This is a genomic window from Bacillus sp. PK6-025 (genome assembly GCF_056530265.1).
Window position 1 is genome coordinate 2,094,617 of sequence record NZ_CP096509.1, and the last position, 57,671, is coordinate 2,152,287.

Sequence of the window (57,671 nt, forward strand, 5' to 3'; positions counted from 1 at the left end):
TAACTGTGCTCCAATCGATCTTAGAAACAGGGATTTGACCGGAAGGGTTGCGTTCCTTGCCGCCGGAAACAGCGTCTCTCATCATCGAGAAAACGCCGGAGATTCCGCCCATATCCATCTTTTCCGGAGTCTGATTGACAAATTTGCCATCTGCATAATTGTCAAAGTTTTGATACAGCTTTTTTTGTTCTGTGCTTGGATTTCCCCCAAACACAGGGTGTAACTTGATGAATAACAAAACAGCCGCGCAAAATACGATGATAAAAATGAATAAAAACATCATGATTTTTTTCATTGTTCCTTCCTTTTTAGGATGATCTCTTGCTGCTTCTTATTCTACCGATTATACTTGCATCATCGCCAGTGTAACGCTGTACTGTTTGAGATAATACCATCGTAGCTGAATACCGTGCATAACCAAACAGCGAATAAAAATTTAAAGAACCCTTCGAATTTGAAGAGTTCTTTTTTGAGGCACCTTGACATAGACAAGTCATGTGCCACATTTCTTTTTAAATGAAGGTTTCCATTCTGACAAGTCCTGATAAACAAATGTTATATTGTCACATATTTCATAAGCAACTTCATACATATGTTCTATATCCTTAGCTGTAAATAATATACTTCCTTTGCGCCCTGTACTGTCAACAATAGGTGATATGGTGTCACCCTCTTTTACAAATAGATCAATTAATACGACCTCGGAAATGTTAGCTAGCTCATTGTATTTGATTTCTTTTATGCAACCTGGTTTTGGAATCAAGCTTAAAGACATAGCTTGACATTTTGAAGGTACACATCTAAATTCATCTATAGTCTTGGTAGCTAACGCATCATAATAGTATCCAAATTGAGATATGCCGGTTGTTAGTTCCACCATTTTCCATATGTTTCCGCCACCTATCCTAACTTGAGACTCTATGATTATTGGCTTTTTTTGTTTGTCTAACTTTACCTCTGTATGAGTAATGCCGTCTTCCAGTTGCATGTCCTCCAAAAATAGCATTACTTTCTCCATTAATTTTTTTTGGGATTCATCTATAGGTGCCGGCATAATAGTATAGTTTATTATAAACGTATCTTCTTTAAATATTTCAGCTGATATAGCTAGTATAGAGTGTTTTTTGTTATAAGAAACGGTTTCGACCGTATAAACTACGTCACCTTCAACGTACTCTTCCACTAAAACAGGTAGTTGAATACCATTATCTTTAATAAATACCTCTACGTTATCTCCCGTGTCTAGCTTAGACACTCCTATACCACCTGCACCAATCGGAGGCTTTATTATAATGCTGCCTTTTTTGTTCAAAAATTCATCAATGTCTTTTATGTTATTGCAAACTGTCGAATCTATCGAAAAGTCTTTGCCTGCTAGAATTTCACGCATCATGTCCTTATTGCGGGTTATCATATTAGCATTGTAAGAAGGTCCTTTAACATTAAAAATCTTTGCAATTATGCAAGCCGTATCTAAGGCTGCTTCGTTGAAAGATACTACCACCTCAAATGGTTTCTCTTTGTACAATTCTTCAGCATAGTATACAGACAAGGGTATATTTGTTGTGTCTATTTCTTTTTTATAGAAACACTTTTCTAAAATAGTTCCATCAAAGTATATGTGTTTAGTGTAAGACCCTATATACGAAACAGTATACCCCCTATCTAAAGCATCTTGTATAGGTTTTGTCCATCCCCCTATAAATAAAATGTGTGGTGTATTTTCTATGTCGATTCCTTTTGATATCTTATACATCATAATCATCTCCTCTATAATGAACTCGTATATTCAATTTCGGTTCCTTTTGATACGCCTCGCCTTAACAACATCATTAAACACAATGTTGTTCCGAAGCCCCCTATAAATAACGTAGTTTGAAGCCCGAATATAGAAACTAAAAATGCACTAGCAAAACTTCCTAATGCCCAAGCTCCCCAATTAAGCGTACGCTGTACAGCATTTACTCTGCCTAGCATGTGACTTGGTGAAGCAAGTTGTCGTATGGTTGCAGAGTAAGGGCCAAATACACCTTCTCCCATGCCATGTATGATACTTGCAGCTACTATACCGTAAACGGTTCCCAAATATCCCATTATCGGTATAAAGGCCAGACCGATAACTGATACAGTAGCGCTATAAATAAGCATTTTTGTATTATTAATTTGTTGACTTTTTTTCATGAGTAATGTATTGCCTATTAAAAATCCCACCGCTGCTGAACCTACAACAAAGCCTATTTCAAGTTCAGATAGACCCATTACCTTATAAAGGAATATTACTAAAATACTATTTAGTATGTATTTAAAAAAACCGTAAACAGCGCCACAGCTTACAATTGGTTCTAATACAGGGTGTTTTTTAAAATATATCAAACCTTCATATATGTCTTTGTATACGGATTTTATATTTGCGTTTTTTAAAGAGCCCTCTGTATGCGGTTTAAACTTTGAAATAAATAATACAAACACAAAACAAACAAAATACGTTACTGCGTCAACAGTGAAAGAGCCTGTTAATCCAACTAGAGTAATAACGATTCCTGCTAGCATAGGACCAATTACTATAGAGAGAGACTCTGAAAGAGCTAGTAGTGCATTTCCTTTTTTTAAGTTGTCTTTATCTGTTAATATTTCAGGCAAGAAAGAGGGAATTGCAATGTTGTAAAACGTAGTAAATACTCCATTCAAAAACATGAGAAACACCAATAAAGGGAACGTTATTATATTTGTTACAGTCAGTATGAATACTGCTAAAAATAAAACGCCTTGACATATACTACAAATTAGCAAAATATTTTTTCTGTGAAGGATGTCTATCAAAGCACCAGCTACTAATCCGAAAATTAGGTAGGGTATGAATATAATCCCACGAAGCATGGCAGCATTTGCCTCACTTGTTTGTAGCACCTCTAATGCAAAAAGAGGCAAAGCTACTATTGTAAACTGGGTACCTAACAAACTTACAGACTGTCCTAGCCAAAGCTTGTAAAAATTAAAATGTATTTTATTTTTCATAATAACCCCCTATTAATTCATATTATTCGAAAACTTTATACGCCAGTTCCCTTATTCAGCATTGTTTTGGGCGTCTCAATTGTTATTAACCTCCATCCATAGTATATCTCCTATGATGACCCTCGTACGCGTTTGCGAATGTAAAAGCAAGATATCAAAATTGTAGTTTTTGTTTTGATGTTCAACTACAGGTGTAATTATATTGAAACAAATGACCTCAGTTTTTTAAAAAGCTGAGGTACTCTCCAATGATCCTAATGAATGTACAGCATCAATAATCAACGAATTTATAAAACCATATCATTGAACAGGAAACATTTATCGTTGAGATTAGTGTGGATTATGAGAATCACGTGAGGAATTGAAAAATACAATTCTAATTTTGGATTACATATCAAATGAATCCTTACGTCGTCGTATCAGTGAAAAAAGGTGAGACCATGAATGGCCTTGCGAGCGCCTTATTTTTGGGAAACGAGGGGAATTGGGATGGGAACATATTAATTTTCTTGGAGTATACACCTTTGATATGAAGAATATAGCAAGCTTAGGTTCACTCAGCCCTCTTAATCAATGAATTAAAGCCGATGGTACCTTAGCATATTGTTGGTGGCCCCCAGATAGAAACCGTGGGAGGTTTACAAAAAAAGAGCTGACGTTAATCGTCAGCTCCAGCTTTTAAAATCGGACAGATTCAGAAGGTTGGAAAAACCGGTCCACCGCTTCATAGGTTACATCTGAAACGTGCCGGTACTTGTAGTTCGGCGATTGATCACGGTCGATCAGGACGGACCGGACGCCTTCGAAGAAATCGTCGTGCTTCAAAAAGTTCTTCGCCAGCACAAGATCCGTGGCAAAGCATTCTTCCAATGTTTTTTGACGTCCGTCCGCCAGCTGTTTCAATGTGATTTTCAATGAAAATGGCGCTTTTGAAAGCATCGTTTTTTTCACATTCGAGCTAAAAGTGCTTCCTTCGCTTTCGAGCGATTGAAGGATCTCTTCGAGCTTATCATACTTAAAATGCCGGTCAATCGCTTGCTGATCACGGGCGAGCGTGCTTTCTTGGGAGGGCTTCGTTTTCGATTCGCCGATCAGCTGATTGAGCTTTTCTTCAACGTTTACAAGGCGCCAATCTGTTTGTTCCACTGTTTGGATCAATCGTTCTAAAGCGCCGCTCTCCATGTAGGCGTCTGCCCCATTGATATACAGCACGTCTGCCGCATGGATGACAGATGCCGTTAATCCAAGATATCTTCCTATGTGTCCCGGAGCTCTGTTTAAAAAATAGGCTGCCCCGACATCCGGAAAGAAACCGATATTCATTTCAGGCATCGCCCATTTTGTCCTCTCCGTGACAATCCGGTGGCTGGCCCCGTATGTCAGGCCGACGCCTCCCCCCATGACGATCCCATCCAAGCAGGCGATGATCGGTTTCGGAAATCGATGGACTGCCATATCGACTTCGTACTCTGTTTCAAAAAAGCGCTCGGCTTCTTGCAGGGCCTGTTTTGACGAACGTGCTTCATAGAGTGCCTTAATATCCCCTCCGGCACACAGTCCTTTTGGTCCTGCACCTTTGATGAATACAACAGAAACGTTTTGATCTGTCTCCCACTCGTTTAATTTTTCACCAATCAGACGGACCATGTCGTATGTGAGGGAGTTGAGCGCTTTCGGGCGATTCAAAACAATCGCTGCGGCGCCGTTTTGATTAAGGGAAAACAGCACATCATCGGACATCTGGATCCACTCCTTTTATGAATGATGAAAGTTTGGTTTGCGCTTTTCGACAAATGCGTGAATTCCTTCTTTGGCATCTGAAGTGACAAACAGCTCGGCGAATCTGTTTCGCTCTCTCTCCAGTGCCTGTTCCATGCTTTCAGAGGCGCCCTGTACGACACATTCGACGGCGCGTCTCACGCTGGTCATGCTTTTTCCTTCGATAAAAGACGACGCGACCCCTTCTGCCGTCTTCATCAGTTCCTCCCCCTTTACCGCCATCTGCGCAATTTTCAGCTCTACCGCTTCTTGAGCTGAAAGCGTTCGGCCCGTCAGGATGAGATCGAGTGCTGTCGCTGTATCCGTTATATTGCGAAGCCGCTGTGTACCTCCAAATGCGGGAATCAAGCCGAGCTTTAATTCGGGAAGGCCGAGTGTTGCATCGTCTGATACGATTCTGAAGTGGCAGCTCATTGCGAGTTCCAGGCCTCCGCCAAGAGCCGGTCCGTTTATCGCCGCAATGACGGGCTTATTGGAAGCTTCGATTTCATCACAGAGCGCCTGGCCCCCTTGTGCGAGTGCCAGCCCTTGTTTTTGGTCCCCGAGTTTTGAAACGAATTCTTTTATATCCGCTCCCGCCACAAAAAATCGTCCTTCTCCTGTGACGATGATCGCTTTTGTCTCCTCGTCGCGGGCCAATTCCCGAAAAAGAGAGCGCAATTCGGCGATACAGGAAGAAGAGAGTGTATTTGCCGGCGGATTGTTCAACGTGACGGTCGTGATGCTATGTTCGGTTTTAAGTGTGGCATATTTCAAGTTCAATATGGATCCCTCCCTGTTGAAATAGAAAAGGCCCCTCTGAAAAAATCTGTTGCGCATGAGAGGGAGCCTTATGTTAAGAATTAGAACCAGCGTTCGGTGACGACCTTTTTGCGCGTGTAAAACTGGACGCCATCTTTTCCGTTTGTCCCAAGGTCTCCATAGAAAGAGGCCTTGTTCCCTGCGAAGGAGAAGAATGCCATCGGAGCTGGTACGTTGACATTGACGCCGATCATTCCGGCATCGATTTTGTCGCGGAACTGCTGGGCGCTTTTCCCGCTCGACGTGTAAATGACAGCGCCGTTGGCAAACTTGGATTGATTGGCGAGCTCGATCCCCTCATCAAGGTCTTGTACGCGGACGACGCTCAAGACCGGCGCAAAGATTTCGTCCTGCCAGATTTTCATCTCCGGTGTTACATGATCGAAAATCGTGGCTCCCACAAAATATCCTTCCTGAACATCCGGATTGCGTCCGTCCACGGCGAGTGCGGCTCCCTCTTTTATACCGCTGTCGATATAGTCAAGAACGCGTTCTTTATGAACTTCGCGGATCAGCGGGCCGACAAAGTGATCCTCTGATCTGCCATCCCCTGTCTTCAGCTTCCGTGTTTCAGACACGAGCATTTCCATGAAGTCATCGGCGATGTCATCAACGACCGCCGCGACGGAGCAGGCCATACAGCGTTCTCCGCTGCTTCCGAATGCCGCCCCGATGATGCCTTGAACCGATTTTTCAAGATGACAATCCGGCATCACAATCGCATGGTTTTTTGCGCCGGCCAGAGCCTGAACGCGCTTCCCGTTGGCTGTGCCCGTTTGATACACATATTTTGCGACCGGTTCTGAACCGACGAAGGAGACGGCTTTAATATCATCGTTCTCCAATATTCCGTTTACAACATCCTTTCCTCCATGAACGAGGTTCAGCACACCTTTCGGAAACCCTGCTTCATAAAACAGCTCGACAAGCTTTCCGGCAAGAATAGGAGTGCGTTCCGAAGGTTTCAGGACGAACGTGTTTCCGCAAGCAATGGCGAGCGGAAACATCCACAGAGGAACCATCATTGGAAAGTTAAACGGCGTAATACCGGCGACGACCCCCAAAGGATAGCGCCAAATCGATCCGTCGATGCCCCCAGCTATCGCGGGCAGGGATTCTCCCATCATTAAAGTAGGTGTGGCTGTCGCAAGCTCAACAACTTCGATTCCGCGCTGCACTTCGCCTCGGGCGTCTTTCAACGTTTTGCCGTTTTCTGTCGTAATGATGTCTGCCAATTGTTCTTTTCGCTCTTGAAGAAGCTGTAAATATTTGTATAAAAGTCTCGTCCGATTGGGGACAGGCACAAGTGACCAGGTCTGATAAGCGTGTTTGGCAGCCTGCACGGCACGATCTACATCCGCTCTCACAGATAGGGGCGCATAAGCGATGACGTTTCCGTTTGCAGGATTGACGACTTCTTCAGCTTCCGTACCTGAGGAATTCACCCACTCCCCGTCGATATGGTTCATAATTTTCTTGGCATTCGTTGTGATCATGTACTTTCTCACCTCTCCTTACCGATAAGTTGTCTTCTGTTCGCTTATTTTTTTGTATAAAACAGACATATCTTTGTCGCCGTATCCATTTTGATCGGCTTCTTCATAGATGCCGAAGAGAATCTTGCTCACCGGCAGTTCAACCTCATTTTTCTCAGCCAAATCCAGTGCAAAGCCAAGGTCTTTCAGCAGCAGCTTCAAAGAAAAGCCAGGTTCATAGTTTTCATTCGCTATGAAACTTTTATAGTTGCGCTCATAGATTCGGCTCTGCCCATAGCTGACGTTCAGCATCTCAAACAATTTTTCGAGATCGAGATTGCTGTTTTTGGCAAGATGCAAGGCTTCACTGACGCCGGCTGTATAAAAACCGATTAAGAGGTTGTTGATCAGCTTCGTATTCGTTCCGCTGTCGATGTTTTCGTTCACATGAAAAATATTCTCGCCCAATACGTTGAAAATAGGCAATGCTTTATCAAAAACAGACTTCGGCCCCCCGACCATAAAGGTAAGCGTCCGGTTGACTGCTCCGATTACACCGCCGCTGACCGGCGCCGCAAGAAAATCAATTCCTTTGCTTTTCGCTTCCTCTGCAATCCGGATATTCAGTTCAGGAGCGACCGTGCTTGTATCAATCAGAAGGACGCCTGGTTCAGCCAGGTGTACGAGCCCCTTTTTCCCCAGAAAAACCTCCTCTGCAGCTTTTGATGAAGGAAGGCTTGTCAGGATGGCGTCACACTCTTTTACCATCTTTTCAACTGAAATCCCGATCGTTCCCCCTGCATGATGCAAGGCCAATTCAGCTTCTTTGTTAAGGTCCGTTCCATATACCGCAAAGTTCTCCTGAAGCAAATTTTTCGACATGGGCAGACCCATGTTGCCCAAACCGATAAACCCGATTTTTTTCAAACGGTTTCCCTCCGATCACACCGTATATTTTTCATGAGCGGCTATTTTCTCTGCGATTTCGCGTTTTTGAGCAAACAGATTGCTGAAAAGGGGCAAAGTAAGGCTGTGAACCTCTTCCAATTCGAGCTTTCTTTCAGCTTCATCAGATTCTATGCCTGATAAGGCGGTTACCGCCATCTCTTCGATTTTGCGGAAGCCTTCTTCACAAATAACGTTCGTCATCATTTCTTTCAACCGTGCTTTTTCGCTTCCGTATCTTTTGGTTGCCTTTTCGGTCCGGAGGGCGGCGGATTCCATCACATAGAGTTCTTTTTGCATGTCGGCGAGAATCCGCGCGTATTCCTGCTCCTTTTGAATGTTCACGCGGGAGCGTTTAAGCGCTTTTAATGTTTTGCCGAAAAGCCTGTTGGACAGCTGAATAAACCGCCGGTTTCGGTTTTCCCCGCTGCTTAATTGAGCTTCCGGCTCTGAGATGCCGTTTTGCTTCACTTCTTTCATCATCAGTTTGGCGATCGTCAAACGGTTAATCTCGTTTGTCCCTTCGAAAATCCGGCTGATCCTCGCGTCCCGGTACAAACGTTCGACTTCGTACTCCTGCATGTATCCGTAGCCGCCATGAATCTGCACCGCCTCGTCTGCATTTCGGTCGAGTATTTCGGAGCAGTGAACTTTATTGATCGCGCATTCGGATGCATAGTTTGTGAGTTTTCTCAGTCTGTCGTCTAATGGCTCAGCCGAATTTAAAACATGGTCCAGGCAGTCTGCCGTTCTGTAAGCAGCGCTTTCGGCGCCGAAAATCGAAATTGCCATGTCGGCAATCTTTTCTTGAATCATTGAAAAACCGATGATCGGCTTGTTAAATTGTTTGCGCTGTTTGGCGTAGCTAACGGCAAGGTTCAATGCTTGCTTTGCCATTCCAATGTTCGAAAACGCGAGCTTTAAGCGGGCCATGTTTAAAATGTTCAAAGCGACGTGATGACCTTTCCCGACATGACCCAAAACATTATCGTTTGGCACCTCGACTTCTTCGAGGATTAAGGTTGCCGTCGAAGACCCTTTGATTCCCATCTTCTTCTCTTCAGGTCCGATGGAAACGCCTTTAAACGAACGTTCGACGATAAATGCTGTCATGCCTTCCGCCGTTTTTGCAAAGACAACATATACATCAGCTACTTGCGCGTTCGTAATCCACTGTTTTTCCCCGTTTAAAACCCAGGCTGTTCCTTCCCCATTCAAGACGGCCGTCGTTTTTGCGTTTAAAGCATCTGAGCCTGCGCCCGGCTCTGTCAGAGCATATGCTCCGATCCATTCGCCCGATGCCAGTTTCGGAAGGTATTTTCGTTTTTGTTCTTCTGTTCCATAATAAATATACGGCAATGTCCCGACGCCCGCATGAATATTAAAGGAGACGCTGAACGATCCGCCGGCTCCCATTTTCTCTGCTACTAACCCGGAAAGCTTCTTGCTGAGTGAAAGGCCGCCGTATTCCTCAGGAACTTCGATACTGAGCAATCCGAGCTCTCCCGCTTTTTGAAACAATTTTTTCACGCTTTCGTGATCCTGCTGATCGATCGATTCAAGAAGGGGCATGACTTCATTTTTGACAAATGATTCTGTCGTTTTTGAAATCAGTTGATCTTCCTCTGTGAAATCTTCCGGCGTAAATCCTTCAGCAGCCGATTCGTGTTGAGAAATCAAGGGTTCATTCCATCGAATTTTTGCTTTCCCCATTGCTTTCCTCCTCGCTTCCGCTAAAAAGAGTGATAAACTGAGATAAAAAGACGATGAATCCGCTTACATTTTACCTGATACGAATCATCGTCTCCTTTTCTCATCCAGATAAGGACCAACCAATTATGAAGGGCACGGTTGTTTCGGTCATTTAGCAGGCTTTTCTTCTGCCTGTCGCCGGAACACAGCCCCGCTTTTTTGTTTCATGAAGCAACTGTTCCGCGAAAAGCTCCGGGCAGTGCAGCTGATGTGTAAGTTATGAAGCTTTTAATATCAGCTTATCAAATAATTGGAAGATTTCCAAATGTTTTTTTGGTTTACTCTATTTTACTTGTGAAAGCTTGGGAATATGCATTGTCCGCCTTGTGGCGAACGCGTTTTGGCAAGCCGGCATGCTTTTTTTGAAAAAATAAAACAGACCATCGTTTTGATGGTCTGTTTAGAAAGTGTACCGTTGATGGCTTATTCATTTGACAGGCTTGAGACGATACATTCTGCACGGCCGGCGATTGTAAATTCTCCAAAGCCCGCAGGCAGCAGCATGTGATCTCCTTTTTTAAAAGAAAAGTCGTTGCCGCAAGACGCATTGATCTGCCCTTCCCCTTCTATGACGCTGACAAGAAGAAACGGTTTATCCTGTTTGAAACAGGCTGATCCTTTTACATCCCATTTTGCTACTGAGAAATAAGGACACTCAATCAGTGCGGCAGTCTTGACATTACCCGATGTTTCATATCGAACGTCTTCGCGGCCAGGCGAAGACGGGACGTCGATCACTTCTATGCTTTTTTGCAAATGGAGCTCGCGCAGGTTTCCTTCAGCATCTTTTCTGTCATAATCATATAGTCTGTAGGTTGTGTCTGAATTCTGCTGCGTCTCCAAAATCAAAATACCTTTTCCGATCGCATGGACGGTTCCGCTCGGCACATAGAAGAAATCTCCCGGCTTCACTTTGACGCGGCGCAAGAGCTCGTTCCATTTCCCGTGTTCGATCATTGAGACCAGTTCTTCCCGCGTTTTGGCATGGTGGCCGTAAATGATCTCCGCATCTTCTTTACAATCAATGATATACCAGCATTCCGTTTTTCCAAGCTCCCCGTTTTCGTGCAGTTTTGCATATTCATCGTTTGGATGCACTTGTACGGATAGGTCTTGGTCGGCGTCCAAAATTTTTGTCAGAAGAGGAAAGCGGTCTCCCTTTATATGTCCGAATAAATGGCGATGTTCATTCCATAATTCGCTGAGTGTGAGCCCTTTATACATGCCGTTTTTCACGACGCTTTGCCCATTTTGATGGGCGGCGAAAGCCCAGCACTCCCCCGTTTGTTCGGATGGAATCTCGTAGCCGAAAGAGGCTAAAGCTGTGCCGCCCCAAATTCTTTCTTTAAAAACAGGCTCGAAAAATAATGGTTTAGTCATGACGGGCATCCTCCTTTTTTAGATGATTTCATCCAGAAGTTTGTATGCTTCTACTTTTGTTTGAGCAGAGAGAAGCTTGTCCCTGTAGGTGTCATCCATCAGTTTTCGGGAGAGCATTTGCAGAAGCTTCAGATGCTCGTTTCCCCCGCTTTCTTTCGGGACGGCGATCATAAATATCAGTTTGGCGTCAGTTCCGTCAAGACTCTTCCAGTCGACGCCCGAACGTTTGATGCCGAATGCTACACTCGGCTTCTTGACGGCGTCAGACTTCCCGTGCGGGATCGCGATGTTCATGCCGATTGCCGTTGTCCCCTCTAATTCGCGGTTCATGATCGCTTGTTTAAATTCGCTTTCCGAATGCAGTGCACCTTTACGGGACAATTTTTGAATCATTTCATCGATAATGTCGTCTCTCGTATCCCCTGATAAATGAGGTTCGATCAAATCTGTATCAATGATGTCAGTGAGCTTTTTAATTTCCGGTATTTCGGATTTTTTGCTTTCCGCTTTTATTTCGATGTTCGGCTGCGGAATGTCATGAACTGCAGCAGTCTCACTTGCCCCTGCAGGAGCGGCTGCGACCTCTTTTTTGAGTACATTGACCAAAAGAGCGGTGACCAGGGATCCGGCAATAACGGCGATGAAGAACATCAACACATGATCGACAGCGCCAAGCACTGCTACAATCGGTCCGCCGTGGGCGACTCTGTCCCCTACATTACCGATCATGGCGATCACAGAACCAGTCATTGAACCCGCCATAATACTCGGTATGACGCGAAGCGGGTCCTGTGCAGCAAACGGTATGGCACCTTCAGTAATACCGAATAACCCCATTGTAAATGCTGCTTTTCCCATTTCTCTTTCTTGCGCCTGAAATTTTCTTTTTCCTAAAAACGTTGCGATGCCAAGCCCGATCGGAGGAATACAAATGGCGACGGCGATCGGACCCATAATTTCATAGTTTCCTTCACCGATCATGGCTGAACCAAACAGGAATGCCACTTTATTGACGGGGCCGCCCATATCAAACGAAATCATCGCCCCTAAAATTAATGCCAGAAGAATCGAACTTGAGCCCTGCATACCAGCCAGCCAAACCGTCAAAGATTCAAAGATTTGCGCGACAGGCGCGCCGATCAGCAATACGAATGCCAAGCCGACAATAAGCGAGGAAACCACCGGTATGATGATGATCGGCATGATCGGCTGAATGGCTTTTGGCACTTTTAATTTTTTGATGGCCAGCGCCGCATATCCGGCTAAAAAGCCCGCGATAATGCCGCCGAGGAACCCCGCACCGCTTCCGCTGCCGTAAAAGCTTCCTGTCGCTGCGATGTATCCGCCGATCATCCCTGGCACAAGCCCCGGTTTATCGGCGATGCTGTAGGCAATATAACCGGCTAAAATCGGGATCATGAATGAGAATGAGGCAGCCCCGATTTGCTCAATCGTTTTCCAAAAAGATTCATCAGGAATCACTAACCCTTTCGGCGTTTTTTCACCTCCAAGCGTCAGTGCGACCGCAATCAATAATCCGCCGACAACGATGAAAGGAACCATAAATGATACACCGTTCATTAAATGCCGGTAAATCGGATTTTGTTTTTTCTCAGTTTGAGCTGAGGCTTCCGTTTTCGCAGCCGGCCGATAGACAGGTATATAGCCGCTGATCGCTTTTTGTATTAATTCTTCCGGTTTTCGGATGCCTTCCTGAACACCGACAGCCAGAAGTTTTTTCCCGATAAAACGGTCTTTGTTGACCGAGCGGTCTGCGGCTATGATAATCGCGTCTGCCTCGCGGATTTCCTGCTCGGTCAGCTCATTTTCCACCCCGATGCCGCCTTGTGTTTCGACTTTCATTTGAACGCCCATTCGATCGGCCGCTTTTTGCAAATTTTCCGCAGCCATATACGTGTGGGCAATTCCGTTTGGACATGATGTAATCGCTAACAGTTTCATGCGAATCCTCCTTCTGAAACTAAAGTAGTGAGCAGCTCTTGTCATTACTTTATAATAAAAACATGCGTGTAAAAGCGTTGTTTTTTACCGCATGTTCCGGAAAAACCGGCTTTTTTAAAAAAACCGGACTGCAATAAGGGGCGACTTGTAACACTTGGGACTGATTGTGAAAATGTGCCGTATTGCAACAATTGGGGACTGAAATTTTTCGAAGAGGTGTAAAGTGAGGACATTCCTTTTTAATGAAGGATATCTCGAAATCAAGAAAATCAAGGTTGAACTTGTCAGCAAATCCCTGCTGAACACGAAGATGTTTCCACTACAATGAAAAACTATGATCTTCGAATCAAATATTTATGTAAAATCACTCTTTTATTCAAAAACCAAGATCCCTTTCTTGAGGGGTTTTGCTTTTGAGTGAAATGTAAAAAAGAAAGTATTTCCTCCTATCATGTCGAGAGGATTAAATATTGAAACTTATTCTTTAATTTTCCGTATATCCATATAAAAATGGTATCTAATGCGGGGAGGAATATTCGTTGGCTGAAAAGCAAAAAAGGGTTCCATTTTTTAAAAAATATTGGGTTTCTCAAATTGGTGTATTTTTATTGTCACAGATAATTTTTATTACATTTGAAACAACAGGATGGATACCTAATTATAGAGAGATTGATGGAACACTATTTGGGAGAATTACGGAATCGTCAATTTTTAAAGAATGGTTTACTTTTTATGAAACACCACAATTAAATTTACTTACTGTCTTTTTTGGCGTCTTCTTTCTTGTGCCAGGAATAATAAGTGCATTAAAAAACGTATTTTCGCCTAGACACTATAGTAATAACTCTAAATAACCGTGATTAAAAATAAATATGGTTGATTAAAATGAATAAATTTGAGAGGGGTTTTGCTTTTGAGTGAAATTGAAAATCACTTTGTCTCTAAACAGAGGCAAAGCGATTTCGGCAACATTAGCTATTGGGTAAATCTATACGTGCAGGCGTGCTAGTCCTTGTTCACTAATATCCTCCTCGTGTTACACCTTACGAATTAGAATTACTAAATAATTGCTTAACTTTATAAGCAATTACAGCGAGGTATAAAATTGCAATAAACACTAATACTCCAGTGCCAAAATCAGTTTTTGATACTAAATAAAGACTGATCAGACAGAAAATAATGTACATCACAATATCAAAAACATTTTTCTTGTTGTACATCAAGTTCCCCCCATTAAGCAATTGATTCTAGGTGCATATTTGATGCAACCCTGGAATAATAAATTTTTATATTATTGGAAAATAAATAACTTTATAGTAATTATCGGCTTTAAAATTTCTCATTATGCCTAACTCTAACACGTTGCCTTTTCGTTTTACATAAAAAGTCCAAAATTTGAGTAAATTTTCCCGATGTAATGGTTTGTGTTTTTTATAAAGATCAGAACTATTCATTCATTATGAAAAACAATTCATATGCTCATTTCTCTTTTAAAATACTTATCTCATAGTTAAAATTCTTAAATTGTAGGAACGTTATTGATACTCTCTTCATAAAGAGGTAACTATACGGATGCGGAAATGAGAGGCAGCCCCATTGTAACTGGAAAAGATGCTGGAAAGTTTCTCAAGAAGTACTACGTAAGAACAGAAAAGTTGAAGCCCGGAGAGCCCAAATAAAACAGTTAAATCAAAAAACATCCGCAGCAATTTAACAAAAAACATAGAATCGCATTGAAGATGTTAAGCGAAAATGAAGTTCTTCCCTCTAACTAAAAACAAAGTTGATACTTTAATAAAGCCTTTCTCCAAAGAATATATTTTAATTACACATTGAAAAATCTAATTTTATGGACAACATAACCCTTTGTTGTTGGGCTTGCAATAAAAAAAGAATAGGATAAAGCAAAACTGCTCACCTATCCCATTCTGTTGTCTGTATATCGATCTTTTCTTGAATGTTGATGAAGGTCAGAACCCCGCCTTTAATAATCCAAATAAGATAAAAATTTCATCACATTTGTTTCTTTCGTCAGCTTTTGGATGAAAGCCGGCTGCTCGCTTAAGCTGGACAGCTCTTGAAACAATTGTTTTGTCATGTTTTGATCCTCGTGTTTGACAGCCAGCATAAAGACGAGCGATACTTTTTCAGAGCCCCAGTCAAGCGGCTCTTTTAATGTGGCGATCGCAATGGCTGATTGTTTAATCAATTTGGCGTTCGCGTGAGGAATGGCGATGCCCGCTCCGATGTTTGTCGCCGACATTTTTTCTCTCATGACTGCCTGTACAGCATATTCTTTTTCTACATAGCCTTTCTCGTATAAAGCCATCGCCAGCTGTTCAATCAGCTTGTAGCGGTGTTCTGATTCTTGCTGCAGGAAGACGAGGAAAGGAGTTGTGTCATTCAGCACTTTAAACGTTTTTTGTATTTGCCGGGACGATTCACCGAGCTGATCCATAAAAGCGCTGAGCTTTTTCTCATCGGCCGACTCGAGCAGCGGAGATACAACGATATGGGGAATTGATAAATCCTCCAGGCTGACCGTTGATATGACAAGATCGATATCTTCATGTCGTGCAGTATAGTCCGCCAAATCAGCTTTTGCGATGCAGTCCATCACGGCAATTTGGTAGAATTTCCGTTCTATTTTTGTCCGCAGCAGTTGTGACATCCCGATGCCCATATGACAGACAATGATCGCTTTTTTATGCTTGTCTTTTCCATAGCTGAAGCGCTCGATCGCCGCTTGGAAATGCAATGTCAGATAGGCGGCTTCTTCCTCGGGAATTGAAAGTGAAAACGTTTGGTTGATGTCTTCAAGAACATCAATGACAATATGAAACAGATATGGGTACATTTTTTTGATATCGTTGAGCATCGGATTTGATACGGAAAGGTCATAGCTCAGCCGGTTTAAAACGGTATTAAGGTGAATTTTCAATCCGTTAATCAAAACCCGGTCCTCGCGGAAATCCATCATTTTCAACTCTGAGACACGCCGGATTAAATATTCGACAACCTTTGGAAGCAAAGGGTTTTCCAGTCCGTTCTCCCCTTCTTTCCCAAATGGATAACGAACTTTGCCGCCTAATATATGCAATGTTAAATAGACGGCCTCTTCTTCAGGAAAGCGGATCGCAAAAACAGCTTCCAGCCGTTTTAAACAAGCAAACGTCCACTGAAATTCTTTTTTCTTTTTGACTGCATCTATTTCTTCCGGAGAAATGGTAATCGGCTGTTTCATTTTGATGCGGCGAATCATCAGCAGTGTATGCAACAGTAAATTTTCGAACGTTTCATCAGTGAAATATAAAGAATGTCGCTTTTGCAATGATCTGATTTCGCTTTTAACAAATTCCACTTCATGGCTTAAAAATTGGCTTTTAATAAATCGGCTTGTAAACTCCGGGTTATCAATCAACTCCGAGATGCGCGCCAGCGCTTTTCTCTTATTTTTTTCACTTCCTTCGATCTTTAAACCGAGGCGCTGCTTGGACACAAGAGTGAGGCCAAACCGCTGGAGCCAAACTTCGATTTGATTCAAATCCCTTTTAATGGAAGACTTATTCAAGAAGTGCTCGGCAGCCATTTCTTTTGCAGAAACCGGCTTTGGATTCATTAATAACTGATAAGCGATTTGCAGCATCCTTTCTTCATCGGATTGCTGCTGTGCGGCGTGATGTTCGGTATATAACTGCCGGCTTAAACGGACCCTTTCATGATCTTCAATATTCAAATAAACGCCCAGTCCCGGTTTGCGAATCAATTGAGCATCAGAGTGCTGATTGAGATAATCTTCAATCGTTTTTAGATCATTTCTGATCGTTTTTTCAGAACACTTTACCCTGTCTGCGAAATCTTGTACGACTAAATAGTCTTCAGGTTCAGATAACAACAGATTCAGAATGTCTTTTTGCCTTGTATTCATATCTCTCTCACCTGTTTTTCTATCCTTCCCTAAAAAGAAATGATAGTATAAGTATACTACAAACGTAACCGTTTACATTATACAGTGAAATAAAAGGGTCAAAAGTTTCGTTTTTTACCGAAACTTCCGGAAAAAATGTTTTTATCAACACGGAAATTTTTCTTTTATAGGAATTTTTTATAATAGATGATAGTGGGAGGAAAGTAAAACAGCCGTACGGTTCTAAGCAACGAAAAAAGGATCAGCGAAAGCTCCTCCCGCTGATCCTTAAACTAAAATTCTCTTTTATTATAAAAGCTGAGCGATATCGCATATGAAACAGAAATCATCACGAGCAGTACGCCAACTAAAAGGATGAATGTGCCCGCATTTGACATTTCACTCAGAAAAGCCGTTAATTTTTGGCTTAGTGCAAGGTTTTCCCCCGCATTTATAAATTTAAAAAAGGCCGTCCCTCCAAATATAATGACGAAAAATATGATGATATTGGCCATTTTGGACTTCAAATAGCCGTACTTAAAAATCAGAGGAAATGAGATCGAGCTAAATAATGTGACAGCCACAACAGCACCCATGACGCCTGAAAGTGTCAATGGGAAATCAAGCGGCAAGTGCAGCATATGTCCGATTGCATTGATCAAAGAATAGAAGAGAATGGCATAAGCCGCATAGACATAAACCGATACATATTTTGATAAGACGATGATGTTTCTTTTAATGGGCAAGCTGATCAGGATTTTATCACTGTTGTTTTTGTCTTCTAAGGAGCTTGCGCCTAATGCCAGCTGATATGTGACAGCCAAAACCGCCACTGTATATCCGACGAGCTCAAGCTGTGACAATGTAAAAGTAAAAAATATCATCAATAACAGCGATAGTTTCATTGCTCTTTTCTGCATTAAAATATCCTTTTTAATAAGATGATACATGTTGATCACTCCTGCCGGTTGAAAATACCAAAATATCCTCCAAAGTCGGTTTTTCGATCATGACCGAATCCCCGAAATGCTGAACGACTCCCCGCTTATCTTTGGAGAGCGCTTCGAAGCCATAGCTGTTTTTCTTAATGCCGATTAAGGCGTCTTCGTTTCCTTTATGCAGCGTATCGAGGTCTCCTTTTACAATGCAGTACTCCTCCAACAGCTCATCCTTTGTTTTGCTCAGCACGAGCCGGCCGTTATGAATGAAAGTGATATAGTCCGCTACTTTTTCTAAATCAGAGGTAATATGCGTCGAAAAGAAAATCGACTTGTTTTCATCCTGCAGCAATGTTTGCAGCACGTCGAGGAGCTCCGATCTGACAAGAGGATCGAGTCCTGATGTCGGTTCATCCATGATCAATAATTCGGCATGATGGGAAAGCGCGACCGCCAGTGAGAATTTCATCTTCATTCCTTTTGACAAGTTTTTGATCTGCCTGTTTAAAGGGAGCTGGAAGTCTTTTGCGTACCGCTGAAAAACAGCCTCATCCCACTTTTTGTAAAACGGTCTGATGATTCCTTTCATTTCGTTCGGTGTCAGTTCTTCGTAAAAATGATTTTCATCGTATACAAAGCCGATCCTCTGCTTGATTTCGATATTGTGCTTTTCATTGTCGAGACCGAAAATGCTGATGTCTCCTTCGTCTTTTTTGATCAGGTTCATGATCAGCTTGATGGTCGTGCTTTTTCCGGCTCCGTTCGGGCCGATAAAGCCCATAATATATCCTTTTTCAAGCGAGAAGTTGATGTTTTTTAAAGAGAAATCTTGATAATGTTTTGATACATTTTTTAATTCCAGTATGCTGGTCATTTTTACCACTCCTCATAAACCAGTTTGAGCATCTTTTGAAGTTCCTCGTATGTAAAGCCGATTTGTTTCGCTTCAGTGACGGCTTCTGCTATGTGTTCTTCGATCAATTTGACTTTTGTTTCTCGAAGCACGTCTTTGTTGATCGCTGCGACATACGAGCCCTTTCCCGCGACTGTGACGATAAACCCTTCTCTCTCCAGTTCGTCATAGGCTCTTTTTGTTGTAATTACGCTGATTTTAAGCTCTTTGGCCAGGTTTCTGATCGATGGGAGCGCCTCTGACTCCGAGAGTTCTCCCTTGACGATTTGATCTTTTAATTGGTTGACGATCTGCAAATAAATCGGTTCATCCGATGAATTTGAAATGATGATATTCAATGCATGACATCCCTCTATTCGTTATAACTGTATATATACAATATAAACAGTTATAACACCTTTGTCAAACAATAACAAAACAATACATATTAGCAGCGGAAAACCTCCTGCTTCCTGCACGGCGGTAGTGATTCGGTAATATTGATGAAATAAGGAAGCAGATCATACAATTGTTTATCTTCTTGCCTGTAAAAAGGAAAAATTGAATTAATAAATCCCAATTTCTCAATGTGGCACAGAGAAATTGGGATTTTTTCAGTGTTGAAAATCAGCTTTTTGAAGCAAATCCTCTCTTAGTTATACTCCAGAATAGGCGGAGAATCCTCCATCGACCGGTATGATGGTTCCAGTGACAAATCGCGAGGCTTTATCGCTTACCAACCATAATAACGTTCCGATTAGATCTTCCGGAACCCCAAATCTATCCAACGGCGTCTGGTTGATAATTTTTTGTGCTCGCTCCGTATATGTTCCGTCTTCATTGAGCAATAGGCTCCTATTTTGGGCGGTAAGAAAAAAGCCTGGGGCAATGGCATTGACACGAATTCCGACTTTTGACATATGCACAGCAAGCCATTGGGTAAAGTTACTGACGGCCGCTTTTGCACCGCTGTAGGCGGGAATTTTCGTCAGCGGCGTATAGGCGTTCATGGATGAGATGTTAACGATCACATTTCCGTCGTGATCAGCCATGTCTTTTGCAAATACTTGAGTGGTTAACAGTGTACCAAGAAAGTTTACATCAAATACAGACCTTACTCCCTCTATTTCTAAATCAAAAAACGTAGTCAATTCTTTAGTATTCAAGTCTTTTTTATATAAATATTCTTTATCTGTTGTTCCCATTGGATGGTTGCCGCCTGCACCGTTAATGAGGATATTGCATCTGCCGAATGTTCTGTTAATGAGTTGTTTCGCTTGTTCAAGGCTTTGTTTATCAAGGACGTTTGCTGTAACGGCAAGTGCTTCGCCTCCGTTTTCTTGGATCTCTTTCGCTACTCTGTCTGCCGATTCAGCTCTTCGGCTGACTACTGCTACTTTTGCACCGCATTGAGCTATTGCTTTAGCGAAACAGCTGCATAAAATGCCGCCTCCACCTGTCACTACAGCCACCTTATCTTTCAAGTTGACATGAAAAGGAATCTGCACATTCATCCCTCGTCTCTGCATTTTAGTTAGTGCTTGTTCATTTATTGCATTCAAAGGCTATCCGCTTCTTTTCTTTCGTCAATGTTTCCCACATTCCATTTAAATACACTGCACCCAGCGCACGGTCATATAAACCATAACCCGGTTTACCGGCCTCTCCCCAAATCATTCTTCCATGATCCGGTCTGGCTGGTCCGGCAAAATCTATATCTCTTAATGCTCTTACGATTTCATACATATCTAAAGAACCGTCTTCTGAACGGTGGGAGGATTCTTGAAATGACTTTTCTCCAATGATCTTAATGTTTCTCAGGTGCACAAAGTTGACTTTTCCTTTTTTTCCGAAATAACGAATCAATTCCGGAATATCATTTGTTGAATTCACACCCAGTGACCCGCTGCATAAACACAAACCGTTAAAGGAGCTGTCATAGAGATTAATCAATCGCTCCAAATTCTCTTTGTTCGTTATGATTCGAGGCAGTCCAAAGATAGGCCATGGCGGATCATCCGGGTGAATCGCCATTTTGACTTGTTCATTTTCTGCCGCCGGTATAACCGCTTTAATAAAATACGAAAGATTTTCCCATAAATCCTCTTCCGTAATGTGCTGATATTGTTGAAAAAGATTCTTTAGCTGTCCATCTTCATAGCTTGTGTCCCAACCGGGAAGTTTTAGTTCACCATGTAATGGATTCATTTGTCTAACTTTTTCTTCTTCATAAATTAATGCTGTAGAACCGTCTTCTAGTGCATAGTCTAAAGAAGAACGAGTCCAGTCAAATACAGGCATGAAATTGTAACAAACGATTTTAACTCCCGCTTTTGCCAAGTTGCGTATCGTCGTTTTATAGTTTTCAATATATTGATCTCTTGTCGGAAGACCTAATTTAATATCTTCATGGACAGGTACACTTTCAATGACACTTAACGATAGACCATGATTTTCAATTTTTTCTTTTAACTCTACAATTTTCTCATAAGGCCATGCTTCCCCTACAGGAATATCATAAATGGCCGAAACAATTCCAGTAACGCCGGGAATTTGGCGAATATACTCTAATGTGACCGGGTCGCTGTCTCCGTACCATCGAAACGTCATTTGCATGGTTCTCCCATCCTCTTCCCTCTTATTATTTAACAATCGATATCATCATTTCGCATGACAATAACAATATATTGGAGCGGTTTTTTTCAAAAGAATTTGCCGATTAGTATCCGCTTACATAAATTTTCATGATCATGATTCATGTGTCGTGCTAGATGACAAAATTCAGCTGGCCGGGATGTAACCGCGGACAAAGATTCTTGCTCGATTAATGGAAACATCATCATCATGTGGCCTTAATCTTTTAATCATACGGCAAACTGTAAGAAAACGCTCCGTTCTTGCTTTCCAGCTCTGTGCCATTTACGATCAGTTTTCTCTTTTCTCCATTTGGTACGTGAAAAGTGAGTTGATCATACGATAACTCGTATGTTCCTTCCTTTTGTATTGAAAGATTGATCCCGTCTTCTGTTGTCTCCATATCGACATGTATAAAGGCAAATGTACGAGTATATTCATTTGTTAACCCATCATCTTCATACAAACGATAAGTCGATTTTCCTTTTCCTTTGAATGGGAATAACAAAAATCCTCTTTCATCTTGGTTCTTTGTTTGGAATGTCACTTTTGCACCATTTACCGGAACGATCGCTCCCGCTTTCGCTAATAGCGGAGTATAATGTAATGGTGCCGGCAGAACGACTGTCTTCCCTCCTTCATACCATGTTCCCGTATGGAAATCATACCAGCCTTTTTCATGGTTCGGTAAATATACCTCCCGCTCCGTCATTCCTTTTTCGACGACAGATGCAACCAGCAAAGATTCACCAAGTATAAATTCATCGTTCTCTTCAAATGTTTTCTCATCATGTTCAAAATCATAAAATGTCGGTCGAATGATCGGCTGATAATGTTCGTGCGCATCATATAGCGCGGTGTAAATGTAAGGGATGATCTTATGTCTAAACTTAATGAGTTCACGGATTTCATCGATTGTTTCAGGAAACATCCATGGTTCATTAACTGTCCCGTCATCGTTCCACGAATGAATGGTAAATCTCGGATGCATGATGCCGTTTTGCACCCATCTTACGAATAGCTCCGGTTCAGGGGCCGGTCCTGAAAATCCGCCGACATCATGGCCGAAATTGTAAATGCCTGATAAACTTAGACCGATGCCTGTTTTAATGTTAAATTTTAATGTTTTCCAGCTTGTTCGGTTGTCACCGGTCCAAGTTTGTGCATAACGGTGCATGCCGGGACATCCGGATCTTGAGATCAGGTACGGGCGTAATTCCGGGTTGTATTCTAGCTGAGCTTCGAAAGACGCTTTCATCATCAAAAGCGGATGAAGCGCGCGGATCAGTTCAAACTCCACTTCTTTGCCGAAGCCGTGACACTTGGCGTTTTGACTCCATATTTCAAATTCGTTATTATCGTTCCAAGTTGAATCAATTCCGTATTCCAACAGCTTTTCTGTTATTTGAGCCTTCCACCAGTCGAACGTTTGGCGCTTCGTGAAGTCTAAATAAGCTCCGATATCATCCCAAAATTGGGCCATTTCCGGTTTTTGTGTTTCTCTGTTTACAATGAACATGTCTTTTTCTTGTAGTTCATCAAAGTACGGATGATCCTTTAGCAAACACGGTTTAATGTTGGCGCATAAACGGACGTCCTTCTCATGGAAGTGTTGCACCATCTCTTTTGGAGCAGGGATTTTGCTCTCATCCCAGTTAAAGACATAACGTTTATCACCGATAGATGTGTATCCTGACGATAATTGAAACGAATCGCATAACATATCATGTTCTTCACAAAGACGAACGAAGTTTTTTAATTGTTCCTGTGCATTTGGCGCATCGGTATAGCTCATCGTAGAGCCTGAATAGCCCAGGCTCCATTTTGGCGGCAAGATCGTTTTGCCTGTCAGCCAAGAGAATGTTTCGACTACATCTTTTATTTTCGGACCGGCTATGAAGTAGTAGTCTAAATCCCCCTTTTCAGCCTGATAATAGCGGTACAGTCCATGATAGTTATCAAGCTCTGAACCCATATCAAAAATGGAAGCTGATAGATTATCATAGAACATTCCATAGGAGATGCCTGTTTTCTTATGACGTGTAATATAGAATGGGATATGTTTGTATAGCGGATCTGACCACTCTGCGTCGTACCCCATCGCATCGATATTTAACATCCGGTAGCGTTTCCCGTGTTTATCGACGTTTCCCGTTTTCTCGCCAAATCCAAAATATTGTTCCTGGACATCGCGTTGTAAATAATGGTATACGTCCTTTCCAAAAGCCCCTTCAAAATTATACCCTTGTGTTTGCCGATCGTTTGCAACATTGATCCATTCAGAACCATTGTGATAAAACCAGCTGATTCTAAAGCCGTTCAATTGAACATGAAGCTTGACCTTACCGGTTTTCACGATAAAAACATCTTTGACTTGCTGGAATTCGTATTGAGGCAATGTAAATCCGCTCATGTCTAAACGATGGCGTCCCTCCCATGGCACATCGATCTGTCCAGGCGCGACACTCCACGTTTTTTCAAGCGTTAACGCTTCTCCCTCCGTCAGTAAAATCCGAATTATATCTTCTTCAAGAATGAATATTTTCGCATGTGCATGACCGTTATTTAAATGAAAATGTAGCACATTTTTCTCTTCTTTCATAAATGTAAACATGTAGGTTTCTTTAATTGACATTAAATAGACGCCTCCTGTCTTAAAGTCCAAATAATTGAGGCAGCATTAAGCTGATTTGTGGAATGTAGGTAACAATTAAAAGGACGATCATGATCGCAGCATAAAATGGCAGAATCGGTTTAACCACTCGTTCAATATCAACTTTACCTATGCTGCAGCCCACAAACAGAGCACTTCCCACAGGAGGAGTGATATTGCCGATACAAAGGTTAAATACAATCATAATTCCAAAATGCACGGGATCCATGCCAAAGCTTTGAACAATTGGCAGAAAGATTGGAGTGAAAATTAATACAGCCGGAGTGATGTCCATAAATGTACCGATTATTAATAAGATGATATTCATCAACAGCAAGATCAAAATTGGGTTATCTGTAATCCCTAGAATTCCATTGCTGATTGCCGTCGGTATGCCTGTAAACGCCATGACCAATGAGAGCATCGTTGATGTCCCAACCAAAAACATAATAACGGCTGTGATTTCTACCGTTTCCAGCAGCATTTGGGGGAGCTGTTTCCATTTCAATGTCCTATAAAAGTGCGATAACAATAAGGAATAAGCCACCGCTATTGCCGCTCCTTCAGTTGCTGTAAAAACACCGGCGATAATACCCCCGATTACGATTACAATGAGCAACAGGCTTGGAATCGCATCGAGCAGCACTTTAAAACCTTGACTAATCGTAATTTTTGGCGCAACAGGGTACTTTTTCTTTTTTGCAATCATACAGGCGACAACCATCGTAGCCAGCCCCCACAATATTCCGGGCAAATAGCCCGCCATAAATAAAGCGGCTACAGATGTTCCGCCGCTGACTAATGAGAAAATGATCAAAAGACCGCTAGGCGGAATAAGCAAACCAGTTGGTGCAGAAGCAATATTTACTGCGGCAGAGTAAGTCCGGTCATATCCTTCTTTTTCTTGCAGCGGCGACATGACCCCGCCGATTGCCGCCGCCGCAGCTACAGACGAACCGGAAATGGAACCGAATAACATGTTTCCGACAACATTTGTATGGGCCAGAGAACCGGGCAGCCTGCCGCTGATCAATTTTGCGAAGTTAATGAGCCGCATTGCAATACCGCCATTATTCATAATAATGCCTGATAAAATGAAGAACGGTACCGCTAATAAAGCAAAGCTGTCGATTCCAGTGACCATTTTTTGCGCCGAAGTGAAAATGGCAACATCAAAAGGAAAAATGGTAAGCATTGTTACAATGGATGCCGCCGCAATACTTACAGAAATCGGAACGCCGAGAAACAACAATATGAAGAATACTGCCGATAAAATGAGACCTGCTGCTATGGCCATATCATTTCACCTCTTTTTTAGTTTTCAAAAAGCCTCAGTCACATCTTTGCTGCTTTTTTTACATCATCACCTGACTTTTGTTTTGAATTGAATTCATGTAAAGATTCATATAAACCGGCCAAGTTGTATCCAATGATGAGTATGCCTGCAACAGGAAGTGATAGATAAACAAATCCCACCGGTATCCCTAATGCTGCTGAAGATTGCTCCATTGTGGTGATCACTGCTTTCGAACCTCCTAAGACCAACACAATCAGAGCAAAAGCAATCAAAAGAATCTGAATGAAAGTATGCACGAAAACAGCTGCTTTTATTGGAAGTTTTCGAACGATAAATTCAATCGCCAAGTGCTTTTTTTTCCAAAATGCATAGGCACCGCCCAACATAGAGATCCATATCAGTGAATAGCGTAAAAATTCTTCTGAAAACGTACTGGGAGAATTTAGTACATATCGCGTAAATACTTGCCATATCGCAACCAAAACCATGATGGCCATTAGTGTGCAAGTCAAACATTCAATCGTTTTATTCACTGCTTTTTTTAAAGCTAGCATATACATCCCCCCTTATCGAAACATATTCGAGTCCCTCATTCATCCAGAGTCATTTTACTTTTTTAGCTTTCGCACAATTTTCCTATAGTATTTTCCGATCAATTCTTTTTTGGCAAACTCATCATGAAGCGGGCTTACCGCTTCCCGGAATGGAGTCTTGTCTGGTTTGTGGAACTTCACTCCCATTTCCTTTGCTTTCTTAACCGCATTTTCAGTTTCCTCAGCCCAAACGATTTTGTGATACTCAGTAGATTCTTTCGCCGCTTCGATCACCGCATGCTGCTGCTCTTCGCTTAATTGATCCTTTTTGTCCAAATTCATGATTAAAATATCCGGAACGATCGCATGTTCTGAGTATGAATATTCTTTTGCCACTTCCCCGTGATTGCTGCTTGTTAAAGCCATTTCGTTGTTTTCGGTGCCATCGATTACACTTGACTGCAATGCTGTATACACTTCTCCATAAGCCATTGGAGTAGGTGCTCCACCCATGAGTTCGACCATTCGAATCGCTGTAGCACTCGGCTGCACCCGAATTTTTAAACCTTTAAGGTCATTTGGGTGCATAATCGGTTTGTTCTTTGTGTAAAAGTTCCGTGAACCGGCATCATAGTAGGTTAATCCAATAAAACCTATGTTTTTCGTTGTATCATACATTTCTTTTGCAATATCACTGTCCATGGCTTCATAGAAATGATGTTTGCTGTCAAATAAATAAGGCAGGCTGAAGATGGAGTAGACCTCTGAAAAACTTTCTAAAGCGCTCGCACTTACTTTAGCCAGATCGACAGCCCCGGTTTGTGTCAATTCAATCACTTCACGCTCTGAACCGAGCTGAGCATTTGGATACAATTGCACTTTAACGGTGCCATTGGTTTTCTTTTCTACGTCTTTTGAAAATTTGAGTAAAGACTTGTGGATGGGGTGCTCCTCATTATGGTTGTGAGCAAGCCGTAACGTTACGGTTTTATCGGCGCCTATTACATCGCTGCTTTTACATCCCGTAAGCATCCCAAAGATTAAAGCGCATACAAAAAACACGGATAGCATTTTTCTCATGAACTACCCTCCTTGAATCTCATGACCGTTGCTTTCTAAGCAATGATTGATTGCGATTCATGATTTCTTTCATCGTCATATTTTTTTGATAGCGTTTACAATTTCGCTCAAATAGTGAACGAATAAGTAAAATTTTTGCATTGTATGTTTCGGTTTATCCCCTGAATACCGTTTCCGATGATGTTCAGTAACAATTTGTGTAATATTTTAGCGGCGCAAGACATTAGATGATCGTCTTTCTCACACTTCCCCTCCTTTATGTAAAGTTTAACAACGTTGTTAAAAATCAACGCTGCTTCATGATCCGAAAACCCTTTTAACAACGTTGTTATTTTATTCGGAAGATGTATATGATTGTTATTTTATAATGTATCATTTATAATAACAACGTTGTTATTTATTATCATAAAATCATTTTCGAAAATTTGCAATATTATATTTTTAAGGATTTTTTGGAGGTCCAAAATGACTGTAACTATTAAAGACATCGCCCACGCTTCCGGAGTAAGCTATTCAACAGTCTCAAAGGCTTTAAGAAACAGCCCTCTTGTAAAACCGGATACAAAGAAAAAGGTCTTGCAAGTTGCCGAACAATTAGGGTATACTCCGAATTTTGCAGCGAGAAGCTTGGCATCTAAAAAAAGTCAAACGATCGGACTTGTCTGGCCTACAATTGAAAGAATCGCTTTATCGGCACTTGTTACAAAAATAAATGAAGTGGTCGAAAAGAACAGCTATTCAATGATTTTATCCGTTAACAGAGCTAAAGAGGCAGTGGAATTGTTCAAGAGTTTTCGCGTGGATGGGATCATGATTTTTGAAGAAGGCGGCGAAACTCAGCTCAGTGATGATACTGGATTAACGATTCCTATCTTATCTTACGGAGTGTCAGGTGAACATACACATCCTATTATCGATGTCAATCATAAAAAAGCAATTTACAAAGCCGTTGCGTATCTGTATCAACTTGGCCACAAAAACATTAGCTACGTCGGAGACCTTTCCCCTGCCGATAAGCGTCAGATTGAAAAAAGCAAAGGGTTTGAAGAGGTTATGATGGAAGCCGGTTTAAAGTTAAGTCGAAACAGTATTTTAAATACTAATGGGTTAAGCTGGTATAACGGTTACACCGCTGCGAAAAAACTGTTACAACAAACCTCAAAACCTACAGCTATTATTAGCGGAAGCTACGATATCAGTGTAGGGATTTTACGAGCCGTAAAGGAACAACAGCTCAGCATACCCGAAGACCTATCTTTAATTTCTTATGATAATATTCCTCAAATGGCAAGCCTTGAAACCCCGCTGACGAGCGTAGGGGTTCCAATCGATCAATTGGCTCACAAAATGGTCGATTCTCTGCTGTCTCTTATTCGTGAGCCGGGCTCAATACCATTAACTCAAAAAATGGACCCTGAATTAAACGTCAGAATGTCATGCGCTTCTCCAGCAGTTTTAGGTAAAGAAAACAATTAACATTTAAAACGAGTCTTTCAGGTCATCTTTTCTTATTAAAGTGAAAAATCCCCGGGAATCCCTTGGTACTCATTCAGCCTCTGGCAATGGATTTTACAGAATTTCTCGGTAAATTGATTTTTGAATTTTTACATGAACGGCCGCATGCCTTTTGGTACGTTCTTTCTTTATCAAAAATAGATGTTTCTAAAAAATACAAAGCTCAGGTAACAATACCTGAGCTTTGTATTTATTCGCCTGTCTCCGCAAAACGCTTGACCCGTTCTCCAATTTCATCGCGTACACGCTGAAAGAATGCCCATTTTTCTTCTTCTGTCCCTTCTGCTTTGGCGGGATCGTCAAAACCCCAATGCTCGCGCTTGACGTGCGGCGGTGTCATCGGGCATTTATCAGCCGCGTCCCCGCACAGCGTAATGACGAGGTCTGCGTTGTGTAAGATATCGGGATCAATGATATCGGACGTCTGCTCAGAAATATCGATGCCTGCTTCTCGCATGGCTTTGACCGCGTTCGGGTTTAAACCGTGCGCTTCAATCCCTGCACTGTAGACGTTCCACTCGTCTCCGAGGTGTTTCTTCGCCCAGCCTTCAGCCATTTGGCTGCGGCAGGAGTTGCCTGTGCATAAAAAATAGATGGTCTTTTTTGACATTGGTCATCGTCTCCTATCATGTTTAGTGGATAATCAGCAGCCACACATAAAGTCCGGCAAGCGTGATGAACAGGGTTGGAATGGTCAAAATGACACCTGTTTTAAAATAGGTTCCCCAAGAAATCTTTACGCCTTTCAGTGAAAGGACGTGAAGCCACAAAAGCGTCGCCAGGGAGCCGATCGGCGTGATTTTCGGACCGAGATCAGAGCCGATGACATTGGCGTAAATCAGCGCTTCTCTGAGAATCCCGTGTGTGTCGGTATTGTGAATCGCAAGCGCATCAATCATCACCGTCGGCATATTATTCATGAATGAAGACAGGGTGGCTGCGATAAAGCCCATTCCGATTGTTCCGGCAAACAGCCCTTGATCACTGACGGTCTGGATGACCTGTGAGAGAATATCTGTTAAGCCGGCATTTCTTAAACCATATACCACGACATACATCCCGATTGAGAAGAAAACGATCGCCCAAGGCGCTCCCTTCAGCACTTTCTTCGTTTGTACCGCGGGGCTGTTTTTCGCTGTAATTAAGAAAATGACGGCGATCACGCCTGCGATGATCGAGACAGGGATCGAGAACAGCTCGCTGATAAAGTAACCGGCCAACAGAACGGCTAATATGAGCCATGACAAGCGGAATATTTTCCTGTCTTTAATCGCTTCCGCCGGCTGTTTTACATTTGTCATGTCATAATGCCGCGGAATGCTTTTTTTGAAAAACAAAAAAAGCACGATGATGCTTGCAATAAGCGAAAACAGGTTTGGAACAATCATTCTTGTCGCATATTCGATAAATCCGATGTTGAAAAAGTCTGCTGAGACAATATTGACAAGGTTGCTGACAACAAGCGGCAGCGATGTTGTATCCGCGATAAATCCGCTTGCGATAATAAAAGGAAAAACGAGCTTTTCTTGAAAATGTAACGCGCGTACCATGGCAAGCACAATCGGCGTCAAAATTAAAGCAGCTCCGTCATTGGCAAACAGCGCGGCTACTATGGCTCCCAGCAGGGAGACATAGACGAACATCCGAATGCCGTTTCCTTTCGCTGCCTTGGCCATGTGCAGGGCGGCCCACTCGAAAAATCCGATTTCATCAAGAATCAGGGAGATGATGATGATCGCGACAAAAGCCAAAGTCGCATTCCATACGATTCCCGTCACATCTAATACATCCTGAAAATTGACGACCCCGCTGATGAAAGCCAGCACCGCACCTCCGCAGGCCGACCAGCCGATGGATAGATTTTTCGGCTGCCAAATGACAAGCGTGAGGGTCAGCAGAAAAATCAAAATGGCTAAGACTGTCGTCATCGCGTGTACGCCTCCTTCATAGGTTTCCTCTCCGGACACATCTTATAATAAAATCGTTATATAAGTCAATGCTTATATAAAAAGTGAAATGAAAAAGAGGGAACCGTCCTCCCTCTGCTTTTTTATTGGCACGAAACGGGTCTTTCTTTTCTTTTAACGGTTTGAAGAACCTCATCGTGTTCATCGATCTGATTGAGAATGGCAAGGACCAATTCGCGTTCCGGAAAGTTGTCATGAAGCGAATAAAAGCGCCATTGCTCCCTTCTTTCTTCCTTGATCATATTTGCACTTTTCAGCTTTCGTAAATGCTGGCTGATGGCGGGCTGGCTTGTTTCAAACATATCGACAAGCTGGCAGACGCAATAAGGTTTCTCCTGAAGCAGTTTCAGGATCAAGAGCCGGGTCGAATCGTTCAATATCTTCATGCAGCTCACCGTGCTTTTCGAATCAAGCTTCGTTTGTACGGTCATGACATTCCCTCCAATCTCAGGCGCTTTGCAGCCGGTATATTGCCTCCATTATATAAATGTCTTTTTATATAATCAAGCGGTGATCATCAAGGTATGGATCTCGTGCCATTCGAAAAATTGAGCGGCCCTTCACTAATCAATTCACCGCTTCTTCGGCCATATGGTTATGATTCGCCTCTCTCATGAAAACGGTAGTTGCGAAATAGACTAGTCATTCAATCCCTTTCCATCAAGAATTTGCTTTGTATATTTTTCAATCCTCGATTCTCGGGTTTTGGATTGTTTTGGTTTAGAAAAATAAAGAATATATGCTCTTTGCCGTCCCGGCGTCAATTCTTCAAACGCCGTTTTTAAAGCTGGGATTTCAGCGAATTTTTTTTGAAGCTCTTCTGGAATCGTATATTCCGCAGCCTTTTTAAACTCTACTTCAAGACCGGCTTTTTCCACTTCAATCGCTTCATTGATGTAAGCTTTCAAGATGGTTTCCATTTCAGCTATTTCTTGTACATTGGTGAATCGAATCTGCCGCGCGGCTTGTACATTCTCCGTCTGCTGGATAAGAATCCCGTTGGGGTCCTTTAACAAGGCGCCTTTATGAAACAAGAGCGCACAATATTCTTTAAATCCATGGATTAATACGATGTTTTTATTCTCGAACGTATAGCAAGGATGCTTCCACTTGAAATCTTCGTTCAGCTCACAGTCAAGAACGATTTGACGCAGCTTCTCAAACTCTCCCTTCCACTTCTCGGCTTTGCTTAAAAATTCATCAACCTTTGGATTCGTTCTGCTATTTGTCATCAAGGAACACTCCTCTTTATATCATAATGTCATTTTAACCTAATCTCGCTCCGCCGACAGCAGAAATATTTTAATCGTTCCGGAGGTACAATATGCTTAGCTTAAAGAAGAGGCGGGTTGATTATGAAATTTGGCATCATGACATTTAATATCCATCATGGAAAAGGAAGGGACCGTCGCGTTGATTTAGAGAGAACAGCCGGTGTGATCGCCGAGAGCGGCTGCGACATCGTCGGCCTTAATGAAGTAGATCAGCATTTCTCCAATAGAAGCGATTACGAAGACCAAATCGGCTCGTTAGCAGAACAATTGAACATGCACTATGCGTACTGCCCCTCCCTTTCATTGAGTTCCGGTGATTCTTCAGTGAACAGGCAATACGGGAACGCTCTCTTAACGCGTTTTCCGATTGTGAAAGAACGGCATCATTCATTCAACTTTGTCAAAGGGCTGATCGAAGGAAGGTCTCTTCTTGAGGCTGATGTCCGGATCGGTGATCGGCTCCTTCGCGTTTTTGTTACGCATTTGAGCCTGAATCCGTGGCTTCACGGCAAGCAGACGGATTTTTTAATCGAGAGGGTTCAAGAGAGTGATCTGCCTGTGATCGTCATGGGAGACTTTAATATGAAACCTCATTCACGGGGGTGGAAAAAGGTCGCGGAAAAACTGGCCGACCTGTGGGATGAAAGACAATACGGACAGGGGTTCACCCACCCTTCGCACCGCCCGAGACGACGCTTGGACTACATCTTCCTCAGCCGGTCTTTTCATGTGTCAGCGGCTGAAGTTGTCGCCGTTGATCCGAACGCTTCCGACCACCTGCCGCTTAAGGGCATTGTCACATATTAAAGGACGGCTTGAGAAGCCGTCCTTCAGCGTGTCGACAAACCCTCGCATTCGTTGTCAGGCCTGTGCGTCGGTGCTCACGAATAGGAGAAGGATCGGCGGCTAACCGCCCAGGCGTCCTGCCTGAACGCCGCCGTCATCACATCCTGTGAAAGTCAGCTTCCGATGCTCGGTCTTCCTAGACTGCAAGGGTTTTCAATCACGCTGAAAGGATGACAAAATCCCAAAACTAAATATCGTTTTGGGATTTTGTCAAAAAGCTTAAGGACGGCTTTAGAAGCCGTCCTTTAAGCTTTTGCAATGCCCAGCAAAACGCCGGCTGCGACGATTAATATAATGCCGATGGCGATACCGATCAGCTGCCGCTTCGTTTTCTTTTCGCCGAGCAAAATAATGCCGCCGAGCGTTGAGATGACGATTCCCATCTGCGATAGCGAAAAACTGGTCGCTACGCCGACCCGCGGCTGGGAAATGAATAAAAACATGTTTCCGGCTGCCCAGATTAAACCCGGAATGATATTTTTGATGACGTAAAAATTAAACGGCTTATGCCTGAATGTCAAGATCAAGCCACCGGCTACCATGCCGATAGCCTGAGGAAAAAGAGCCGCCCAGCCACTGACATCGAAAAGCCGTACGACGACGACATACACGAGATAGCCGAATGTGGAAATCAGCAAAATCACGATTCCCTTTTTCATGTCGCCGGTTTTTTCCTCCGATTTTTGGCTGCGGTCTTCCAGCGATGTCAGCACGATTCCCACGATGATGAAAATCAGCGCCAGAATCCCGAGAACAATCGAGATTGTCGTCGCCCACTCGCGAAAAACAAGCACGCCGAACAAAGAAGTGGATACAAGCTGAAGTCCTGTTGAGATCGGCATCGTTTTAGACACGCCGATCAACTTGATGCTTTTCAGCTGATTGGTCTGACCGAGCGCCCAAAATAGTCCGGAGACGACGCCGACGGCAAATATACGGGGGGATAATTCAGGCTGGACGACGAAGTAGATTCCGATTGAAAAAATTAAAGCGCCGAATGTCGTACCGAGCACCTGGCTGTACGGTCCGCCCCCAAGCTTTACATTAAAGAGCACAATGCTTCCCCAGAAAATCGCTGGTAAAATCGCTAAGAAAATGTCCATTTGATGTAAACCTTTCTTTCCTTGTTTTTATCTATTAAGGTGCTCTATTCATGCGATTTTTAACACAAAAAATCCATTTTGAACATTGTCAAAATGGATTGGTACTGTTACCGGCGGCCGTATCACTAAAATATCAGTTTTCACTGTTTGCTGTTTACGCTGTCAAGCCAAGGCATACCGGGAATAGCTGCCGGTTTTTTGTACAAGTCCTGGATCAGCCTGTCTTTTATGCCGAGCGGGTTCCGGTTTAAATCTTTCAGGCTGAAATGGATGCTTCCCATCACCATTGATTCGCGGTTTAAGGCGATCTGTCGCGGATATTCTTCAGGGTCTGACCAGGCAGGATCTGAGTTTTGATTGATTTTATAGGCTGCTTGTCCGATGTATAAATGAACGGGGCGTTGGCTGACTTCATTTTTCCACCAGTCTACTAAAATGTCGTAGGAAGCCGGGGCAAAGCCGATGCTCCAGTAGATTTGCGGGGCGATGTAATCGATGTATCCCTGCCTGATCCATTCCCTCGTGTCAGCATAAAGGTCGTCATAGTTTGTCATTCCGGCGGCTGTATTCGATCCCGTCGGATCATCTGCTATATTGCGCCATACACCAAAGGGGCTGATTCCAAATTTGACCGATGCTCTTTCTTTTTTGACGGCGGCGTTGATCTGTTTGACAAGCTGGTTGACGTTGTCCCTCCGCCAATCTTCAATATTTGAAAAACGGTCCTTTCCATATTGTTCATACGTGCTCAAGTCGGGAAATTCGACGCCCGCAATTTTATACGGATAAAAATAGTCATCCATATGAACGGCGTCGACTTGGTAATTCTTGACGACCTCTGTTATGCCTTGGACAATGAATTCCTGTGCCTCAGGAATGCCGGGATTGTAATACAGCTGTCTGCCGTAGGCAACGACCCAATCGGGGTGCATTCTAGCCGGGTGATCCTGTGAGAGCCTGTTCAAATCCGTATGATTCATCGTGATCCGATAAGGGTTGAACCATGCATGAAATTCAAGCTTTCTCCGGTGGGTTTCTTCGAGCAAAAATGACAGCGGATCGTAGCCGGGGTCTTTTCCTTGAACGCCTGTTAAGTATTCCGACCACGGCCCGTATGCGGAAGGGTAAAACGCATCCGCCGCCGGCTTAATTTGAACGACAACTGCGTTCATCCCCATGGCTGTCACAGCATCCAAAAGCTTCACATATTCTGTTTTTTGCTCTTCGATTGTCAGCCCTTTTTTCGAAGGCCAGTCAATGTTTGTGACGGTGGCGATCCACACGGCCCGAAATTCTTTTGTTTTGCAGCTTGTGTTCTTTTCTTTCATGAACATCTCCCCTTTTGGAAAAATCGGAACTTTCTGTTATTATATGCCAGCTGTTCTTTTTTGTATATAAAAAAACAGGCCAAGACTGTCGAAGTCTTTAGCCTGTCGTTTGGATCGCCTGTTTCACCTGCTGCATCAAATATTGGACAAATGCTTCATCCCTTGCGAGCCATGCAGCATAATTTCTTTTAATAAACCGTTCTGCCTCTTCGAATGAAGTAAATGTCTCATGCTGAGTCACGCCGTTTAATTGAATGTTCCAGCCGTGTTCTCCAGGAAAGAGAAAAAACTGGTCTTCGTCCCTGTTGATATAAAGGCTGCCGTTGTCCGACTCTTTTACATTATAGACGTTTTTAAAGGCATCCGCTCTCAAGGGCTCCAGCGGAAACGGTTCAGTCACATACAGCTTGAATGCTTCATCTGTCAGCGGGCACCCCGCTGCCTTGGCATGGCCGCCTCCGCCGAACGTGCCGGCGATTTCTGATACATCTGTTTCATCATGGATGGTGCGAAGGCTCACTTTTTTGCCGCCCATATTTAAGATGGCGATATAGTCAAGGTGCGGATACGTTTTTCCGAGTTCGTTCCCTACTTCGGAATGATAGGATTCCGCATGCACGATGCCGACGCAGTGTGCATTGATGAAGGTCTGAACGATTTCCCGCCGTTTCCTGCGGATATACCGTTCAATTTTTTCTTCTTCCATATCCAAGATTTTTTCTTCGAATTCATCAAATGAAAACGCGTCGCTTTCTTTAAGGCGCCGGACCATTTTTTCCTCAAATTCGTCAATGGAGACCATAAAAAACAGGTCATTCAGGCGCTTTGCTTCGAGCGCGTCCGTCTGTTCCCATTCCCATGTATCATAGAGGCGTACGAGTTCGACGAACTGATCCATCGCTTTTGTCTCTTGAATATGGCCGTTGTCTATTAAGTATTCATAAAAAAGAGAAGTCGCTGAAGCGAGCCTGCCGTCCTCATGTTGAACTTTTACCATGCCCCAAGAACGTTCATTCAAATGAAGCGCAGTTTTGTGGTGGTCGATGAGTTTGACCTTTCCGCCCGCTTCAGCATAATGGTCCAGCCTTTCTTCATTTTCTTGATGAACGGACAAGTCGGTAATAAACAGGCCTTCATGCTGTTTTTCTTTTCCTTTTGTCCGTTCCAAAAAACGTCCGACTTGCATATCAAGTCCGGTGACCGAATTGTAGCGGACCTCGACCCGTTCGCCAAAAGCCACCTTTGCGAGAATTCCGCAGCCGACTCCATCCAAGTCGTTGTGAGAATACAAATGATACATGCTTCCCGCCCACCTTGCTGTTTTATTGTCGGCCTGCCGCAGCAGGCGCATCTTTCTCATCTTACTATTGTAAAAAAAGGGATTTTTTATACGGTTGTGCGGTAAGACAAAAAGGACAGCTTTTTGTTGGAAAAAGTCTGTCCGGTTAAAAGGGTTTATGTTTCTTGCAGCATGGCTCCGCCTTGCAAGTGGGCGGTGAGTAGTCTGTATGCGTTTTCGGCCCTGGCGGCACTTGGCGGTTCAACCCCTTTTAATGGATAATCCAGGCCAAGCGCTTCCCACTTGTAGACGCCGAGTTTGTGATAAGGAAGAACCTCCACCTTCTGAACGTTCCCCAGCGTGCCGATAAACGTGCCGAGGGCTGCTAAATCGTCATCGATATCAGAGATCCCCGGAACCAGTACATGGCGGATCCAGACGGGGACTTGATGATCAGCGAGAAACCGGGCAAAATCCAATATGTGGTCATTCGGCATTCCTGTCAGGTTGATATGTTTTTTCCTGTTGATATGCTTGAGATCAAGCAAAACAAGGTCTGTATACTGGATCAGCTCTTTGATCTGCTCTTGAAATGCCGGCGCCGCCGAATAGCATCCGCCGGACGAATCGAGCGCCGTGTGTATGCCATGGCTTTTACAGGCTTTGAACAGCTCGATTAAAAATGGCAGTTGTAAAAGCGGCTCGCCTCCGCTAACGGTGATGCCTCCGCCTGATGATTGAATAAACGGGAGATATTGCTGGACATCCTGAACGATTTCGGAAACCGTCATTTGTTTTCCGGTTCCGATTTCCCATGTATCAGCATTATGGCAAAATTGACAGCGCATCAGGCAGCCTTGTGTGAAGACGACATATCTGATGCCCGGACCGTCAACGGTTCCGAATGTTTCGATCGAATGAATATTTCCATCCATGATGAAGATCACCTCTTTTTATGGGGCGGAGCGCCTCGGCCGCGCTCCGCTTTATGCTCGTTACATCGATTCATGGAAGGTACGGCTGATAACGTCTAACTGCTGTTCTTTCGTCAGCTTAATAAAGTTGACCGCATAGCCTGAGACGCGAATCGTTAACTGCGGATATTCCTCCGGATGTTCCATGGCGTCGAGCAATGTTTCTCTGTTAAATACGTTTACATTTAAGTGATGCCCTGTTTTTGCGGCGTAACCGTCAAGGATGCTTGATAAATTGACGGCGCGGCTCTCTTCGTCTTTGCCAAGCGCTTTCGGGACGATCGAAAAGGTGTTGGATATGCCGTCGAGCGCATAGCTGTAAGGCAGCTTTGCCACTGAAGACAGCGATGCAAGCGTTCCTTTAGTATCGCGGCCGTGCATCGGATTCGCGCCTGGAGCAAACGGTTCTCCCGCCCGGCGTCCATCCGGCGTATTTCCGGTTTTCTTGCCGTAAACGACGTTTGACGTGATCGTTAAAATTGACATGGTATGAACAGACTGGCGATATGTCTGGTGCTTGCGCAGTTTTTTCATAAAGCGCTTGACAATGTCAACGGCGATCGCGTCGACGCGGTCATCATTATTTCCGTACTTAGGAAAGTCGCCTTCTGTTTCAAAATCGACGGCAATGCCGTTTTCATCGCGGACAACATTGACTTTGGCATATTTGATAGCGCTTAACGAATCGGCCACAACGCTCAAGCCGGCGATCCCGGTGGCCATCGTCCGCAAAATGTCCGTGTCGTGCAGCGCCATTTCAATTCTTTCATAGCAATATTTATCATGCATGTAGTGAATGACATTGAGCGTATTGATGTACAAGCCTGCAAGCCATTCCATCGTCTGATCGAATTTATGCATGACCTCGTCATAGTCCAGCACATCGGAAGCAACCGGAGGCATTTCCGGACCGACTTGCATTTTATGCTTTTCGTCTTTTCCGCCATTAATCGCATATAAAAGCGCTTTCGCCAAGTTGGCGCGTGCTCCGAAGAACTGCATTTGTTTGCCGATTGCCATTGCCGATACACAGCAGGCGATGCCGTAGTCATCCCCGTATTCAGGACGCATGATATCGTCATTTTCGTATTGAATCGAGCTCGTTTTAATCGACATTTTGGCACAGTAGTTTTTAAACTTTTGCGGCAGCCTGACAGACCAAAGGACGGTTAAATTTGGTTCCGGCGCCGGACCTAAATTGTCAAGCGTATGCAGGAAACGGAACGAGTTTTTCGTGACGAGTGCGCGTCCGTCGTGCGCTATTCCGCCGATTGATTCTGTCACCCACGTCGGATCGCCGCTGAACAGCTCATTGTAGTCAGGTGTGCGTGCAAATTTGACCAAGCGCAGCTTCATGACAAAATGGTCGACAAGCTCTTGGGCCTCCTGTTCTGTTAATGCGCCCGTTTTCAAATCTCTTTCGATGTATATATCAAGGAACGTGGACACGCGGCCAAGGCTCATTGCTGCTCCATTTTGCTCTTTAATGGCAGCCAAATAGGCAAAATACAGCCATTGAAATGCTTCTCTTGCATTCGCCGCAGGCTCGGAAATGTCAAAGCCATAACTTGCTGCAAGTGCTTTAAGTTCATTCAATGCCCGGATTTGTTCTGACAATTCTTCACGAAGGCGGATGTTTTCTTCAGACATCACGCGAGAGGTGCCGGCCGCATCTTTTTTCTTTTCATCGATCAGGAAGTCCACGCCGTAAAGCGCCACTCTCCGGTAATCGCCGATGATGCGCCCGCGCCCGTAAGCATCAGGCAGTCCGGTAATGATTCCGACCTTTCGGGCGAGTTTCATTTCGTCCGTATACGCGTCAAACACGCCTTGGTTATGGGTTTTGCGGTAATCGGTAAAGATTCTTTCCACTTCTTCATTCAATTCAAAACCATAGGATTCACATGCTTGTTTCGCCATGCGAATGCCGCCGAAAGGCTGAAGCGACCGTTTAAACGGCTCATCGGTTTGAACGCCGACGACTTTTTCCAAGTCTTTGTCCAAATAGCCGGGACCGTGCGAGGTAATCGTTGAGACGATCTCTGTATCCATATCGAGGACGCCTCCGTTTTCACGCTCTTTTTTTGTCAAGTCCATTACATGATCCCATAATGCCGATGTAGCTTCCGTCGGAGGTTCGAGAAACGATTCGTCACCTTGATATGGCTCAAAGTTCGAGAGAATAAAATCGCGGACATTGACTTCTTTTTGCCAAACGTTTGTGGTGAAACCTTTCCATTGTTCCATTTAAATCCCCCTCTTTTCAAGTTGAAATGATATAACAGTTGTTGCATTTATATCTTATGTTTAATATAACAGTTTTGAATGTGATAAAAATCACATGTTTTGTGAAATAGTTAACAAATTTAAGAAAGTTCTTTGAACATCGCGTTTTTCCTAATATAGGATGTTGTTTGAAGCAATTTTCTTATTTGAATCTGTATTATAATAAAGTCAAATAAAATGAAAACTGTTATATAAAAAACCGGCTAAACAGCCGGCTTGCGCAGAAGTATTTATCATCAGTCGAGGGATACGAACTGATTGCCGAATGCTTCGATAGTGCTTTTCAAGACATAGCTGCCTCGGGGGAGCTGGTGAAATTCATAGCACCCTTTCGAATCGACCGCTTTTGTCTGCAGTAAAACGCCTGACAAATCATAAACATGAATGTAATGGTCCTCTTTTTTAAGTTGGCTTTTGAGATGTTCCGGGATTTCCCCGGCAATCGTGTACTCCGCTTCTGACGTTTTCTTTTCACCGATTTGTTCGAGGATTTCCAGGTCCAGCCCCTGCTCTTTTCGATGATTTTTGCAGGACCGCACTGCTCTTTTTTGTGTCTCGAATGTTTGATACAGGTTTTCGATCGACCTCATGTGAAAGCTGATATCCCAATGTTTCATAGCTTTTTGATACGCTTGGCGCCCCAATTTTTGCCGGGTTTTGTCATCGTCGAGCAGCAGGCGCAGCTTTTCAGTAAGCGCTTCGCTGTCTGCCGGGGGAACAAGCAATCCGTTCGCACCGTCATCAATGATTTCTTTTACCCCGCCTACGTTTGTCGCCAGCACAGGTTTTGCGGAGAACTGCCCTTCCAGGATGACGAGCGGAAATGTATCGTGAAGCGACGGCAAAACAATGACATCACTAATATTCATTAAGTCAGGTATATCTTTTCGCTTTCCGAGAAAAGAGACCGCCGACGCGATACCGAGCTTTTCGGACAGGCTTTGCAGAGTTTCGAGCTCCGGACCCTCGCCTGCGAGAAGGCAGTGAAAATCATCCCTTTCGCACCGCAGTTTATAAAGCGCTTCGATCAAATAGCGGTGTCCTTTCACCGGAACGAGCCGCGCCGGACAGAGAATGATCTTTTTTCCTTGATGCGGGAGGCTTTTAGGGAGATTATTTTTCTTTTCGATAAAGGGTGTTTTTACAATTCCATACGGGATGACTCGGATGTTCGAAGGCGTCACACCAATTTGAATCAGCTCGTGTTTCAGCCATTCGCACGGAACGGCCACAACGTCTCCAGACATTGCGCCCAAACATTCTTCGATTTTCATGTATTGCTGTTCCTGGCCGCTTTTCTCGTCAAATTCCCCGGTAATCTTTGCTTCATGATATTTAAAGTTATGGAGGGACACGATTAAAGGCGTGTGCTGAGGTTTGGAACGGGCCAGTGCTCTTGCCGTCATAAAATCGTGGCAGTGGATCAAATCATACTTCTTAAGATCAAACTGTTTAACAGCTTGTTCCAAACTGTAGCGCTCCATTTCACGCCAATATATCCACAGGGGATATTTTTCGGTATAAGCTGTTTGAAGACGGTGAATCAGCTCATGTTTTAACCGGTGTTTATCGGCCGGCTGCTGATCGGCGACCTGAATGTTGAGCCATCGGGTATCGTGCGACATTAAATCGACAGAATGCCCTTCTCCTTCCAAGCTTTTTCTAAGGATATCAATATAGGTAGACGGGCCGTTTGTATGTGGAGAGTATCGATAATAAGCCAGCAAAATGTTCATATATTTCCCCCTGCCTGCTGTTAAACTTATTGAAATGAAATCTCTTAGCATTATATGGCCTCAGCTGAAAAAAGTACGAAGTGAATGGAAAGCCTTTTCAATAAAGAAAACCCATTGCCTTAAGCAATGGGAGCTGTCATGAAGAAGCTAATATTTGAACGATTTTATCTTCAATATCCTTTCCTTTTTCATCATCCACGAGCTGATTGAGAAGAATGGAGAAAATCAATGTCTCGCCGCTTGCAGTATCGATATAGCCCGATAAGGTACTGACGGTTGAAAGAGAGCCTGTTTTCGCTCTGACTTTGCCTTTTAGAGCCGGGTCTTTCAGCCGGTTTCTTAATGTGCCGCCGACCATTCTGTCGCTTTCTCCCGCAACCGGGAGTGAACGGGTAAACGACGGAAACCATTTCTCTTCTTGAACGGAATACAATAGCTTTGTGATCTGGTCGGCAGAAATCAAATTGATATGCGAGATGCCTGAGCCGTCTCTGAGAACGATCTTCTCTGTGTCCATTCCAAATCCCTGCAGTTCTTTATTCAACACTTCCAGACCTTGATCCCAGCTTCCTTCACGGCTCGCGGCTTTTCCCATTTCCTTGATCAGTGTTTCGCCATGGCCGTTGTTGCTGAGCTTCATAAAGGGGATCATCAGCTCTGAAAGCGGCATGGATTGATGTGCGGTGATGCGGCGCGCTTTTTTTGGCGCTTTGCCGGTTTTAGTCTCTCCCAGGATTCGAATGCCTTGTTGCTGTAAAGCCTGTTTAAATAAATCGAGTGCATATTTTGACGACTCCCAAACCGCAACCCATTGTCTGACCCTTGAAGCGCCTTGTGGAATCGTCCCTTTGATTTGGATGGTATTTCCGCCGTGTTCCCTTTTAATCGTGATATCTTTTTTTCCGTCTGCAGCAACGGTCTTGGCACCGTTTTCGATTTTGACATGATTAGTTTGCGGAGTAAGCGATACAACGGGTTTTTTCCCGGTTTTGCCGTCAGGATTCACGTCGATGATGACCGTTCCGGCATCATAGTCTTCGTTTGGCGAAGCTGTTAAAGCCGAGATCTGCGCTCCGTAGTATGCGTCTTCATCGCTCCAGGAAAGGTCTTGAGAGTAGCGGACCTCATCATACCAGGAATCATCGCCGACCAAGTCTCCCCGGATGACAGTGATCCCTTGTTTTCGGAGTGCCTTGGCCATTTGCTGAAAATCGGCTTTCAAAAGCGTCGGATCGCCTTTTCCTTTTAGATAAAGGCTGCCTTTGAGTGTGCTCGCGGATCGTGCGCCGTCTGTCATCACCTCTGTGGGAAAGGTATAGTCCTCACCCAGGACGGAAAAGGCAGCTGCTGCCGTTAAAAGCTTCAGATTGGACGCCGGTCTCATCCGTGTATCGCCCATATGGCCGTATATCATTTTCCCGCTTTCTGCGGACCTGACGCTGATGCCTGCGAGCGCTCCTTTTAAATCAGGCTCGGTCTTTAACAGCTGATCAATTTGCTCTTTGAGCCCGGCGCCTTTTTCCCCGGCGGCCAAGCCGTCTATGCTGCCGGCCAACGTCAATACAAAGATCATCATCATACACAGACAAAGCTTCATATTTTTCTTCATAGAATATCCCGCCTCCCGCTGATGGTTCTAATACTTTATTGCAAAACGCGGCGGGATATACTCCTATTGATCGGTTTTCACCAAAAACCTCCGGTATAAAAGCAGCAGTATCATTACATGCAGCACAACTCCGATGAACCCGAAAACGAAAACAAGCCCTTCATGAGAAGTTCCTGCCAAGTACGTTTTCGCTGTCCAGTAGGTCGGCGTGAAAACGCCGAAAAGCTGCCACGGCAAAGGAATAAAATAAACCGCGGCCGGCATGAAAGTGAGCAGGCTGAACCCTTTCATTAAAGCGAGCCCTTCCACTTTGTTCGAAGCGTAAGCGGCTAAAAGCAGCGTGTAAATCGGGGCTTCAAGCGTGACCATGATCAGGATGAACAAAAGGTACACAGAGCCGGGCGCCATTAAACCGCCGGATGCAAACAGCAAAATGCTGTAGCAAAAAGTCAGCGCCATTGGCAGGATGAGGCGTATCAAGACATATCCGCGCTTCGACAAGGGCGTCACGGCAAAATACTGAATCATATTTTCGTCGCGCTCATCAAGCAGGATAAACCCCGACATGATACCGAGAATCAGGGGGATGAAAAGCATGGCAAAGCTCATGATCAAATGACGGTATGGGGTGATATTGAATGCCGCCAGTTCCGCTGACAAAGGAATGCCAGCGGCTGTCACGATGATGAGCAGAAAAGGCGCCAGACCGTAAAAAGCAAGCATTGAATCACGTTTGATCTGTTTCATATCTCCGCGTATCAGCTGAATGATTTTCATCATCGTGTATCACCTCCGCCAAGCTTTAATGTGATGAACGTTTGAAGTGAATGCCTCGCCCAGAAATACGCGGCTCCGTTCCACAACAAGAGAGTGGAAATCGCGTAGACGAGCTCCCACTGCTGAAGGCCGGTAAAGGCGGAACCTAACAGCATTAATGAGGCCTTTGACGGCAGAGCGTAAAACAGCGGGCTGCTCCAAATGCCAGCTGTTTCAAACAAAGGCAGAACGAACACAAAGGTGCTCAAAGAAGACAAAAAGAAAAATCCGTTTAAGGTTTCACACCGCACCGCCAAACCTAAGCCGATCATCGTGAAGAAAAATGAAGTGCACAGCACGCCGCAAGCGAACAAACCGGAATTTGTTCCATAGCCAAACACACTGCTGTGGATGAAAATGCTCGATCCGAGAGACAAAACGGATAAAGACGCCGTTTTGGAAAGAATATACTCACTCGCACTTAGCGGCGTTACAAACAGGCTGTCATGGATGTTTTGCCCTTTCTCCAGTAAAACAAGACCCCCGATGAAGAAAAACCCCAGGAAGCTCGGGTCTGAAAACGTCAAGGCAATGTTGGCCGCCTCCCTGTAATCAGCTGGAAGAAACTGCAACACAGCGATATACACCGCGCTGATCAGCAAATAGGCATAATAAAAACCGTGCTTGAACTGAAGTTTGATATCATGGGAAATCGCTGATAAGATCCTCAACTTAAACGCCTCCCCGTCACATCGATAAAGATGTCTTCAAGCGATGCTTCTTGGGAATGAATGGTTTCCACAGGGTGGTCCTTGATCAAGTTCAAAAATTCCGGGCTGCTGCCGATCTGATCAAGGTCAAATTGAGCAGTTTCCAGCTGCCTGCGGCTGCGGTACTCCACTTTTACGTGCCTTTTTCCTTTTTGCACTTTCAAGGCGCTTGGAGAATCAATCAAAGCCACCCTGCCGTCAACGATGAAAGCTACGCGGTCGCAGATTTCTTCAGCTGTTTGCATGTGGTGCGTTGTGATCAGGATCGTCTTCCCTTCCGCCTTTTTGTTCAGGATAAGCTGTTTTAATTTTTTGGCATGCACGGGATCGAGCCCCGAGGTCGGTTCGTCTAGAAATAAAAGATCAGGCTGATTGATCAGGGCTCTCAAAAAATTCAGCCTCATTTTCATGCCTTTTGAGTAAGCGGATACCTTTGTCCGGCCGTACTCTTCAAGACCCGTTAAAGCGAGCAGCGTTTCCGGCTCCTCGGTTTCAGATGCATACAAGGAACGGAACAAATTTAAGTTTTCCAGTGCCGTTAATCGTTGATAGAAATTCGGAAATTCAAAGGCGACGCCGATTTTCTCATAAAAGGAGCTGTCGGCTTGACTCAATTCTTTCCCCATCACAGAAACCCGGCCTTCATATTGCTTTAAAATACCGATTAATATTTTTTGAATCGTGCTTTTTCCAGCACCGGACGGGCCGAGAAATCCAAAAATTTCACCCTTTTGAATCGAAAAGTCGATTCCTTTCAATACGGGCGTTTTTTGTCCGGGGTATGTGAAGCGAAGCCCGCTGACTTCAATCATGGGATGCATCCTCCTTGGCCGAAAGCCCCTGTCCGATCAATTCGATAAGCAAATCCATCGTTTCGTCATAGCGGTCTTCCCCAATATTTGATTTTTGAAAGGATAAAAGAACAATGGCGCGAATCACACTGACGATCGTCTCCGGTTTTTTTCTGACAAGCCAACCTTTTTCCTGGCCCATTTCAATTAAAGGCTTGAAAAAATCTTCGTCGCTGTCGAAATGCGCCTGCAGCTTTTCTTCGGGGAGTTTGCGGAAGAGTGTCTCGAGTAAGTTGTCATCGTAAACTTGGCGAATGTACGGGTTATCTTCCATCACCGCCAATGCTTCACGCAAAAACTGTGCAAATGTTTCCCCGCTTTCAGAAAATGATGCCTCAAGCTGGGCGCGGATCTTACTTTCTTCCTGCTGCAAAATCTCAAAATAAAGCTCCTCTTTCGAGTCGAAAAATGTATAAAATGAGCCTTGGGCAATTCCGGCCGAGGCTGTTAGCTCACCAACGCTCGTTTTTTTCAATCCAAGCTGCGCAAAAAGCTCTCTTCCGCTTTGCACTAAAGCTGAGCGTATCGCTTCCTTTTCTTTTTCGGTAAATTTTGGCATGTCAGTCTCTCCTTGATTTATAAACATATGAATATTTTTATTTTATATTCATATAATGCGATGAGACCGTCTTTTTGTCAATGCATTTTGGTTCAAATTTACCACAATATTTTCATTTGCCCGTCAAATTTAAAGCAAAAAAAAGCACCACTTATAGTTTAAACTATAAGTAGCGCTTCATTTCCATTAATAAGCAAGGCTGAACAGACCTTTAATATGAGTCAGATAACGGACGTTGCTCGCTTCTTTCATCAATGAAGCAGGCAGGCCTTTAAGAGATGTACTGTTCGCGCCGATAACGGCAACTGCATCTTTGCGGCCAAGGCTTGCAAGCGTGCCTGAGTTGACAGGGCTGAACGTTTCCATTGATTTGTTTTCTAAGTATGCATACAGGTTGTAGCCGATCAGCTCGCCCATTTGCCAAGCGATTTGAGCTGTCGGAGGGTACGGACGGCCATCCGGACCGAAGACAACGGCGCTGTCTCCTGCAACAAATACGTCTTCATGTGATGTGGATTGAAGGAAATCGTTTACAGTTGCGCGTCCGCGGTTCACTTCAAGACCTGACTCGCCGATCAGCGGATTGCCTTGAACACCGCCGGTCCAGACAAATGTATTTGTGACGATTTTTTGCCCGTCTTTCAAATCAACAACGTTTCCTTCTACATTTGTGACAGGCAGTCCTGTCAAGAATTCAACGCCGCGTTTTTCAAGGCTCTTTGTCGCACGTTCGATCAGCTCATCCGGAAGAACCGGCAGGATTTTCGGACCGGCTTCAACAAGCTTCAGCTTGATTTCTTTCGGATCGACACCATAGCTTCTCGCAAGGTTCGGCATGATATCGGCGAGTTCACCGACAAGCTCGACGCCTGTTAGTCCGCCGCCGCCGATTAGGATCGTAGCATCCGCTTCGTTTTTCGTTTTAGCGTATTCGCGCACGCGCTCTTCAACATGCTTGAAGATCTTGTTTGCATCGTTTGCAGATTTGAGCACCATGCTGTTTTCTTGAAGGCCAGGAATGCCGAAGTAAGCAGTGACAGAACCAAGACCGACGACAAGCGCGTCATACGTCAGGGTAGAGCCGTCAGAAAGAGCGACTTCTTTTTTGTCAACTGAGAACGAGTTGACTTTGGCGATTTTAAGATCGATGTCTTTTCCTTTGAAAAGCTTTGCAAGCGGCATCGCAATGGCCTGTTCTGACACGTTGCCCGCAGCAAGGCGATGCAGTTCTGTGATGATTTGATGTGTCGGGTATTGGTTAACCACTGTGATTTTTGCTTCTTCTTTTGTGTAGTGTTTGCGAACTGTTAAAGCAGACAGTAATCCGCCGTAACCAGCGCCTAAAATGACGATATGTTTTGACATCGTGAATCCTCCGTCCTTATTCTGAATGTATAGTGATTATTTTTGTTTTTCGCGTTCTGACATGATTTGCAGGTAGCTTTGAACAAAGCGGAACATCTTTTGGGCCTGCGGATCTTTAAGCATTTTCAGCAAACCGAAAAGTCCGATGACTTCATTGCTTTCGTCAGCGCGGTCTTTTGCTTCAATGGCGGTAGCCGTGATTTCTTTTGCCGTATCTTTGACAGGCTCAAGAATTTCTGTGATGGCACCGACCGTATCATTTTTTAATACTTCATCAGTTGCAACGGATTGTGCGAAATCGTAAGACTTTGTCAAAATGTTGACCAGTTCTGTCAGCTTTGGAAGCTGGTCGACTAAAACAGTCAAAGACTCCTGTACTTCAGGTTTTAGCAGTTGATCGATAAGATCGCGTTGGCTTTGGCTTACAGATTCGTTTGTTTGATCAGCTGTTTGATCGATTGTTTCCGGCATAACCAATTCTCCTTTTCAATAAGCGATGTGCTGTTTTTTGAAGGAACCCCTTTTTCACAGTTTGTGAATTTGTGCACAAACAAGTCCGCAAAAAGGTTCTCCCCTTTTGTGTTTGTTTTGCTGTTTTCAGTCTGGAATTCCCGAAAACCCGCAATCTCAAAACACGCTGTATTTTTTACTACTAAATGATAACACTTTTTGAACAAAAAATGAACGTGATTGTTTCGGAAATGAAATAAAATCATAGAAAACTTTATATATAGGGCTTCTTTCATCCCTTTCATTTCCTATATTGTGTCTTTTTTTACGAAACGTCCCATTCACACGTCATGATAGAGTCGTGCGAATATTTCCCAGAAACGCACCTAGTTTACATAATGAAATTATCGTTATCTCGGTTAATCTTCATCTTTAACATCCGGATCTTCGGGGATGGGTTCGTTCAGAACGGATTCCGCCCACTCTTTATACTTTTCCATCTGTTCCATATGGGTATTGAATTGATCTTTGTTGATTAAATGCTGCTGTCCGTCGAAGACGGTGCGAATTTTCTTTTCTCTCACAAGCTGTTCAACATATGCTTCTGAAAGCGTTAAATATTCTGCGGTTTCCTTTATCGTCAAGTACATGTTTTAGTTCCTCTCGTTTTGATTTAGGCGAACGTTGCGATTTTAGGATCATACGATAAGATATATCAGTTTAGATGATGGAGGCCTATTTCTATGTATTCAAAATGGAATTCTGAAACGTCTTATCCGCCTTCAGCCCCGCACATGCACACCGGCCAATCTTCTCAGCAGATGAATCAAAGGCTGAAAAATCTCGAAGATCAAATGGAATTGCTGATCAAACTCATGGAATGCAACAATCAGCTGCTGCGTTCAATTGAAGAGCAGCAAAACCGCGTCTGCGCGGCCGGCGGAGGTTCGGTTATCGTCAGAATGTGAGTTTTTGGTCTTAAAATAAAAAGAGGAAGGACGTGTCCTTCTTCTTTGTCTGCAAGCCTTATCCAGTATACTACAGATTTTTTTGCGCTGAAAGGCCGGCAATTTCATCGTATGTTTGACGATTTTCCAATGTTGACAAATCGCCTGCCGGCTCGTTCAAATAGGCAGCTCTGATCAGCCGTCTCATCACTTTTGCATTTCTCGTCTTCGGCAGACCGCTGACAAAGTAAACCGCTTTTGGCTTGATCGCTTTACCGATCGCGTCAGAGGCGAGGTTCAGCAAATCATCTTTTAGTTTTTCCGACGGCTTTTCCGACTGTGTGAGGACGACAAAGCAGACGGCAGCCTGACCTTTGAGCTGATCCGGAACGCCGATAACGCCTGCTTCCGCCACCGCTGGATGGCCGACCAGTACGGACTCTATTTCGGCGGGCCCGATCCTTTTCCCAGCAGTATTGATCACATCATCAGAACGTCCGCTGATCGTCCAGTAGCCGTTTTCATCACGTTTTGCCCAATCGCCATGCACCCAGACGTCAGTCCAGCGGCTCCAATATGCTTTTTCATATCTGGACGGCTCCTTCCAAAAACCGTTCGTCATGCCGACCCACGGCTTTGTCAGGACAAGCTCCCCGACTTCATTGACGACTTCCTCCCCTTTTTCGTTGAAGACATTGGCCGCCATGCCAGGCAGAGGCGAATTAAACGTCATCGGCGTGATTGGCCGCAGGAGCACATTGCCCAAAATGCCGCCTGAAATTTCCGTTCCTCCTGAATAATTAAAAATAGGAATCCGCTCTTTTCCAGCATGGCGGAACAGCCATATCCACGGTTCATAATTCCATGGTTCTCCCGTTGAGCCGATTGCCTTCAGACTGCTCAGGTCGCATTGATGAAGAAAATTTTCGCCGTGCTGCATCAGTGAGCGAATGAGCGTCGGAGAGACGCCGAGATGCGACACCTGGTGTCTGCTGACAAGCTCCCACAGCCGACTCGGGGCCGGGAAATCCGGTGCTCCGTCATACAGCAAAACTGCCGCTCCGTTTATGAGTCCCCCGAATATTAAAAACGGTCCCATCATCCAGCCCATGTCTGTAAACCAGAAAAACGTGTCCCCTTGTTTGACATCCATCCCGAAGCCCGCATCAAATGCAGCTTTCAGCGGAAAACCGGCGTGGGTATGAACCGCTCCCTTCGGCTGTCCTGTCGTGCCCGATGTGTAAAGCAGCATGAGCGGATCTGAACTGTCCATTTCTTCTGTCATCTGGAGAGGATCGCTTTTCATCAATTCATTCCAGTCTATATCTCTCTTATGATTCCAATCTTGTTCGCCATCGTGAAGCCGGCAGACGACAACTTTTTGGACAGTGGGGGCGCGGTCTGCTGCTTTGTCAGCTTCTTTCTTCATACAGACCTTCTTTCCCCTTCGCAAAAAGGCATCTGCCGTGACAAGAATTTTTGCTCCGGCAGCGCTGAGTCTCGCGGCTGCCGCATGGGCCCCGTAGCCTGAAAAAACCGGGGAGAATACCGCGCCGATTTTAGCGGCGGCAAGCATGGCGATGACCGTTTGCGGGATCATCGGCATGTAAATCGCAATGACATCCCCTTTTGATATGCCTTGTTTTTTAAAGCCTGCTGCCGCACGGGCGACTTTTTGATGTAAAGAAGAATAGGTGATCCGTTCTGTTTTTCCGTCTTCACTTTCCCAGATGAGGGCTGTCCTCTCGGCCGTATCAGGCTGTCGGGACCATTTTTCCACGGCGCTGCAAACGGCATTTAAGCGTCCGCCGGAAAACCATTTCGGCCATTTTATGCTTTTATCGAGATTCAATGTTTGGCTGTACCGCTTGTACCAGCTGATGCCGAGCGCTTTTTCGGCCTCTTCCCAGAACCAGGCGATATCGTCTGTACTTGCTTTCAAAAAATCATCATAGTCGGAAAAACCGAGAGCTGTCATCCATTGAAACAGCCGGGTCGCTTTTACAAATTCCGGATCAGGCTGCCAAACCGCTTTTTCGGCCATACCGTTTCCCCCTTTTCGTTTCATTGGCCTTTAGACGGGATAAACAGGATGCTTCCGTTCCGTAAATATCATGTATTTGGTCATATATGCATTCAGCCGTTTGATGAGTTCCGTACGAAGCGAATCGGCCGGAATGACCCCGTCGACAATCATTTCTGAAGCAAGCCGGTAAATGTCTATGTCTTTTTGGTACTCTTCCCGTTTTTCGGCAATGAAGGCGGACCGCTCTTCTTCAGGCAATTGTGCGATTTTTTTGGCATAAACGGCATTTACCGCTGCTTCCGGACCCATCACAGCAATCTGAGCCGTAGGCAGCGCCAGACAGCAGTCAGGCTCAAAGGCCGGTCCCGCCATCGCATACAAGCCTGCGCCATAAGCTTTCCTGACGATGACGGATATTTTCGGCACGGTTGCTTCGGCCATCGCTGAGATCATTTTCGCTCCGTGTCTGATAATACCCGCCCTCTCGACTTTTGTTCCGATCATAAAGCCGGGGATATCAGCCAGAAACAGCAGCGGGATATGATAGGCATCGCACAAATTGATAAACTTTGCGGCTTTGTCTGCCGAATCGTGAAACAACACACCGCCTTTGACCCGCGGCTGATTGGCGATGATGCCGACAGGCTGCCCGTGAATCCTCGCCAAACCGGTAATCAGCTCTGGCGCGAACAATTTTTTGATCTCATAAAAAGACGCTTCATCAATGATCCGGTCGATTAAATCCATCATTTGAAACGGTGCGTTTTGGTTTTTCGGAATGATCTCCTCCAACGGCCGGTCAAACGGACGAGCGGGTTTTGCTTCAATGACAGGCGCTTTTTCGGTGTAGTTCGGCGGAAAGTAGGAAAGATACCGGCGCGCCGACTTGATCGCATCTTCTTCCGTTTCGGCAAGAATGTCTCCGCAGCCTGAAACAGAACAGTGCATTCGCGCTCCGCCCATTTCTTCAAGCGACACTTTTTCGCCGATCACCATTTCCGCCATGCGCGGCGAGCCTAAATACATCGAGGCGTTACCTTCGACCATGATAACGATATCGCAAAAAGCCGGTATGTAGGCGCCGCCTGCCGCTGAAGGACCGAACAAAAGACAGATTTGCGGGATGCGCCCGGATAATTTGACTTGCTGATAAAAAATCCGCCCTGCTCCTCTTCGCCCCGGAAACATGTCAACTTGATCCGTAATCCTTGCGCCTGCTGAATCGACCAAATAAAGAAGCGGACAATTCAGCTTTTCGGCTGTTTCCTGGATGCGGATGATTTTTTCGACGGTTCTCGCTCCCCATGATCCTGCTTTAACCGTTGAATCATTAGCCATGACGCAAACGGTTCGGCCGCCGATTTTTCCGATTCCCGTGACGACTCCGTCTGCTGGAAGCCCGTCTGCCATGCAATTGGCAAAAAAAGCGTCCTCAAGGTCGAGGCCTTCGTCAAGCAGTAGCTTTAATCGGTCTCTGACAAATAATTTTCCTTTTTTCTCATTAGCTTCATGGTATTTTTGCGCTCCGCCTTCCTGAATCCGGCGAATGCGTTCATACAATTCCTTTTCGGCCGGCATCGGCTGTCCCCCCGTTCGTTTTATTCTCCCGTATAATACGGCTTCCGCTTTTCTGTAAAAGCTTTCAGCCCTTCTGTTCTGTCTTTCGTCGGAATCGTCAGCTCGTAGGCTTTTTGTTCTATCGCGAGTCCAGTTTCGATATCTGTCTCAAGCCCTTGATTGATAGCGAACTTCGCCTGTCTGACGGCAACCGGTCCGTTCGCCGCAATGTTCGATGCGATATTTTCGGTTGTTTCCTTTAACTTTTGAAGCGGAACGACATGTTCAACTAGGCTGATCTTTTGCGCTTCTTCGGCGCTGATGCGGCAGCCGGTATAGATCATTTCTTTTGCCTTTCCCCTGCCGATCAAGCGGGGCAGCCGCTGTGTTCCCCCTGCCCCGGGAATGATCGCGAGCGTTGTTTCGGGGAGGCCGAGTTCAATATGTTCGGCTGCGATCCTGATGTCGCACGCCAATGCAAGCTCCAGCCCCCCTCCCAAAGCGCTTCCGTTTAATGAAGCGATGACGGGCTGCGGCAGTTTTTCCGTCTGGCTGACCACTTGTTGAATCATGGAAACGGCCTGCTTCGCTTCTGTGGGGCTCATGCGGGCTCTTTCCTTTAAATCGGCACCTGCACAAAACGTCCTGTTCCCTACTCCCGTTATAATGACACAGCGGACGGCCGGGTTTGAACGGATATCGCGAAGGATATGCTGAAGGTCGTCGAGAAGTCCGAGCGAGAGGGCATTTGCAGCTTGCGGTCTGTTCAACGTCAACACGGCGACCGCCTGCTCGTTTATGGAATAAAGAACATTGGGCTCCATTCGGTCTTCCTCCTCCTCAATCTATGAAAAGCAATTCTTTGATTTCGCCGCCTGCAAATTTCGGCTTGGTAGCTCTCTCCCGGTTTTGTCTTCGATCCATTTGGCAGCTGAAAGCAGCTTGCTGAGATCAACTCCGGTTTCGATGCCCATCTGGGCACACATGTAAATCAAATCATCAGTTGCCGCATTTCCCGTGGCTCCAGGGGCATAAGGACAGCCGCCCAGCCCGCCGCATGATGCGTCAAATACGGTGATTCCCATATCCATCGCTGTGATCATGTTGGCGAGCGCCATCCCTCTCGTATCATGAAAATGAAGGGCGAAACTCTCTTTCGGAAAGCGTTTTAAAAGTACGTCAAGCACCTTTTGAACTTGCACGGGATTCGCTGCGCCGATTGTATCTCCGAGAGAAAGTTCGTCGATGCCCATGTCGAACAACGCATCACAGAGGCGTATGATTTGTTCTAATGGCACATGATGTTCATAAGGACAGCCAAATACGGTGGACAGGTAGGCTCTGGTGGTGAGGCCTGCTTGTTTTGCTGTCCCGGTGACTTCCTGCAAGACTGGAAGCGTTTCGCCGATCGATTTGTTAATATTTTTCCGGTTGTGTGTCTCGCTTGCCGACATAAAAACAGAAGCTTCATCGATCCCTCCTTCGAGAGCCCGTTCCAGCCCTTTTCGGTTCGGAATGAGGGCTGCGTAGGTGACGCCCGGCTTCCGGTTAATGCCTTTGGCGACGTCAAGGGCATCAGACAGTGCAGGAATCCATTTAGGATGAACGAATGAAGTGATTTCGATATATGAAAGCCCTGTTTGGGAAAGCATGTCGATCCAGGTTATTTTATCGGCTGTCGAGAGTGCGGTTTCTTCATTTTGCAGACCGTCGCGCGGCCCGACTTCTTTAATGAAAATTTTCTTCGGTACATTCATTTGCCATCCTCCAGACCTTATTGAAGCTCCAATAAGACATCTCCTTCATCGGCAAAATCACCTTCGTTTTTTCTGACGGTTTTGACGGTGCCGGCCGTTTCGGCGACAATCGGAATCTCCATTTTCATCGATTCTAAAATGGCGACTTCCTGCCCTTTTTCGATTTTGTCTCCTGCTTTCACTAATATTTTCCACACGTTTCCCGCCATATTGGTGACAACAGTATTCATGGCACGCCTCCTTAATTTCATTTTGACTGATAACGACTGATAAAATCGGTTTGGACCCCGCCTTTTCGGAATTCGTCAGAACGTACGATGTCTTCAAGCAACGGAATATTTGTCTTAATGCCTTTCACTTGATATTGTGAGAGCGCTTCGGCCAATGTCCGGATGGCTTCATCTCTGCTATTTCCTTTGACGATCATCTTGGCGATCATCGGGTCGTAATACGGTGTGATGTTCATACCTGGGGCTGCTGCGCATTCATGACGGACATTCGGGTGCTCAGGCAGCTTAAGGTCAGTGATCCGTCCCGGCGAAGGGAGAAATGTTTTCGGATCTTCGGCACAGATTCTGACTTCGATCGCATGTCCGTCACGCCGAATGTCTTTCTGCTTATACGGAAGCGCTTTGCCTGCTGCGATATTGAGCTGTTCTTCGACAATGTCGAGCCCTGTAATTTCCTCTGTCACCGGGTGTTCGACCTGCAGGCGGGTATTCATCTCGAGAAAATAAAAATGATTCTTGCTGTCTACTAAAAACTCGATTGTCCCGGCGTTGGCATAGCCGATCGACAGCGCGGCTTTCACGGCCGCTTCACCGAGCTTCGCGCGCATGTTTTCATCGAATAACGGAGCAGGTGCTTCTTCGATGATTTTTTGCTGGCGTCTCTGAATCGAACAGTCCCGTTCCCAAAGATAGACGGCATTTCCGTATTCGTCTGTTAAAATCTGAATCTCGATATGTCTTGCATCTTCGATATATTTCTCGATGTACATAGCCCCGTCTCCGAAAAAATCGGCGGCTCGTTTTTGGCTGCCTTCATATGCTTTTGCTAATTCGCCTTCATTGCGAATCAGCTGCATTCCGATGCCTCCGCCTCCAAAAGAAGCCTTGAGCATCACGGGATAGCCGATGGATTCGGCAAGAGCCTTGGCTTCATTCAGACCGGCCAAGCTTTTTGTCACGCCGGGAACGACGGGAATCCCGGCTTGTTCCATCGCTAGCCTTGCTTCAATTTTGCTCCCCATTTTGGCGATCACATCGGACGGCGGACCGATAAACGTGATATTTTCCTGCAGGCATCTTTCGGCAAAACGGCTGTTCTCGGAAAGCAGGCCGTATCCCGGGTGGATGGCACAGACCCCCGCTTTTTTAGCAGTTTCGATGATTTTTTCGATATTTAAATAGCTTTCACTGACCCGCGGTTTGCCGATCAGCCAGGCTTCATCTGCAGCTTTAACGTGCAGGGACTCAGCATCCGCTTCAGAGTAGACGGCAGCTGTCTGAATACCGAGCCGTTTACAAGTTCGGATGATCCGAAGTGCGATTTCGCCACGATTGGCGATAAGCAATTTTTGAAGCAAAAAAATGCCCCCTTTCATATTCAAAAGTGTCTGAAATAGAATTTGAAAGCGCCTTCATTTATTTATTGTGCGAATTCGAAAGTGAAGTAGCTTATCCTGTTTCCTGCCATAGGTTCAGACGGGTCTTGTCTGTTCTTTACAGCTTATGATGATTTGAAAGAAAAAAGTCCTAAAGCTTAAGAAATCGCTTTAGAACTCTCAATGTTTTGGCTCGGGCCTGTTGGTGTTTGGACGGCTTTTACCGAGAATGCTCTGCATGTTTTCCGCTGTTTGTGAGGATATGTTGAATGATCTCGGCGTTTTTTGACAGAAAGGCAGTTTCGAACATATCCTGATGCGGTCCGGCTCCTTTATACTCTTGATAGTTTCTTGTTGTGGCGTCGGCCCATTTTTGCAATATGAATCTGTCAATTTGATCCGTCTGAATGCCGGCTTCAATAAAGTGGATGTTTGCGTTGATTTGGCCGCCATTGATTAATTGTGCCCAATATTTTTGATAGTTTGCCGTCTTTTTGATGACTGCTTCCCTGAGGTGAGCGGGAACATGTTCTGCCGAGGTGCTGCTTGGCTGTGGCGGCAATGCTTGTTTCTTTTGATATGCATCGACAATAATGAGATCGCTGACCTCCAAACCACGGTTTTCCATTTCTTTGACAGTCTCAAATGCCGTGTTGCCTCCCGCTGAATATCCCAGCAGGATATAAGGACCCCGAGGCTGTTTTTGGATGATGTTGTTCACGTATTGTTCCATACGGCTGTCTTCTTCAATAAAGTTAAATCCGTACACAGTCGCTTTGCCGTTTAGCTTGGCAGCGAGATCTTTATAAAATATCCCGAAGCCCGAAATGGGAGGAAAGCAGAAAAGGTTCACTCCGGTCGGCGGATTCAGTCTGCTGACATGCTGTACGGCCGAGGCGCGCAGCTCATGTGAAAACAGCTTTTCGGCCAATTGTTCGATTGTTGGATTCTCGAATAATAATTCAATCGGAATATCGATCCCCTGGCTGTTTTTCAGCTGGTGAATGACTTGAAGAGCCTTTAGCGAATGACCGCCAAGTTCGAAAAAGTCATCTTCAATACCGAGCTCCTTCACGCCAAGGATAGGTCTCCATATGTCAATCAGTTCTTTTTCGACCCAGTTTCTTGGCGGCACAATCTGTTTCAAAGCCGTTTTTTGATCAGGTGCAGGCAGCGCGCGGCGGTCGATTTTGCCGTTTGCCGAAAGAGGCATGCGGTCCAGTTTAACCCAATCATGAGGAATCATATAGTCGGGAAGCTGCCTTGATAGTAATGAACGGATCGTTTTTTCCTCTGTTTGATCATCGCTTACATAATATGCGATAAGGAATGCTTCTTCGTTTTTTTCTTCAATGATGACAGCGGCTTCTTGAACGCCTTCAATCTCGATGAGCCGCGCTTCTATTTCAGCCGGTTCAGTTCGTTTGCCGCGAATTTTGATTTGCCGGTCCATCCGGCTGATATATTCTAAGTTGCCGTCTGGCAGCCAGCGCGCCAGATCGCCGGTTTTGTACATTTTTTCCCCTGGTTGAAACGGATGCTCTACAAATGCTTGACTCGTCAAATCAGGTCTGTGCAAATATCCTTTTGCAACCCCATCGCCGCCGACGCAAAGTTCGCCGGGAACGCCGATCGGCGCGAGCTGACCGCTTTCGTCAACAATAAAGGCATTTGAATTGCTGATCGGTTTTCCGATGGGAATCGCTTGTGAAAAATCTTGCTTGACTTCATAAAATGTAGAGAATGTTGTATTTTCCGTCGGACCATATATGTTATAAAGCTTCAGGTTTGGGCACCGATGTCTGACCGTATTCATCAGTGCAGGCGTCAAAGCTTCCCCGCCGACATATAAAGTGGAGAGCCCTGAAAACATGTCCGGCTGGGCTTGTGCCAGCTGGTTAAAGAGAGCCGTTGTTAAAAACAGCACTGTGATATCATGGTGAAGCAAATAGCTGCCAAAACGGGCAGGAGTCAACATCGTCGAGCGGTCAATAACATGAAGAGATGCTCCTTTCAGGAGCGCTCCGAATATTTCAAATGTGATGGCGTCAAAGCCGAGTGAACCGG

49 protein-coding genes and 2 pseudogenes (2 of these 51 running past the window's edge) are annotated in these 57,671 nt (G+C 44.7%); 5 read left to right on the forward strand and 46 right to left on the reverse strand.

The window, feature by feature from the left end; translation table 11 throughout:
* The 3 genes from M1D67_RS10950 to M1D67_RS10960 all read right to left on the reverse strand — a co-directional run.
* Window positions 1-283, reverse strand: partial view of an MBL fold metallo-hydrolase gene (locus tag M1D67_RS10950; protein ID WP_197407309.1) — the beginning only. The gene continues 818 nt to the left of window position 1, outside the view; 283 of the gene's 1,101 nt are visible here — the first part of the coding sequence; it begins with the start codon at window positions 281-283; its stop codon lies off the left edge, out of view.
* A 210-nt stretch (window positions 284-493) separates the two neighbouring features.
* Window positions 494-1,756 (reverse strand): ATP-grasp domain-containing protein, encoded by a 1,263-nt coding sequence (locus M1D67_RS10955; RefSeq protein WP_105980989.1) that lies wholly within the window; start codon window positions 1,754-1,756, stop codon window positions 494-496.
* A 14-nt stretch (window positions 1,757-1,770) separates the two neighbouring features.
* Window positions 1,771-3,015, reverse strand: coding sequence for an MFS transporter (locus tag M1D67_RS10960; RefSeq protein ID WP_023857547.1), 1,245 nt, complete (start codon window positions 3,013-3,015; stop codon window positions 1,771-1,773).
* Between the two features lie 361 nt (window positions 3,016-3,376).
* Between M1D67_RS10960 and M1D67_RS10965 the strand changes: the two are divergent.
* Window positions 3,377-3,592, forward strand: a pseudogene (locus tag M1D67_RS10965) (Tn3 family transposase); the annotation flags it as partial.
* A 101-nt stretch (window positions 3,593-3,693) separates the two neighbouring features.
* Here the strand turns inward: M1D67_RS10965 and M1D67_RS10970 are convergent.
* The 7 genes from M1D67_RS10970 to M1D67_RS11000 form a co-directional block, all read right to left on the reverse strand.
* Window positions 3,694-4,755: an enoyl-CoA hydratase/isomerase family protein gene (locus tag M1D67_RS10970; protein ID WP_020451654.1), complete on the reverse strand. Its 1,062-nt coding sequence runs from the start codon at window positions 4,753-4,755 to the stop codon at window positions 3,694-3,696.
* Between the two features lie 15 nt (window positions 4,756-4,770).
* Window positions 4,771-5,556, reverse strand: a complete 786-nt coding sequence (locus M1D67_RS10975) for an enoyl-CoA hydratase-related protein (protein ID WP_020451655.1) — start codon at window positions 5,554-5,556, stop codon at window positions 4,771-4,773.
* Window positions 5,557-5,636: 80 nt separating this feature from the next.
* The gene (locus M1D67_RS10980) at window positions 5,637-7,091 is read right to left on the reverse strand and encodes a CoA-acylating methylmalonate-semialdehyde dehydrogenase (protein ID WP_216920699.1); all 1,455 of its coding nucleotides are present in this window, start codon (window positions 7,089-7,091) and stop codon (window positions 5,637-5,639) included.
* Window positions 7,092-7,109: 18 nt separating this feature from the next.
* Window positions 7,110-7,997 (reverse strand): NAD(P)-dependent oxidoreductase, encoded by an 888-nt coding sequence (locus M1D67_RS10985; RefSeq protein ID WP_020451657.1) that lies wholly within the window; start codon window positions 7,995-7,997, stop codon window positions 7,110-7,112.
* 15 nt (window positions 7,998-8,012) lie between these two features.
* Complete coding sequence (locus tag M1D67_RS10990) at window positions 8,013-9,728, reverse strand: acyl-CoA dehydrogenase family protein (RefSeq protein WP_026579632.1); 1,716 nt, start codon at window positions 9,726-9,728, stop codon at window positions 8,013-8,015.
* Between the two features lie 462 nt (window positions 9,729-10,190).
* Window positions 10,191-11,147, reverse strand: a complete 957-nt coding sequence (manA, locus tag M1D67_RS10995) for a mannose-6-phosphate isomerase, class I (protein WP_479831820.1) — start codon at window positions 11,145-11,147, stop codon at window positions 10,191-10,193.
* A gap of 18 nt (window positions 11,148-11,165) precedes the next feature.
* Complete coding sequence (locus M1D67_RS11000) at window positions 11,166-13,109, reverse strand: PTS fructose transporter subunit IIABC (RefSeq protein ID WP_105980993.1); 1,944 nt, start codon at window positions 13,107-13,109, stop codon at window positions 11,166-11,168.
* Window positions 13,110-13,648: 539 nt separating this feature from the next.
* On the opposite strand from M1D67_RS11000, the gene M1D67_RS11005 reads away from it, so the two are divergent.
* Window positions 13,649-13,963, forward strand: coding sequence for a YfzA family protein (locus M1D67_RS11005; protein WP_039072747.1), 315 nt, complete (start codon window positions 13,649-13,651; stop codon window positions 13,961-13,963).
* A 189-nt stretch (window positions 13,964-14,152) separates the two neighbouring features.
* Here M1D67_RS11005 and M1D67_RS11010 read toward each other — a convergent pair whose 3' ends face one another.
* From M1D67_RS11010 to M1D67_RS11060, 11 genes are all read right to left on the reverse strand, one after another.
* Entirely contained in the window at window positions 14,153-14,329 is a 177-nt protein-coding gene (locus M1D67_RS11010; RefSeq protein WP_039072748.1) for a hypothetical protein, read from the reverse strand.
* Between the two features lie 764 nt (window positions 14,330-15,093).
* Window positions 15,094-17,037 (reverse strand): mannose transport/utilization transcriptional regulator ManR, encoded by a 1,944-nt coding sequence (gene manR / locus M1D67_RS11015; RefSeq protein ID WP_039072749.1) that lies wholly within the window; start codon window positions 17,035-17,037, stop codon window positions 15,094-15,096.
* Between the two features lie 272 nt (window positions 17,038-17,309).
* A complete protein-coding gene (locus M1D67_RS11020) occupies window positions 17,310-17,966 on the reverse strand; it encodes an ABC-2 transporter permease (RefSeq protein ID WP_023857535.1) in 657 nt (218 codons plus the stop codon).
* On the reverse strand, window positions 17,950-18,828 hold the full coding sequence (locus tag M1D67_RS11025) for an ABC transporter ATP-binding protein (protein ID WP_035338678.1): 879 nt from the start codon (window positions 18,826-18,828) through the stop codon (window positions 17,950-17,952). The genes M1D67_RS11020 and M1D67_RS11025 overlap by 17 nt, the downstream gene beginning before the upstream one ends.
* 2 nt (window positions 18,829-18,830) lie before the next feature.
* Complete coding sequence (locus M1D67_RS11030; RefSeq protein WP_035338680.1) at window positions 18,831-19,205, reverse strand: GntR family transcriptional regulator; 375 nt, start codon at window positions 19,203-19,205, stop codon at window positions 18,831-18,833.
* A 297-nt stretch (window positions 19,206-19,502) separates the two neighbouring features.
* Window positions 19,503-20,375 carry an SDR family oxidoreductase gene (locus M1D67_RS11035; protein ID WP_392387566.1) on the reverse strand — a complete coding sequence of 291 codons (873 nt, stop codon included), beginning with the start codon at window positions 20,373-20,375 and terminating at the stop codon, window positions 19,503-19,505.
* Window positions 20,376-20,391: 16 nt separating this feature from the next.
* On the reverse strand, window positions 20,392-21,462 hold the full coding sequence (uxuA, locus tag M1D67_RS11040) for a mannonate dehydratase (RefSeq protein WP_035338683.1): 1,071 nt from the start codon (window positions 21,460-21,462) through the stop codon (window positions 20,392-20,394).
* A gap of 244 nt (window positions 21,463-21,706) precedes the next feature.
* Window positions 21,707-24,115 carry a glycoside hydrolase family 31 protein gene (locus M1D67_RS11045; RefSeq protein ID WP_479831821.1) on the reverse strand — a complete coding sequence of 803 codons (2,409 nt, stop codon included), beginning with the start codon at window positions 24,113-24,115 and terminating at the stop codon, window positions 21,707-21,709.
* A gap of 19 nt (window positions 24,116-24,134) precedes the next feature.
* Window positions 24,135-25,430 (reverse strand): TRAP transporter large permease, encoded by a 1,296-nt coding sequence (locus M1D67_RS11050; RefSeq protein ID WP_023857530.1) that lies wholly within the window; start codon window positions 25,428-25,430, stop codon window positions 24,135-24,137.
* 38 nt (window positions 25,431-25,468) lie between these two features.
* Entirely contained in the window at window positions 25,469-25,984 is a 516-nt protein-coding gene (locus M1D67_RS11055) for a TRAP transporter small permease (protein WP_026579627.1), read from the reverse strand.
* A 54-nt stretch (window positions 25,985-26,038) separates the two neighbouring features.
* Entirely contained in the window at window positions 26,039-27,043 is a 1,005-nt protein-coding gene (locus M1D67_RS11060) for a TRAP transporter substrate-binding protein (RefSeq protein WP_025810020.1), read from the reverse strand.
* A 465-nt stretch (window positions 27,044-27,508) separates the two neighbouring features.
* On the opposite strand from M1D67_RS11060, the gene M1D67_RS11065 reads away from it, so the two are divergent.
* Entirely contained in the window at window positions 27,509-28,519 is a 1,011-nt protein-coding gene (locus M1D67_RS11065) for a LacI family DNA-binding transcriptional regulator (RefSeq protein ID WP_023857527.1), read from the forward strand.
* 229 nt (window positions 28,520-28,748) lie between these two features.
* On the opposite strand, the gene arsC is transcribed toward M1D67_RS11065, so the two are convergent.
* The 4 genes from arsC to M1D67_RS11085 all read right to left on the reverse strand — a co-directional run bounded on the left by arsC (window position 28,749) and on the right by M1D67_RS11085 (window position 31,757).
* Window positions 28,749-29,168, reverse strand: a complete 420-nt coding sequence (gene arsC, locus M1D67_RS11070; RefSeq protein ID WP_023857526.1) for an arsenate reductase (thioredoxin) — start codon at window positions 29,166-29,168, stop codon at window positions 28,749-28,751.
* 22 nt (window positions 29,169-29,190) lie between these two features.
* Complete coding sequence (locus M1D67_RS11075) at window positions 29,191-30,486, reverse strand: arsenic transporter (RefSeq protein ID WP_479831822.1); 1,296 nt, start codon at window positions 30,484-30,486, stop codon at window positions 29,191-29,193.
* Between the two features lie 122 nt (window positions 30,487-30,608).
* Window positions 30,609-30,956, reverse strand: a complete 348-nt coding sequence (locus M1D67_RS11080; protein ID WP_020451676.1) for an ArsR/SmtB family transcription factor — start codon at window positions 30,954-30,956, stop codon at window positions 30,609-30,611.
* A 207-nt stretch (window positions 30,957-31,163) separates the two neighbouring features.
* Complete coding sequence (locus tag M1D67_RS11085; protein ID WP_020451677.1) at window positions 31,164-31,757, reverse strand: YdeI/OmpD-associated family protein; 594 nt, start codon at window positions 31,755-31,757, stop codon at window positions 31,164-31,166.
* A gap of 123 nt (window positions 31,758-31,880) precedes the next feature.
* Here M1D67_RS11085 and M1D67_RS11090 point away from each other — a divergent pair, with 123 nt between their 5' ends.
* Window positions 31,881-32,606 (forward strand): endonuclease/exonuclease/phosphatase family protein, encoded by a 726-nt coding sequence (locus M1D67_RS11090; protein WP_020451678.1) that lies wholly within the window; start codon window positions 31,881-31,883, stop codon window positions 32,604-32,606.
* Between the two features lie 284 nt (window positions 32,607-32,890).
* Here the strand turns inward: M1D67_RS11090 and M1D67_RS11095 are convergent, their stop codons facing one another.
* The 14 genes and pseudogenes from M1D67_RS11095 to M1D67_RS11160 all read right to left on the reverse strand — a co-directional run bounded on the left by M1D67_RS11095 (window position 32,891) and on the right by M1D67_RS11160 (window position 48,361).
* Complete coding sequence (locus M1D67_RS11095; RefSeq protein ID WP_020451679.1) at window positions 32,891-33,748, reverse strand: RhaT/GlcU family sugar-proton symporter; 858 nt, start codon at window positions 33,746-33,748, stop codon at window positions 32,891-32,893.
* 143 nt (window positions 33,749-33,891) lie between these two features.
* Window positions 33,892-35,046 (reverse strand): annotated as a pseudogene (locus M1D67_RS11100) (glycoside hydrolase family 10-like protein); the annotation flags it as partial.
* A 127-nt stretch (window positions 35,047-35,173) separates the two neighbouring features.
* Window positions 35,174-36,376: a DHH family phosphoesterase gene (locus M1D67_RS11105; protein ID WP_479831823.1), complete on the reverse strand. Its 1,203-nt coding sequence runs from the start codon at window positions 36,374-36,376 to the stop codon at window positions 35,174-35,176.
* 155 nt (window positions 36,377-36,531) lie between these two features.
* Window positions 36,532-37,290, reverse strand: a complete 759-nt coding sequence (gene pflA, locus M1D67_RS11110) for a pyruvate formate-lyase-activating protein (protein WP_023857519.1) — start codon at window positions 37,288-37,290, stop codon at window positions 36,532-36,534.
* Between the two features lie 60 nt (window positions 37,291-37,350).
* Window positions 37,351-39,576, reverse strand: a complete 2,226-nt coding sequence (gene pflB / locus M1D67_RS11115) for a formate C-acetyltransferase (protein WP_020451683.1) — start codon at window positions 39,574-39,576, stop codon at window positions 37,351-37,353.
* Between the two features lie 275 nt (window positions 39,577-39,851).
* Entirely contained in the window at window positions 39,852-41,351 is a 1,500-nt protein-coding gene (locus tag M1D67_RS11120; protein WP_051303777.1) for a glycosyltransferase family 4 protein, read from the reverse strand.
* A gap of 136 nt (window positions 41,352-41,487) precedes the next feature.
* Window positions 41,488-42,960 carry a D-alanyl-D-alanine carboxypeptidase/D-alanyl-D-alanine endopeptidase gene (gene dacB, locus M1D67_RS11125; RefSeq protein ID WP_479831824.1) on the reverse strand — a complete coding sequence of 491 codons (1,473 nt, stop codon included), beginning with the start codon at window positions 42,958-42,960 and terminating at the stop codon, window positions 41,488-41,490.
* Between the two features lie 63 nt (window positions 42,961-43,023).
* On the reverse strand, window positions 43,024-43,740 hold the full coding sequence (locus M1D67_RS11130) for an ABC transporter permease (protein ID WP_103750463.1): 717 nt from the start codon (window positions 43,738-43,740) through the stop codon (window positions 43,024-43,026).
* Entirely contained in the window at window positions 43,737-44,447 is a 711-nt protein-coding gene (locus M1D67_RS11135; protein ID WP_145623908.1) for a fluoroquinolone export ABC transporter permease subunit, read from the reverse strand. Before M1D67_RS11135 ends, M1D67_RS11130 begins: the two co-directional genes overlap by 4 nt.
* On the reverse strand, window positions 44,444-45,298 hold the full coding sequence (locus M1D67_RS11140) for an ABC transporter ATP-binding protein (protein ID WP_020451686.1): 855 nt from the start codon (window positions 45,296-45,298) through the stop codon (window positions 44,444-44,446). Before M1D67_RS11140 ends, M1D67_RS11135 begins: the two co-directional genes overlap by 4 nt.
* Window positions 45,291-45,896, reverse strand: a complete 606-nt coding sequence (locus M1D67_RS11145) for a TetR/AcrR family transcriptional regulator (RefSeq protein ID WP_020451687.1) — start codon at window positions 45,894-45,896, stop codon at window positions 45,291-45,293. Before M1D67_RS11145 ends, M1D67_RS11140 begins: the two co-directional genes overlap by 8 nt.
* Window positions 45,897-46,082: 186 nt before the next feature.
* On the reverse strand, window positions 46,083-47,261 hold the full coding sequence (locus M1D67_RS11150; protein WP_020451688.1) for an NAD(P)/FAD-dependent oxidoreductase: 1,179 nt from the start codon (window positions 47,259-47,261) through the stop codon (window positions 46,083-46,085).
* 36 nt (window positions 47,262-47,297) lie between these two features.
* Window positions 47,298-47,732, reverse strand: a complete 435-nt coding sequence (locus M1D67_RS11155) for a helical membrane plugin domain-containing protein (protein WP_479831825.1) — start codon at window positions 47,730-47,732, stop codon at window positions 47,298-47,300.
* 398 nt (window positions 47,733-48,130) lie between these two features.
* A complete protein-coding gene (locus M1D67_RS11160; RefSeq protein WP_020451691.1) occupies window positions 48,131-48,361 on the reverse strand; it encodes an excisionase family DNA-binding protein in 231 nt (76 codons plus the stop codon).
* Between the two features lie 93 nt (window positions 48,362-48,454).
* Between M1D67_RS11160 and M1D67_RS11165 the strand changes: the two genes are divergently transcribed.
* The gene (locus tag M1D67_RS11165) at window positions 48,455-48,679 is read left to right on the forward strand and encodes a hypothetical protein (RefSeq protein WP_020451692.1); all 225 of its coding nucleotides are present in this window, start codon (window positions 48,455-48,457) and stop codon (window positions 48,677-48,679) included.
* Window positions 48,680-48,749: 70 nt separating this feature from the next.
* On the opposite strand, the gene M1D67_RS11170 is transcribed toward M1D67_RS11165, so the two are convergent.
* From M1D67_RS11170 to M1D67_RS11200, 7 genes are all read right to left on the reverse strand, one after another.
* Window positions 48,750-50,702 carry an AMP-binding protein gene (locus tag M1D67_RS11170; protein WP_039072758.1) on the reverse strand — a complete coding sequence of 651 codons (1,953 nt, stop codon included), beginning with the start codon at window positions 50,700-50,702 and terminating at the stop codon, window positions 48,750-48,752.
* 30 nt (window positions 50,703-50,732) lie between these two features.
* Window positions 50,733-52,262, reverse strand: coding sequence for an acyl-CoA carboxylase subunit beta (locus M1D67_RS11175; protein ID WP_026579615.1), 1,530 nt, complete (start codon window positions 52,260-52,262; stop codon window positions 50,733-50,735).
* Between the two features lie 20 nt (window positions 52,263-52,282).
* The gene (locus tag M1D67_RS11180) at window positions 52,283-53,065 is read right to left on the reverse strand and encodes an enoyl-CoA hydratase (RefSeq protein WP_026579614.1); all 783 of its coding nucleotides are present in this window, start codon (window positions 53,063-53,065) and stop codon (window positions 52,283-52,285) included.
* A gap of 21 nt (window positions 53,066-53,086) precedes the next feature.
* Window positions 53,087-53,998 (reverse strand): hydroxymethylglutaryl-CoA lyase, encoded by a 912-nt coding sequence (locus M1D67_RS11185; RefSeq protein WP_020451696.1) that lies wholly within the window; start codon window positions 53,996-53,998, stop codon window positions 53,087-53,089.
* Between the two features lie 17 nt (window positions 53,999-54,015).
* Window positions 54,016-54,228 carry an acetyl-CoA carboxylase biotin carboxyl carrier protein subunit gene (locus M1D67_RS11190; RefSeq protein WP_003182452.1) on the reverse strand — a complete coding sequence of 71 codons (213 nt, stop codon included), beginning with the start codon at window positions 54,226-54,228 and terminating at the stop codon, window positions 54,016-54,018.
* Between the two features lie 17 nt (window positions 54,229-54,245).
* Window positions 54,246-55,586 carry an acetyl-CoA carboxylase biotin carboxylase subunit gene (locus tag M1D67_RS11195; RefSeq protein ID WP_224067060.1) on the reverse strand — a complete coding sequence of 447 codons (1,341 nt, stop codon included), beginning with the start codon at window positions 55,584-55,586 and terminating at the stop codon, window positions 54,246-54,248.
* Window positions 55,587-55,824: 238 nt separating this feature from the next.
* Window positions 55,825-57,671, reverse strand: partial view of a non-ribosomal peptide synthetase gene (locus M1D67_RS11200; RefSeq protein WP_479831828.1) — the end only. Its footprint extends 1,957 nt past the window's final position; the window shows 1,847 of its 3,804 coding nt (coding positions 1,958-3,804); the start codon falls outside the window, past its right edge; the stop codon is at window positions 55,825-55,827.

Excerpts from the sequence above, each read along its gene's own strand:
- M1D67_RS11050 (WP_023857530.1), bottom strand. The coding sequence starts at position 25,430 with ATGGCCATAGCAGCAGGTCTCATTTTATCGGCAGTATTCTTCATATTG.
- M1D67_RS11180 (WP_026579614.1), bottom strand. The coding sequence starts at position 53,065 with ATGGAGCCCAATGTTCTTTATTCCATAAACGAGCAGGCGGTCGCCGTG.
- M1D67_RS11090 (WP_020451678.1), top strand. The coding sequence starts at position 31,881 with ATGAAATTTGGCATCATGACATTTAATATCCATCATGGAAAAGGAAGG.
- M1D67_RS11140 (WP_020451686.1), bottom strand. The coding sequence starts at position 45,298 with ATGATTGAAGTCAGCGGGCTTCGCTTCACATACCCCGGACAAAAAACG.
- M1D67_RS11170 (WP_039072758.1), bottom strand. The coding sequence starts at position 50,702 with ATGGCCGAAAAAGCGGTTTGGCAGCCTGATCCGGAATTTGTAAAAGCG.
- M1D67_RS11055 (WP_026579627.1), bottom strand. The coding sequence starts at position 25,984 with ATGCTAGCTTTAAAAAAAGCAGTGAATAAAACGATTGAATGTTTGACT.
- M1D67_RS11175 (WP_026579615.1), bottom strand. The coding sequence starts at position 52,262 with ATGCCGGCCGAAAAGGAATTGTATGAACGCATTCGCCGGATTCAGGAA.
- M1D67_RS11120 (WP_051303777.1), bottom strand. The coding sequence starts at position 41,351 with ATGAACATTTTGCTGGCTTATTATCGATACTCTCCACATACAAACGGC.
- arsC (WP_023857526.1), bottom strand. The coding sequence starts at position 29,168 with ATGTCAAAAAAGACCATCTATTTTTTATGCACAGGCAACTCCTGCCGC.
- M1D67_RS11160 (WP_020451691.1), bottom strand. The coding sequence starts at position 48,361 with ATGTACTTGACGATAAAGGAAACCGCAGAATATTTAACGCTTTCAGAA.
- manR (WP_039072749.1), bottom strand. The coding sequence starts at position 17,037 with ATGAATACAAGGCAAAAAGACATTCTGAATCTGTTGTTATCTGAACCT.
- M1D67_RS11010 (WP_039072748.1), bottom strand. The coding sequence starts at position 14,329 with ATGTACAACAAGAAAAATGTTTTTGATATTGTGATGTACATTATTTTC.
- M1D67_RS10970 (WP_020451654.1), bottom strand. The coding sequence starts at position 4,755 with ATGTCCGATGATGTGCTGTTTTCCCTTAATCAAAACGGCGCCGCAGCG.
- manA (WP_479831820.1), bottom strand. The coding sequence starts at position 11,147 with ATGACTAAACCATTATTTTTCGAGCCTGTTTTTAAAGAAAGAATTTGG.
- uxuA (WP_035338683.1), bottom strand. The coding sequence starts at position 21,462 with ATGCAAATGACGTTTCGATGGTACGGAGACAGCGACCCGGTCACATTA.
- M1D67_RS11060 (WP_025810020.1), bottom strand. The coding sequence starts at position 27,043 with ATGAGAAAAATGCTATCCGTGTTTTTTGTATGCGCTTTAATCTTTGGG.
- dacB (WP_479831824.1), bottom strand. The coding sequence starts at position 42,960 with ATGAAGAAAAATATGAAGCTTTGTCTGTGTATGATGATGATCTTTGTA.
- M1D67_RS11165 (WP_020451692.1), top strand. The coding sequence starts at position 48,455 with ATGTATTCAAAATGGAATTCTGAAACGTCTTATCCGCCTTCAGCCCCG.
- pflB (WP_020451683.1), bottom strand. The coding sequence starts at position 39,576 with ATGGAACAATGGAAAGGTTTCACCACAAACGTTTGGCAAAAAGAAGTC.
- pflA (WP_023857519.1), bottom strand. The coding sequence starts at position 37,290 with ATGGATGGAAATATTCATTCGATCGAAACATTCGGAACCGTTGACGGT.
- M1D67_RS11185 (WP_020451696.1), bottom strand. The coding sequence starts at position 53,998 with ATGAATGTACCGAAGAAAATTTTCATTAAAGAAGTCGGGCCGCGCGAC.
- M1D67_RS10990 (WP_026579632.1), bottom strand. The coding sequence starts at position 9,728 with ATGGGGAAAGCAAAAATTCGATGGAATGAACCCTTGATTTCTCAACAC.
- M1D67_RS11130 (WP_103750463.1), bottom strand. The coding sequence starts at position 43,740 with ATGATGAAAATCATTCAGCTGATACGCGGAGATATGAAACAGATCAAA.
- M1D67_RS10960 (WP_023857547.1), bottom strand. The coding sequence starts at position 3,015 with ATGAAAAATAAAATACATTTTAATTTTTACAAGCTTTGGCTAGGACAG.
- M1D67_RS11105 (WP_479831823.1), bottom strand. The coding sequence starts at position 36,376 with ATGTATCATTTGTATTCTCACAACGACTTGGATGGAGTCGGCTGCGGA.
- M1D67_RS11155 (WP_479831825.1), bottom strand. The coding sequence starts at position 47,732 with ATGCCGGAAACAATCGATCAAACAGCTGATCAAACAAACGAATCTGTA.
- M1D67_RS11095 (WP_020451679.1), bottom strand. The coding sequence starts at position 33,748 with ATGGACATTTTCTTAGCGATTTTACCAGCGATTTTCTGGGGAAGCATT.
- M1D67_RS11000 (WP_105980993.1), bottom strand. The coding sequence starts at position 13,109 with ATGAAACTGTTAGCGATTACATCATGTCCAAACGGAATTGCCCACACG.
- M1D67_RS10980 (WP_216920699.1), bottom strand. The coding sequence starts at position 7,091 with ATGATCACAACGAATGCCAAGAAAATTATGAACCATATCGACGGGGAG.
- M1D67_RS11150 (WP_020451688.1), bottom strand. The coding sequence starts at position 47,261 with ATGTCAAAACATATCGTCATTTTAGGCGCTGGTTACGGCGGATTACTG.
- M1D67_RS11025 (WP_035338678.1), bottom strand. The coding sequence starts at position 18,828 with ATGACCAGCATACTGGAATTAAAAAATGTATCAAAACATTATCAAGAT.
- M1D67_RS11080 (WP_020451676.1), bottom strand. The coding sequence starts at position 30,956 with ATGACCGTACAAACGAAGCTTGATTCGAAAAGCACGGTGAGCTGCATG.
- M1D67_RS11190 (WP_003182452.1), bottom strand. The coding sequence starts at position 54,228 with ATGAATACTGTTGTCACCAATATGGCGGGAAACGTGTGGAAAATATTA.
- M1D67_RS11145 (WP_020451687.1), bottom strand. The coding sequence starts at position 45,896 with ATGCCAAAATTTACCGAAAAAGAAAAGGAAGCGATACGCTCAGCTTTA.
- M1D67_RS11020 (WP_023857535.1), bottom strand. The coding sequence starts at position 17,966 with ATGTATCATCTTATTAAAAAGGATATTTTAATGCAGAAAAGAGCAATG.
- M1D67_RS11065 (WP_023857527.1), top strand. The coding sequence starts at position 27,509 with ATGACTGTAACTATTAAAGACATCGCCCACGCTTCCGGAGTAAGCTAT.
- M1D67_RS11045 (WP_479831821.1), bottom strand. The coding sequence starts at position 24,115 with ATGTCAATTAAAGAAACCTACATGTTTACATTTATGAAAGAAGAGAAA.
- M1D67_RS11035 (WP_392387566.1), bottom strand. The coding sequence starts at position 20,375 with ATGCAGAGACGAGGGATGAATGTGCAGATTCCTTTTCATGTCAACTTG.
- M1D67_RS10955 (WP_105980989.1), bottom strand. The coding sequence starts at position 1,756 with ATGTATAAGATATCAAAAGGAATCGACATAGAAAATACACCACACATT.
- M1D67_RS11075 (WP_479831822.1), bottom strand. The coding sequence starts at position 30,486 with ATGACGACAGTCTTAGCCATTTTGATTTTTCTGCTGACCCTCACGCTT.
- M1D67_RS11085 (WP_020451677.1), bottom strand. The coding sequence starts at position 31,757 with ATGACAAATAGCAGAACGAATCCAAAGGTTGATGAATTTTTAAGCAAA.